The 57,671-nt window shown below is 43.1% G+C and carries 49 protein-coding genes (1 of these 49 only partly in view); 34 read left to right on the forward strand and 15 right to left on the reverse strand.

What is annotated here, in order from left to right:
- From N6H18_RS06820 to N6H18_RS06860, 10 genes are all read left to right on the forward strand, one after another.
- Positions 1-538: the 3' portion of a hypothetical protein gene (locus N6H18_RS06820; protein WP_262311093.1), read on the forward strand. Its footprint begins 1,325 nt before the window's first position; the window shows 538 of its 1,863 coding nt (coding positions 1,326-1,863); its start codon lies beyond the left edge, outside the window; the stop codon is at positions 536-538.
- A complete protein-coding gene (locus N6H18_RS06825; RefSeq protein ID WP_262311094.1) occupies positions 535-5,010 on the forward strand; it encodes a fibronectin type III domain-containing protein in 4,476 nt (1,491 codons plus the stop codon). Before N6H18_RS06820 ends, N6H18_RS06825 begins: the two co-directional genes overlap by 4 nt.
- 9 nt (positions 5,011-5,019) lie before the next feature.
- Positions 5,020-5,718: a hypothetical protein gene (locus N6H18_RS06830; RefSeq protein WP_262311095.1), complete on the forward strand. Its 699-nt coding sequence runs from the start codon at positions 5,020-5,022 to the stop codon at positions 5,716-5,718.
- A 190-nt stretch (positions 5,719-5,908) separates the two neighbouring features.
- The gene (locus tag N6H18_RS06835) at positions 5,909-6,211 is read left to right on the forward strand and encodes a transposase (RefSeq protein ID WP_262311096.1); all 303 of its coding nucleotides are present in this window, start codon (positions 5,909-5,911) and stop codon (positions 6,209-6,211) included.
- A 492-nt stretch (positions 6,212-6,703) separates the two neighbouring features.
- The gene (locus tag N6H18_RS06840; protein WP_262311097.1) at positions 6,704-6,916 is read left to right on the forward strand and encodes a hypothetical protein; all 213 of its coding nucleotides are present in this window, start codon (positions 6,704-6,706) and stop codon (positions 6,914-6,916) included.
- Positions 6,898-7,287 (forward strand): type II toxin-antitoxin system VapC family toxin, encoded by a 390-nt coding sequence (locus tag N6H18_RS06845; protein ID WP_262311098.1) that lies wholly within the window; start codon positions 6,898-6,900, stop codon positions 7,285-7,287. Before N6H18_RS06840 ends, N6H18_RS06845 begins: the two co-directional genes overlap by 19 nt.
- 613 nt (positions 7,288-7,900) lie before the next feature.
- Positions 7,901-8,110, forward strand: a complete 210-nt coding sequence (locus tag N6H18_RS06850) for a hypothetical protein (protein ID WP_262311099.1) — start codon at positions 7,901-7,903, stop codon at positions 8,108-8,110.
- A gap of 8 nt (positions 8,111-8,118) precedes the next feature.
- Positions 8,119-8,409 carry a type II toxin-antitoxin system RelE/ParE family toxin gene (locus N6H18_RS18795; protein ID WP_407692837.1) on the forward strand — a complete coding sequence of 97 codons (291 nt, stop codon included), beginning with the start codon at positions 8,119-8,121 and terminating at the stop codon, positions 8,407-8,409.
- Between the two features lie 762 nt (positions 8,410-9,171).
- On the forward strand, positions 9,172-9,486 hold the full coding sequence (locus N6H18_RS06855; protein WP_262308139.1) for a transposase: 315 nt from the start codon (positions 9,172-9,174) through the stop codon (positions 9,484-9,486).
- Entirely contained in the window at positions 9,483-10,343 is an 861-nt protein-coding gene (locus tag N6H18_RS06860) for an IS3 family transposase (RefSeq protein ID WP_262308138.1), read from the forward strand. The genes N6H18_RS06855 and N6H18_RS06860 overlap by 4 nt, the downstream gene beginning before the upstream one ends.
- 317 nt (positions 10,344-10,660) lie before the next feature.
- On the opposite strand, the gene N6H18_RS06865 is transcribed toward N6H18_RS06860, so the two are convergent.
- Both N6H18_RS06865 and N6H18_RS06870 read right to left on the reverse strand, forming a co-directional pair.
- Positions 10,661-11,821, reverse strand: a complete 1,161-nt coding sequence (locus N6H18_RS06865; RefSeq protein ID WP_262311100.1) for an iron-containing alcohol dehydrogenase — start codon at positions 11,819-11,821, stop codon at positions 10,661-10,663.
- A 132-nt stretch (positions 11,822-11,953) separates the two neighbouring features.
- Positions 11,954-12,562, reverse strand: a complete 609-nt coding sequence (locus N6H18_RS06870) for a hypothetical protein (protein ID WP_262311101.1) — start codon at positions 12,560-12,562, stop codon at positions 11,954-11,956.
- A gap of 228 nt (positions 12,563-12,790) precedes the next feature.
- Here N6H18_RS06870 and N6H18_RS06875 point away from each other — a divergent pair, with 228 nt between their 5' ends.
- The 6 genes from N6H18_RS06875 (at position 12,791) to N6H18_RS06900 (ending at position 19,136) form a co-directional block, all read left to right on the forward strand.
- On the forward strand, positions 12,791-15,151 hold the full coding sequence (locus N6H18_RS06875) for a TonB-dependent receptor plug domain-containing protein (protein ID WP_262311102.1): 2,361 nt from the start codon (positions 12,791-12,793) through the stop codon (positions 15,149-15,151).
- A gap of 30 nt (positions 15,152-15,181) precedes the next feature.
- Positions 15,182-16,648 carry an HmuY family protein gene (locus N6H18_RS06880; RefSeq protein ID WP_262311103.1) on the forward strand — a complete coding sequence of 489 codons (1,467 nt, stop codon included), beginning with the start codon at positions 15,182-15,184 and terminating at the stop codon, positions 16,646-16,648.
- 11 nt (positions 16,649-16,659) lie between these two features.
- Positions 16,660-17,091 carry a DoxX family membrane protein gene (locus N6H18_RS06885; RefSeq protein WP_262311104.1) on the forward strand — a complete coding sequence of 144 codons (432 nt, stop codon included), beginning with the start codon at positions 16,660-16,662 and terminating at the stop codon, positions 17,089-17,091.
- The gene (locus N6H18_RS06890; RefSeq protein WP_262311105.1) at positions 17,088-18,023 is read left to right on the forward strand and encodes a DUF6607 family protein; all 936 of its coding nucleotides are present in this window, start codon (positions 17,088-17,090) and stop codon (positions 18,021-18,023) included. The genes N6H18_RS06885 and N6H18_RS06890 overlap by 4 nt, the downstream gene beginning before the upstream one ends.
- A 277-nt stretch (positions 18,024-18,300) precedes the next feature.
- Positions 18,301-18,621, forward strand: a complete 321-nt coding sequence (locus tag N6H18_RS06895; protein ID WP_262311106.1) for a DUF6686 family protein — start codon at positions 18,301-18,303, stop codon at positions 18,619-18,621.
- Between the two features lie 98 nt (positions 18,622-18,719).
- Positions 18,720-19,136, forward strand: a complete 417-nt coding sequence (locus N6H18_RS06900) for an OsmC family protein (protein WP_262311107.1) — start codon at positions 18,720-18,722, stop codon at positions 19,134-19,136.
- Between the two features lie 311 nt (positions 19,137-19,447).
- Here N6H18_RS06900 and N6H18_RS06905 read toward each other — a convergent pair whose 3' ends face one another.
- From N6H18_RS06905 to N6H18_RS06920, 4 genes are all read right to left on the reverse strand, one after another.
- Entirely contained in the window at positions 19,448-20,557 is a 1,110-nt protein-coding gene (locus N6H18_RS06905) for a porin (RefSeq protein WP_262311108.1), read from the reverse strand.
- Between the two features lie 131 nt (positions 20,558-20,688).
- The gene (locus tag N6H18_RS06910; protein WP_262311109.1) at positions 20,689-21,087 is read right to left on the reverse strand and encodes a RipA family octameric membrane protein; all 399 of its coding nucleotides are present in this window, start codon (positions 21,085-21,087) and stop codon (positions 20,689-20,691) included.
- A gap of 229 nt (positions 21,088-21,316) precedes the next feature.
- The gene (locus N6H18_RS06915; protein WP_262311110.1) at positions 21,317-24,046 is read right to left on the reverse strand and encodes an outer membrane beta-barrel protein; all 2,730 of its coding nucleotides are present in this window, start codon (positions 24,044-24,046) and stop codon (positions 21,317-21,319) included.
- Entirely contained in the window at positions 24,046-24,456 is a 411-nt protein-coding gene (locus N6H18_RS06920; RefSeq protein ID WP_262311111.1) for a hypothetical protein, read from the reverse strand. The genes N6H18_RS06915 and N6H18_RS06920 overlap by 1 nt, the downstream gene beginning before the upstream one ends.
- A gap of 236 nt (positions 24,457-24,692) precedes the next feature.
- Between N6H18_RS06920 and N6H18_RS06925 the strand changes: the two genes are divergently transcribed.
- From N6H18_RS06925 to N6H18_RS06940, 4 genes are all read left to right on the forward strand, one after another.
- Entirely contained in the window at positions 24,693-26,456 is a 1,764-nt protein-coding gene (locus N6H18_RS06925; protein ID WP_262311112.1) for a hypothetical protein, read from the forward strand.
- 40 nt (positions 26,457-26,496) lie between these two features.
- Complete coding sequence (locus N6H18_RS06930; RefSeq protein WP_262311113.1) at positions 26,497-27,681, forward strand: tetratricopeptide repeat protein; 1,185 nt, start codon at positions 26,497-26,499, stop codon at positions 27,679-27,681.
- 6 nt (positions 27,682-27,687) lie between these two features.
- Positions 27,688-30,777 (forward strand): caspase family protein, encoded by a 3,090-nt coding sequence (locus tag N6H18_RS06935; protein ID WP_262311114.1) that lies wholly within the window; start codon positions 27,688-27,690, stop codon positions 30,775-30,777.
- A 185-nt stretch (positions 30,778-30,962) separates the two neighbouring features.
- Positions 30,963-32,081, forward strand: coding sequence for a lactonase family protein (locus N6H18_RS06940; protein ID WP_262311115.1), 1,119 nt, complete (start codon positions 30,963-30,965; stop codon positions 32,079-32,081).
- Between the two features lie 246 nt (positions 32,082-32,327).
- Here N6H18_RS06940 and hemB read toward each other — a convergent pair whose 3' ends face one another.
- Positions 32,328-33,305 carry a porphobilinogen synthase gene (hemB, locus tag N6H18_RS06945; RefSeq protein ID WP_262311116.1) on the reverse strand — a complete coding sequence of 326 codons (978 nt, stop codon included), beginning with the start codon at positions 33,303-33,305 and terminating at the stop codon, positions 32,328-32,330.
- Between the two features lie 243 nt (positions 33,306-33,548).
- Here hemB and N6H18_RS06950 point away from each other — a divergent pair, with 243 nt between their 5' ends.
- Together N6H18_RS06950 and N6H18_RS06955 are read left to right on the forward strand one after the other, a co-directional pair.
- Positions 33,549-34,787, forward strand: a complete 1,239-nt coding sequence (locus N6H18_RS06950) for an aspartyl protease family protein (protein ID WP_262311117.1) — start codon at positions 33,549-33,551, stop codon at positions 34,785-34,787.
- Positions 34,788-34,993: 206 nt separating this feature from the next.
- Entirely contained in the window at positions 34,994-38,353 is a 3,360-nt protein-coding gene (locus tag N6H18_RS06955; protein WP_262311118.1) for a methylmalonyl-CoA mutase family protein, read from the forward strand.
- Between the two features lie 48 nt (positions 38,354-38,401).
- On the opposite strand, the gene N6H18_RS06960 is transcribed toward N6H18_RS06955, so the two are convergent.
- The 7 genes from N6H18_RS06960 to N6H18_RS06990 all read right to left on the reverse strand — a co-directional run bounded on the left by N6H18_RS06960 (position 38,402) and on the right by N6H18_RS06990 (position 45,824).
- Complete coding sequence (locus N6H18_RS06960; protein WP_316044839.1) at positions 38,402-38,986, reverse strand: nitroreductase family protein; 585 nt, start codon at positions 38,984-38,986, stop codon at positions 38,402-38,404.
- A gap of 9 nt (positions 38,987-38,995) precedes the next feature.
- Positions 38,996-40,255: a peptidoglycan DD-metalloendopeptidase family protein gene (locus tag N6H18_RS06965; RefSeq protein ID WP_262311119.1), complete on the reverse strand. Its 1,260-nt coding sequence runs from the start codon at positions 40,253-40,255 to the stop codon at positions 38,996-38,998.
- 59 nt (positions 40,256-40,314) lie between these two features.
- Positions 40,315-42,273: a protein-disulfide reductase DsbD family protein gene (locus N6H18_RS06970; RefSeq protein ID WP_262311120.1), complete on the reverse strand. Its 1,959-nt coding sequence runs from the start codon at positions 42,271-42,273 to the stop codon at positions 40,315-40,317.
- A 63-nt stretch (positions 42,274-42,336) separates the two neighbouring features.
- Positions 42,337-43,587 (reverse strand): methionine adenosyltransferase, encoded by a 1,251-nt coding sequence (metK, locus tag N6H18_RS06975; protein WP_262311121.1) that lies wholly within the window; start codon positions 43,585-43,587, stop codon positions 42,337-42,339.
- A 61-nt stretch (positions 43,588-43,648) separates the two neighbouring features.
- Positions 43,649-44,353: an SAM-dependent methyltransferase gene (locus N6H18_RS06980; protein WP_262311122.1), complete on the reverse strand. Its 705-nt coding sequence runs from the start codon at positions 44,351-44,353 to the stop codon at positions 43,649-43,651.
- The gene (locus N6H18_RS06985; protein ID WP_262311123.1) at positions 44,350-45,111 is read right to left on the reverse strand and encodes an alpha/beta fold hydrolase; all 762 of its coding nucleotides are present in this window, start codon (positions 45,109-45,111) and stop codon (positions 44,350-44,352) included. Before N6H18_RS06985 ends, N6H18_RS06980 begins: the two co-directional genes overlap by 4 nt.
- Positions 45,111-45,824: a pyridoxine 5'-phosphate synthase gene (locus N6H18_RS06990; RefSeq protein ID WP_262311124.1), complete on the reverse strand. Its 714-nt coding sequence runs from the start codon at positions 45,822-45,824 to the stop codon at positions 45,111-45,113. Before N6H18_RS06990 ends, N6H18_RS06985 begins: the two co-directional genes overlap by 1 nt.
- Positions 45,825-45,932: 108 nt before the next feature.
- Between N6H18_RS06990 and N6H18_RS06995 the strand changes: the two genes are divergently transcribed.
- The 12 genes from N6H18_RS06995 to N6H18_RS07045 all read left to right on the forward strand — a co-directional run bounded on the left by N6H18_RS06995 (position 45,933) and on the right by N6H18_RS07045 (position 55,950).
- Positions 45,933-46,382, forward strand: a complete 450-nt coding sequence (locus tag N6H18_RS06995) for a GatB/YqeY domain-containing protein (protein WP_262311125.1) — start codon at positions 45,933-45,935, stop codon at positions 46,380-46,382.
- Entirely contained in the window at positions 46,339-46,926 is a 588-nt protein-coding gene (locus N6H18_RS07000; protein WP_262311126.1) for a CvpA family protein, read from the forward strand. Before N6H18_RS06995 ends, N6H18_RS07000 begins: the two co-directional genes overlap by 44 nt.
- 55 nt (positions 46,927-46,981) lie before the next feature.
- Complete coding sequence (locus N6H18_RS07005) at positions 46,982-47,752, forward strand: alpha/beta fold hydrolase (RefSeq protein ID WP_262311127.1); 771 nt, start codon at positions 46,982-46,984, stop codon at positions 47,750-47,752.
- On the forward strand, positions 47,749-48,411 hold the full coding sequence (locus tag N6H18_RS07010) for a CBS domain-containing protein (RefSeq protein ID WP_262311128.1): 663 nt from the start codon (positions 47,749-47,751) through the stop codon (positions 48,409-48,411). The genes N6H18_RS07005 and N6H18_RS07010 overlap by 4 nt, the downstream gene beginning before the upstream one ends.
- An 18-nt stretch (positions 48,412-48,429) precedes the next feature.
- Positions 48,430-49,302 carry an NAD kinase gene (locus N6H18_RS07015; protein ID WP_262311129.1) on the forward strand — a complete coding sequence of 291 codons (873 nt, stop codon included), beginning with the start codon at positions 48,430-48,432 and terminating at the stop codon, positions 49,300-49,302.
- Positions 49,303-49,407: 105 nt separating this feature from the next.
- Positions 49,408-50,526 (forward strand): DUF6089 family protein, encoded by a 1,119-nt coding sequence (locus N6H18_RS07020; protein WP_262311130.1) that lies wholly within the window; start codon positions 49,408-49,410, stop codon positions 50,524-50,526.
- 25 nt (positions 50,527-50,551) lie between these two features.
- A complete protein-coding gene (porG, locus tag N6H18_RS07025) occupies positions 50,552-51,250 on the forward strand; it encodes a type IX secretion system protein PorG (protein WP_262311131.1) in 699 nt (232 codons plus the stop codon).
- 82 nt (positions 51,251-51,332) lie between these two features.
- Positions 51,333-52,070: an isoprenyl transferase gene (locus N6H18_RS07030; protein WP_262311132.1), complete on the forward strand. Its 738-nt coding sequence runs from the start codon at positions 51,333-51,335 to the stop codon at positions 52,068-52,070.
- A 29-nt stretch (positions 52,071-52,099) separates the two neighbouring features.
- Positions 52,100-54,211 carry a BamA/OMP85 family outer membrane protein gene (locus N6H18_RS07035; RefSeq protein ID WP_316044840.1) on the forward strand — a complete coding sequence of 704 codons (2,112 nt, stop codon included), beginning with the start codon at positions 52,100-52,102 and terminating at the stop codon, positions 54,209-54,211.
- On the forward strand, positions 54,189-54,782 hold the full coding sequence (locus N6H18_RS18640) for a BamA/TamA family outer membrane protein (RefSeq protein WP_316044841.1): 594 nt from the start codon (positions 54,189-54,191) through the stop codon (positions 54,780-54,782). The genes N6H18_RS07035 and N6H18_RS18640 overlap by 23 nt, the downstream gene beginning before the upstream one ends.
- 66 nt (positions 54,783-54,848) lie before the next feature.
- Positions 54,849-55,400 (forward strand): OmpH family outer membrane protein, encoded by a 552-nt coding sequence (locus N6H18_RS07040; RefSeq protein ID WP_262311133.1) that lies wholly within the window; start codon positions 54,849-54,851, stop codon positions 55,398-55,400.
- Between the two features lie 13 nt (positions 55,401-55,413).
- Positions 55,414-55,950 carry an OmpH family outer membrane protein gene (locus tag N6H18_RS07045; RefSeq protein WP_262311134.1) on the forward strand — a complete coding sequence of 179 codons (537 nt, stop codon included), beginning with the start codon at positions 55,414-55,416 and terminating at the stop codon, positions 55,948-55,950.
- Positions 55,951-56,039: 89 nt separating this feature from the next.
- Here the strand turns inward: N6H18_RS07045 and asnS are convergent, their stop codons facing one another.
- Entirely contained in the window at positions 56,040-57,491 is a 1,452-nt protein-coding gene (gene asnS / locus N6H18_RS07050; RefSeq protein WP_262311135.1) for an asparagine--tRNA ligase, read from the reverse strand.
- Positions 57,492-57,671 lie beyond the last annotated feature (180 nt).

Raw genomic sequence — 57,671 nt, forward strand, 5'->3', positions numbered from 1 at the left:
GCTCAATTACCAACAGATTTCGCAAAATGCATCCTTGGGGGTCAATTTCATGCTGGGACAGAACAAAGAGCGCCGACAAAATCTCAATATGAACATGGCCTATCAGCAATCTGCTGAGGAGCAAGGCGGAGAGTCCAAAAACATGGGTAGCAAGTATTATAATCTCAACTCGTCGTACAGCATGAGCTTGCAGCCTTCTTCACTGATCCTCAGTCTCTCGGGCAATGTCAACGTATCTGAGGCCGCCACCAACCGCAGCTTGATCTATGGCCCCTCCTTGTCGACCCGCAAAACGCTGGGAGAAAAGAAAGCCTCAGTGATGGGCTCCATCTCCTACAACGTCTCGGAGACCAATGACAAACTCAACAGCAGTGTGCTGAATCTGCGCCTCGGGGGCAACTATGCCCTCAGAGAAAAGCACCAATTCAATCTAAACATCACAGCGGTCAACCGCTATACACCCAACAATGACACCCAAAGGCAGTTTCGTGAATTTGTGGCGGAGCTGGGGTACAATTTTAACTTTAGCAGCCAATGAGGGAGCGCCATTCATTAAGCCATCACCTATCGTCCGCATTGGGTGCTTTGATACTGTTTTCGCTACTGCTGGTGTCGTCGTGGACGATGGCGCAGAACTATCCCGTACAGGTCACCACGACGGTGATACCTCCCTACTCGCCAGAGTTGAGCCACTATTCCAGTGCGGAGGGCAACAACCTGCAGGTGTTCATCCATGTACTGGAGCTGGACAGGGTGGATTTGCGCACCAAGCTACGCATCACCATCGAGGGAGCAGGCGTGCGCCTGACAACCAGTCCTGCCTATGTGCCACCTGCGCTGATCTTGCAAGGAGGTGTGCCACAGATCTTGACAGGCTTTGATCTGAGGAATTATCTCAATCCTGACAACCTGGTGTTCGAGGGGATCACCAAAGCAGCCTTTATGCGTGGAGGGCAGTTGCCAGAGGGTTTCTATACCTTCACCATCGACGTGTTGGATTACAACCGTGGGGTGCGCATCTCCAACCAAGGCATGTCCACAGCCTGGATCGTGCTCAACGACCCACCCTTGATCAATTTTCCATTCAATGGAGACAAGCTCAGAACCAACGAACCACAGACCCTCAACTTCTCCTGGCTGGGCAGGCATTTGGCTTCCCCCAACGCTGCCTTTAGTACGGAGTATGAGTTTGTCCTCTACGAGATGTACCCTGGCCTGTCCGCCGGGGCGGAACAAAGCAATCCCGCCGCGGCGGGCGGGCCCGATGCTGCCGTGCGCTCGTCCAACAGCATCTACCGTACCACCACCACGCAGAGTTCGCTCTTTTATGGTCCAGCAGAGCCACAGTTGACTCCTGGAAAAAAATACGCCTTTCGGATTCGGGCATACGACGTAGGCGGGCGTGACCTGTTCAAAAACCAAGGCTACAGTGAGACCTTTTGGTTTCAATATGGCGATGCTTGCCTGCCCTTGCGCAGTACGAGTGCCGAGGTATTGGATGCCAACAGGATTCGGGTCGAGTGGGAGGCAGAGTCCACCCACACTCAGTTCAAAGTCTCCTATCGCCAAAAAGGGAAAACCAATTGGCTGTCTACCAAGACCTATAGCGGCTCGCAGATCATACCCGACCTGCAGCCAGACACAGAGTATGAGTACAAGGTAGCAGGGATGTGCCAGCAGTATGAGGGCACGGAGAGCAGCATCCAAACTGTCCGCACAGAGTTGGAGTCCGAGCAAGGAGCAGACGAAGACTTCTCCTGTGGCACGAATTCCCAATTGCCAGAGCTGAGTCCTGTGCCACTGGGTAGGGACTTGAGACCTTTTGATCAGTTCTACATCGGAGGGATCGAAGTGATCATCCTCAATGTCACCAAAAATGCAGACGACACCTACACAGGTAAGGGCTATGCCCCAGCACCGATGTTTAAGGGAGCAGGGATCAAAGTCAACATCAAGAATGTTCTCGTCAACGAAGACCACTACGCCATCGCAGGTACAGTCGTGACCAGCTATGACAAGACAGGAAGATTTATTGGAGAGATCAAAGGCAAAGAGGATGAAGAAGGAGGCGGCTTCTCGGAGGAGGAGGGCGCTCTACCAACAGTCGTCGTGACTGTCCCTGCTGAGATCGCAACGGTGGTAGTCATAGATGGAGTCATCGTGATCACCGACGAAGCAGGTCAAGTCGTGGTGGCAGAAGGCGCCTCGGCACTGCCTGAGAAAGGCAAAACCCTGACCGTCACAGACCAAAGTGGTGACACCTGGGTCGTGGACAGTGAGGGAAATGTATCCAAAGGAGCCCCTGCAGGAGCGGCAGCCTCTTCTCCTGATGCACTCCCAGCAGGGGAACAGGTGGACTTGATCGTGGCCTTTGCTGCCTCGGACAACCAAAGCTTTGGGTTCGATGATCCGCTGGTGGATAACAAAACTACCACGAGCCTAGCCAAAGAGTATAAAAAGACCGACATCCAAGGTAAAGATTACTGGGTGGCGTGGAAGTCCCTCGCTACTGGACAGACCGATTGGGTCAATGCCATCGCCAGTGATGGCAAGAAGTTTCCCGACTATGTGGGATTCAAAACCACCACGGGAGAAATCCCCACACAGCCCGGTGACAAGGACAACAGCAAGCGTCTCAGCATCACAGGACAACAGGCAGGGAAATCCACGGAACTGCTCGCCTACTACAAGCAAGAGGTAGATACCGCAGGCAACGTCACAGAGCACACCATCGGGCAGCTCAATGTCATGACCTATGACAAAGTCAGCCAAAAGGTAATCATCGTACCTGTCAACACTGCCTCAGCACCGAGTGCTGCCACCCTGACTACAGCGCTCAACCGCATCTACGGCCAGGCCGTGGCGCAGTGGACAGTGGAGGTCGCCAGCAAATATACAGTCGATGCGACTGTCCTCCAGACGCTCAACGACGGAGAAAGCGGTGTACTAGCCAGCTTCCCGAGCAACATGCAGCGTTTCAACCGAGACTTCAAGCGCAGTCTGGACAACTATGACAAAGATGCCTACTACCTCTTCCTGATCCCGGGATCGGACAGTGACAGAGCGGGCCTGTCCGCCGATAGGGCGGGATTCATGCCCTTCAAGCGGCAGTTTGGTTACATCTGGACCGACAAGACCAGCAACCAATCCACGACCATCGCCCACGAGCTAGGACATGGTGCCTTCCGTCTCAGACACACCTTCAGCACAGATAACTTCGTCGCAGCACAGGGCAGCACCGACAACCTGATGGACTATTCATCCGCCGGGGCGGGTAACGGCGGCACCCAACTCTTCAAACACCAGTGGGACTTCGTCCACGACCCAGAGAGCATGAATGGCTGGGCACAGGATGATGCGGAGAGTGAGATGGGTGTAATAGCGTTTAACTCGGGGAGTTCTTGGAAACAGTTGTTTCCAAAAAGTGATGATGCGACTTTAACCAAGTTTCAGCAACTTTATGATGAAGTTGCTACTAATTTTGGAGTACACTACAATAGTTGTCAAACTAATAATGTGACATTCACTGGTGAACTTGGACCATGGTCAATCAGAAAAAGTTCACATTACCCTGGTCGAATACCACAATTAGCCGGTCAATTTGAATCAAGTGATGATATTAATTATTCTTCTGTTGACCCTAATGAAATTTATCTCAAGCATTACAATTTTAAAGATCAAACATATCCCAACTTTGTTGAGGCTTGGGATTTTCAGGATATAGAAAGTGTAGATATTGCCCTCTATTCATATGTAAACAATATAAGCCTTGATAAGCCAACAATAGTTGATCTATCTGAGTTATCTGCGATAACCTCTATAAAAGTTGGATCGTTCAAAATTGATGATGCAAATATTACAAGTCCTTCTCTTCAAGAGCTCTTGTATCCAATGGATGACTATGTATTGATTGCCTTCTACTCAGAAACCAACTCAGACCCGGATATTGTATTTCAATTAATTCCAACGGACATGGAAACCAAAGACTATTTAACAGCGGCTTGGCTAAAACGGCTTGATATCTATCAAGGGGATCCTGAGGAATCTAACATGGTTACAATCACTACTGATCAGTTATCAACTGTGTTTTCTGATACAGATGAAGAAATTTTAGAAGAAGTAGTCACTGTGTTGAATAACAACGCAGCAGATTTTGGAATAAATACGGTTCAGAGAATGAGTCATTTTTTAGGGCAATTAGGTCATGAGTCAAACGGATTTTCGCAAAAAAAGGAAGGGTATAATTACTCTCCCAGAAGAATTGTGAAAACATTTGCTTATACAAAATACGGGCATCTTTTTGAAGAGGCTGAGCTAGATGCTGCCAATTGTGAATACATATATACACCTATTAATTTCGATGTGAACAGTTGTACAAGCGATGAGGAAACTAGTAGAGGATCAAGCACATTTTCCTACACCAATGGTCAAATTAGGAATGCCTATGCTTCTAGAAGAAACACAAGTATCACCATCATGCATGAAGGGGTAGAAAAGATATGTGAAAATTCGCTTGAAAACCGTACAGGAATAACAAAAGACAACATAGAAGCTCAAGTATCCGAAAACTATAACGATGGAAAACTTAGGGTTAAAGAGGCATACATTCGAAATGTAGCGTTGTTTGATGTTACCTACGCGTGTAGATTGGGTAATGGAAATATTGCTTCCGGTGATGGATCATTGTATAGAGGACGGGGGTTTATTCAGATAACCGGAAAGGATAAATATCAGGCTATTATTGATGAATGGAATGAACGATACCCTGATGACCCTAAAGATTTTGTCAATGCAGATCGGAATGAGTTGGAAACAAATATCGAAGTGGCCATGAAGGCCTCCATGATAGAATGGGACTTGAGGGGTTTAAATGCATATGCTGATGTTGGTCTGGACAGCGAGTCAATCAAGAGAGTAGGGAGCATTGTTAATGGCTCCAAAGACAACCCTCCAAATGGTGCCGATGATCGTTTAAACAAGACAATAGCTATTAATCAAGCGATTAAATAAAATCCAATTATGAAAAGAATAATTTTGTTATCAATTGTGTCTTTGACATCATTTTTTGTAAATGCACAAGAAACCCCTTTGGAGTGCATGCACGGAGTCTGGACGGTCTATTACGACGATTCAAATCAGAAGGGGTTTTCACTTCGGAAAGGACATAATGTTGTTTCAATTAGCTACATTGAAGGGTCTTCTAGCTACAAACCAAGCGTTACGGAATTGATTATTGGATTTTTAGACTATGACCCGAATGTTGCTGGAAAGGTAAACTACACTGATTTAAAACCAGAAGGTTCTTATTATGTTGAATTTTATACAGACGAATTAAGTCAAGACAGTGTATTCACTTCTTCATATTTTACAACGCCTAGCTATGAAGGTTGTGATAGTGAAGGGCTATACATCCAAGCTCGCCATATGATAGAGTATGGCCGTCTGGAGAGGCTGCCCAGTAAGGCCATTCGCTACCTCTATGAAGCAGGTAAAGAACGGGAGCATAATTATATCTCAGAATACCTGGATACTAAAGCTGCCCAAGTGAAAGTTGATAAATGTGTTATTTACTCTGCTCCTGAAGTCCCTACCAAAATGTTTATGATTTCAGGTGATGTACCTACCATATTAGAAGAAAAAGGAGACTGGCTCAGGTTTGAATTTTTAGGAACCAGACTCGTCACAGGGTGGATAAAAAAGGCAGATGTTGCGTTTTAGATGGTATCCCCTTCTGGTCTTAGGTGTGCCTGTTCTTTCAAGTGTTCCGCAGGATCACTTGAAAGTAAAATATGAACCCTAGTGTCTATGACACGGTGAAACTGGCAGTAAGTCAATATATTAGTGCTATGTCTGCTTATAAGTTTACCGATCCAGAGGGAGTGTATTTTGTGACCTTCACAGTTGTAGAATGCCAGCCTGTCGGCAGACAGGGGTCGATGTGTTTACCAGAGATGCTTATCGACAAATAGTCATTGATAGTTTGTCTTACTGTCAAAAGGAAAAGGAGCTGGTGATTCATGCATGGGTGTTGATGTCAAATCACATGCACATGATTATATCCAGAAGTGATACTGGAGCTAGTTTTTCTCATATTGTGAGAGATTTTAAGAAGTACTGTTCTTCGCAGATTATTCGATCCATTGAAGGCAACACCGAGAAAGTAGGAGAAATTGCCTGCCTGTCGGCAGACAGGGATGTTATGGATTTTTAGTTCTGCCGGAGCAAAGAATAGCAACAACAAAAAGTATCAGTTTTGGAAACAAGACAGCCATGCCGAGCAGTTGATTTCTGATAAATTTACAAAGCAGAAACTAGCTTACCTGCTCGCCGGCAGGCGGGCATCCACAACAATCCAGTTGCGGCACGGATTGTAAGCGAACCTGAGCATTATTTGTATTCTAGTGCAAGGAACTGTGCTGGATTGGGAGGTCTGTTGGACATAGAAATGATCTGCTAGACTGACCGTGTCGGAGACACTGCTTTTCATGCTCTATTTTAAGTGATCCTACGGAACACTTAAAATAACGGGGGCAGAAGGTAGAATTTCCCTCCTCCGGCGGACACGTGTAAATGCGTTTTTCATCGAAGGGACTTGCATGATGAGTTATACTTAGAGCACCGTTCACTACGATTATTGCGGGGCGACATTGCGTACATACCAGATGAATGTGGAATAGCTAATAACATTAATTATCTTTACAAGATGGAAAAATTAACACTTATAGTTAAAGACGAAAGTAAGCTGATGCTTTTGGTTAACTTCTTAAAAGAGTTAGATTTTGTAGATGTAGAAAGGGTGAAGAAAAAGGCTGAAAAAAGGGCTACACATGATATATTTTCTTCAGCAGGGATGTGGTCAGGTCGAGATATTGATGCAAAAGAACTTCGAGAGAAAGCATGGAAAAGAAGGGGTTAGTATTGTGCGACACTAATATTCTTATTGAGTTGTACAAGAATAACGAGGAAATCATCAAATCATTGAGATCAATTGGGCAAGCAAATATGGCCATCAGTATCGTCACTACTGGTGAATTGCTGTATGGTGCGTTGAATAAAAAAGAGCTCAATAGGATCAAGAAAGATCTTGCACAATTAATTCCTTTTGGTATTAGTAGTCCTGTTAGCGAAGTATTTACTGAACTGATGATCAAATACACATTGAGTCACAAATTATCTTTAGGAGATGGGTTGATAGCGGCAACTGCCATCGCGGAAGATTTGCCACTATATACCTTAAATTTAAAAGACTTTAAATTCATAGAAGGGTTGAGGTTATGGGGGATATAGCCTCTTTCGACAGCCCCTCGACTGAGCGTAGAATAGAAAATCACTAGGCGTAGTATTCACTACGCCTTCTTATCATTGGGGCAGAAGGTAGGGTTCTCTCCTTGTCACGCTGAGGCTCTCACCTTGTCACTCTGAGGTTCTCGAAGAGTGGACAAGCCGTACCGAAGCATCAGTACTGCCTGCCTATGGTTCGAGTTTAACCGCCGAGGCGGTTGCCTCACCATGACAGGGAGAGGGTACAGAACAGCCTCCTCTACTGGTCGTAGTATTTACTTCTTATCATTGGGAAGCAGAAAGCAGCATTTTCCTCCTCCGGCGGACAAGTGCAAATGCGTTTTTCATCACAGGTACTATCTTATGTTGCAGCATTGAAAGCTTAGCGACATGGGATCAGCCTATCCAATCAGAGATCAGGAAGCCGCATACTATTTTACCTCCGCATGACAGGACGAGTATAAGTGCTCAGCTGGCCAAAATCGTTCCCTACTGGTCTCACTAAAACTAGAAAAGAATCAATATCAAGGGCTGGGATGAAATCAAACTAAAGAAAAATCGTTATTTTTATGAAATATACAGAGACAAATACCTAATGGAAATAGCTCTAAAATACAAAATGATCGCAAAGATCATCCGTAGCGAAGATGATCGAGTATTAGCTGCTATCCAATCCATTCTCGAAATCGATGATGAGACTGATTTTTGGGATGATCTAAACACGGAAGACCAAGCAGCCATCCAAGAAGGGCTAGCCCAACTAGATGCTGGACAGCATGTATCTAGTGCATCTGTTCGCTTAGAAATAAAGGATCGTTTCAATTTCTAACTTTAGGATTGGACATTCGATATTCCCTACGCGCAAGGCAAGAAGAAATTGATCTATTGGAATATATCCTCGAGAATTTTGGCAAAGCAAAAGCCAAAGAAGTTTATGAGAAAATAGAGTCAATCCTCCATCTCATCTCTGAGATGCCAAACATGTACAGGCCGTCCAATAAACAGAAGGGCTTGCGAAAATGCGTCCTTAGCAAGCAAACGAGTATGTACTATCGGATTCAAGGCAATTGCATTGAGATAGTCAGTTTTAGACCCAATAGGATAAATCCAAAAGCCTTCAAAATTTAATCTCAATCGTCCTCGTCTGTGACCATAGCCGTCAGGTTAAGCTTTTTGATTAGAGCGCGACTAAGATTCAACCTTCGAAAATGAACAAACGACACTACGTTTTGGAGTAAACCTGCGCGGGTTTTTGGAGACAAGTAAAATGGGCTTTGAAATGGGTATAGGGGTAGTTACTATTCATCACAAGAATTTTTGTTCATTTAGACCTAGCGCATGTCACGCTGAGGTTCTCACCTTGTCACTCTGAGGTTCTCGAAGAGTGGACAAGCCGTACCGAAGCATCAGTACTGCCTGCCTATGGTTCGAGTTTACCCGCCGAGGCGTGTACCTCACCATGACAGGGAGAGGGTACAGAACTGCATCTCCACTCACTATGTCTTCTTATCATTGGGAGGCAGAAAGCAGCATTTTCCTCCTCTGGCGGACACGTGCAAATGCGTTTTTATCACAGGTACTATCTTGGGATGCGGCTGTAATAGTGATTAAAAGTTGTAGTTACAAACTACACCTAGAGAGGGCTAGCGACATGCTCCTCAAAGTCTGCGCAGACTTGGCCTCAAATCCGTGCAGACTTTACTTCAAATCTGCGCAGACTTTACCTCATATCCGCGCAGACTTTCTCCCAAACCCGCGCAGATTTTTTCTAGAACCGCGCAGACTTTGTCCCAAACCCGCGCAGACTTTCTCTCAAACCTAGGCAGACTTTGAACTTGCTACATTTGAAGAGACAGTAAGTTAAGCTCGTAGGAGTTAAATTTATTGCATATGAAAAGAGAAAGGAGGAACTTCGATAAGGAGTTTAAAATGATGGTAGTTAACCTGGTTTCATCAGGAAAGCCTACCAAAGAAGTAGCCGAGGAGCTGGGGATCAAACCAGACCTAGTCAGACGGTGGAGACGAGAACATGAACAATATCAGGAAGGGAGTTTTTCTGGACAGGGAAACACAAATATGACTGATGAACAAAAAGAGATAGCCAGACTACGCAAAGCGCTCCTAGATGCCCAGGAAGAAAGGGATATCCTAAAAAAGGCGGTGAGCATCTTCTCCAAGAACGACGGGAAGTTTTCTTCTTCATGAAGGCAAACCACGATAAACATTCCGTTGAGAAGATGTGTCGAGTATTCAAGGTAAGTCGGAGCGGCTACTATCGTTGGTTACATCACAAGCCTTCCAAAAGGTATAAACAAAGGAAACAGCTCATGGAGGACATCAAAAAGGTTCATCTTAGCAGTAAACAAAGGTATGGAAGCCCTAAAGTCACAGATGACCTGCAGGATATGGGATGGAAAGTTTCCAGGCAGAGAGTGGCAAGAATCATGCGTGCAGAAGGCATTAGAAGTATTGTGGTCAAGAAATTCAGAGGTGTTACTACTGATTCTAAACATTCATTCCCATTAGCTGAAAACCACTTGAATAGGGATTTTCATGCGGAAGGCCCAGGGCAAAAATGGGTGTCTGACATCACCTACATTCCCACAAAGCAAGGATGGTTGTACCTCACTATTGTCATGGATTTGTACGACCGAAAGATCGTGGGTTGGTCACTAAGCACGACGATGACCACACAGGCTACTGTATTAGCTGCATGGAAAATGGCAATCAAAAACAGACCTATTACTAAAGCCTTGTTATTTCATTCAGATCGAGGCGTGCAATATGCTGCGTATGCTTTTTCTGATCATCTCAAGCGAGAGGGAGTCAAGCAGAGCATGAGCAGAAAAGGGAATTGTTGGGACAATGCTGTTGCTGAAAGCTTTTTCAAAATACTCAAGTCTGAAATGGTCAGCCATGTCAATTACTACAGTATCCTTCAAGCTAAAACTCAAATATTTGAATTCATTGAAGTTTGGTACAATAGAAAAAGGAAACATGCCTATCTAGGCTATAAAACACCCGATGAATTTGGGGAAGATAATTATTCAAAATGCGCTTAACTATTTGTCCACTTTTTTGTTGCAAGTCCACTTTCGAACAAACAACAGCAGACTTTCACACAAACGACACTACGTTTTGGAGTAAATCTGCGCAGGTTTTTGGAGACAAGTAAAATGGCCTTTGAAATGGGTATAGGGGTAGTTTGGGATAGTTAATATTCACCACAAGAATTTTTGTTCAGCTAGACCTAGCGCCTGTCACGCTGAGGTTCTCTCCTTGTCACTCTGAGGCTCTCGAAGAGTAGACAAGCCGTACCGAAGCATCAGCACTTCCTGTCTACTCTGGTTAGAAAGCACTTTTGGGAATTGAACTCAGCTCAATAGGACATTTCCAGGATCTTTTCAGCTACTTGTGGTGTGATGTCACCATGTTCTCCGAGTTTGGATAGACCATGATCCTGGAGGCTTTGCGCAGCTTTGGCAGCAAATCCTTGATAGTCGTCGGTATAGTCTCTTAGCCTGGTTTTGATGCCCAAGGATTGGTAAAAGGTCTCTGTTTTTTTGATTGCAGCTTTGGCTTTTTCTTCTACTGTACCTGTGCTGATGCCCCAGATACGTTCGGCATATTGTGCCAATTTTTCTTTCTTCTTGTCAAACTGATGATGGTAGGCATTGGGCAATACGATAGCCAATGTCCGGGCATGGTCTACGCCATAGTGGGCGGTGATTTCGTGAGCGATCATGTGTACACTCCAATCGGTTGGTACCCCTTTTTGAATCAGGCCATTGAGTGCCAGGGTACAGCACCACATGAAGTTGGCGGCTACTTCGTAGTTGCTGGGGTCTTTCATGATGCGTGGAGCTACTTCTATCAAAGTCTGCATGATGGATTCAGAAAAGCGATCTTGTAGATGTGCCTCAGTAGGGTAGGTCATATACTGCTCCAAGACATGTGTGTAGGCATCTGCCACGCCATTGGCGAGTTGTCTCTCAGGGATGGATGCCACGACTGATGGATCACAGATGGAAAACTGTGGAAACAAGCCAGGTCCTCCCATGGCTAATTTTTCGTTGGTTTCTGCTCGGCTGACAACTGCTCCGCTGTTCATTTCACTCCCTGTGGCGGGTAGTGTGAGGATGGTTCCAAATGGCATGCCTTTGACTGTACGAATCCTGTTGGCCAAAATATCCCATGGAGAGTCTCCCTCATACATGGCAGCGGAGGACAAGAATTTGGTGCCATCTATGACGGATCCACCACCTACTGCGAGTAGGAAATCAATTTTCTCAGATTGAATCACTTCCAGTGCTTTCAACAACGTGCTGTATTGAGGGTTGGCTTCTATACCTGCAAACTCGATGACTTCAAAACCTTTTAGCGCAGCAATGGTCTGATCATATACGCCATTGCTTTTGATACTGCCACCACCATAGATCACGAGGACTTTGCTGCCTGCGGGAATGAGCGTGCTGATTTTGGTGATTTGGCCTTTGCCAAAGATGAGATTGGTGGGATTGTATAATTCAAAATTCTTCATTTTGCTTTTTTATTGTTAGTCAGTTCAACTGAACTCGTTTCCTAAAGGTTTTGGTGTTTGCAGGGTCTGGAAAAAGAAAAGCCCTAATCTGTAGAGATTGGGGCTTTTCTTTTCTTTATATGAAGACAAACATTAGAATGCCTCTTTTGCTACTGTCTTGCCAAGAGTTTTCCCTGTTTTGGCAAATGCCTCTGCGATTCTATATGATGAGTCAAAGTCATAACCCATCGCGTCTTGTCCAGGAGCCATACTCATATCAACAACAGCAACTTCTTTACCATCTACTGTAAAAGTAGCCGTGGTACTCAAATAAGCTGGTTTTCTTTGTACGCCTACATTATAGCCAGGATCTAAATAATAGACATTAAGAGTAATGGTACAAGTAGCATCTGCATTATCTCTACTTGCAGTTACTCCATTGCCAGACAATACGTCATTGAAGAGTTCTTCGAACTTATCGAAGAATTTGCCGCCTTCTTTGTTTTCTTGCCATTTTGCTGCCCATGCGTCACCTGTACCCGCCTCTTTCTTATTCTTTTTTTCTATGTTTTCTGCAACATAATCTGCTTCAGATTTTTTCCCAAGTTTCAAATTATCATCATAGGTATATACCATGTTGAAAGATTTGTTTCCGGCTACATCTTTTAATTTTCCGGAAGTGACTTTGAGTTTTTGTGCCTGCGTACCCAACGCAAACAAGACAAGTACTGCAACGAGTACTGGCTTAAGGTTAAAATTCATAATATCGGTTCTTTAGTTTTATTGATTATTCAAATTACAAATGTTTTCGAATAATCAATAAAGAATGCTCCCTTTTTATCCATATGAAATAAGAGCAATAGGTTGATGGATATGAAGGTCAATGAGGAGAACATTTCACTACAAGTAGCTATCGCTTTCACTACAGGTAGCGATTGATACAGTCCAAATATGCTCGCACTTTTGCATTGTTTAGAATTAATCTAAATAATGGAAGAGACAGTATTGAACAAACTCACGATTATAACCCTGATGTTTTTGCTTTGTAGAGGAGCAGCACTTGGACAGGATCTGGAATTCCAGTTTCTGGATCACGAAAGCCATGAGCCCATCGTTGGGATGGTAGTGCTGCTCCGATCTACTGCCACTGAGCAACTGAGTCAGGGGGTCACAGACCTAGAGGGTATCTACAGGACACAAATGCCCTGGCCTGTGGAGATAGAGACAAAGCACCTCAGTTATGAGCCTCATCACCAGACGATTGCATCAGGTCATCGGCATGTATTTCATGTCCGAGCCAATGCTACTGTGATGGAAGATGTCACAGTGACCTCAGACCCTTATCAAAACTATTCTACCAACAAGGATTTGTTTGTAGTGGAAGAGATGAGCAGACAGATGATCGATCAACTGGGTGGCAATGATCTCGGTGACTTGCTCAACTTCAACGCTAACATCTCTGTCACTCCAGATGCGGGTACGGGGCGATCTACCGTCAGTATGTTTGGTCTGAGTGGGGAATATGTCAAAATACTCTTAGACAATGTGCCCATCGTGAGTGACAATGGGGTGGGCAATGATATCGACATCACACAAATCAATCTGGACAATGTAGAAAGAATAGAAGTGGTAGAAGGGTCGATGGGCGTCATGTATGGATCGAATGCCGTAGCGGGCATCATCAACATCATTACCAAAAAGGACTTGAACGAAAGGCTCATCGTCAAAGCGTCTGTCCAAGAAGAAACAGTGGGCGGTGAGTACAACTGGTCTGATGAGGGGCGACACATCCAGCGCGTGAGTATTGCTGGCAGGGTCAATGATAAATTGAGCCTTTTGGCCTATGCCAATCACAACGATTTCAAAGGATTCAAAAATGATCAGAGGGGAAAAAATTACTACGGAGACGAGGGTGTCAGAGGGTACGAGTGGAATCCCAAAGAGCAGTTCAACCTCAATGGAACTCTTCGTTTTGCCATTTCTCCAGCTACGGCATTGAGTTACAAATTTGCCTTCTATGACGAGGAGTTGGTTATTTATGACACGACTCTCATAGGCGGAGTGGGTGTAGATGGATTGCCCGAATACAAAGCCAAGGATCAAAGTTTCATGACCAAGCGTCAAGTGCATGGTTTGACTTTTGATCAACGCTTTGGTGAGGTTCCTCTCACGGTTTTTGTTTCCTATCAAAACCAAACTCGATACAACGAGCAATACACCTATGACCTGGAAAATCAAATCAAGGTCAGTACAACAGGGCTGACCAAGAATCAATCCAGCGAACTTATTTACTCAAAAGGGGTGGTTAGCAACCTTTTTCCAACGAGAGGCTGGCTCAGCCTGACGACTGGATATGAGCTCGACTATCAAAGTGGCTATGATGCGATTGCCAGTGGTGCCTACTCTAGCAAGGTCTCCGAGCAAAGTCTCAGAAATACGGATTTCTTTTTGCAAAGTGATTTCAACATGGGTACAAATTGGAAGGTATCACCTGGTGTCAGAATCAACAACAATTCAGTTTATGACAATCACCTGATTTGGTCGCTATCAAGCGTGCTTAAGCTCCCCGCCAATGTGGAAACTCAATTGGTAATAGGGTCAGCTTACAAAACACCGAACTACACACAACTTTTCATGTATTTCGTAGATGCCAATCATGACGTGACGGGCAACGCTGACCTAGACCCAGAGGATGGCATCTCCATTTTGCTCAACCTGAGTAAAAAGGGTAAAATGGGTTTGGTGACTTTCAAAAGCGAACTGAAAGGCTACCATTTCAACATCAAAGACAAGATTGATCTGGCCCTCGTCACAGATTCTGATCCCAACACAAGCGCAGACATCCAGCGATCCACCTATCTGAATATCAACCAATATCAGACGCTGGGTATATCGACTAACAATCATATACAGATCAAGAACTTGTCTGTTCAACTAGGAGCGGCTTATACGGGCGTCAGACAATCGATCCAATCAGAAGAAACAGATGAGGACTACCTCTTTACGCTCACTGGTACAGGACAAGTCGCATATCAATTGCCCAAGCAGGGCATAAGCATGGCGTTGAATTTCAAATACAATGGGCCAAATGAGCGATATGATCAGAATGATGATGGAATCAACAAAGTAATTTTGGACTCCTTTTCTTTTCTGGATGCCAGTGTTCAAAAGCATTTTTTTGACTGCTCTCTGGAAGTCAAACTCGGTGCAAGAAACTTGCTGGACGTAGTCTCTGTCAATGCCTCAGGATCATCCTCTGGAGGATTTCATGATAGCTCTGCACCGACCAGCCAGCTCTTTGCCTATGGCAGATCGTATTTCATCAACCTCGCCTACACCTTCAAAAAGTAAGAATTTAATCACTCACAAATCAATAAAATAATGTTAACTAAAATCACATATAAAACACTTTCCATCCTAGCCGTACTCTCGATCCTCTTCAGTGCATGTAGCACCGACGAGGGCGTGGAGAGAATATTCGAGGCTGCTTTTCAGACCAACAGCCTGGGACTCGGTGCTGCCGATGAGAGTAAAGACATAGTCGTCAATTTTTCGATCCCTACGATTCAAGAAACAACCGTGACGATCGAGGTGACCGAAAATGGAGTTAGCTACGGTTCGGATTACGAAACTGAGCCTGTAGCGAGCGAGGGAACGATCACTGTCACAGTACCTGCAGGAGCAACGAGTGCTCAAATCACAGTGACACGATTGGTGGATTTCTTGCCAGCGGGCAACTCTATCGACCTTACATTGGCTTCTATTGCTGGAGAAGAATCTCCTGAGATCGTGGGCAATGCCAAAGTTTCGATTCTCTTCGAGGAGGTAGTGTCTACAGGAGGAACGATCGATTTGCTCACCGGTGGGTCCAACATGCCCAACCAGTGCTACATCGACTTGAGCAACTATACCCAGACGGCGGTCAGAAGAGACACTTGGGAGTTGGCCTTTTATTCAGGAGCTGAGAACAAGGTGTTCTTGAATGCTGCCTTGCTGGTATCAGCGGCTGAGTTGGTAGAATCTACAGACATAGATGCGGTCAATTCTGAAACTGTATTTGCGACAGCTCTGGAATTGTCTTCGTATGGTCAACCTGTCACAGTCAACAATGTGTCAGAGTTGAAACCAGGGATTCCGGTCGGATACTACATGTATGGCAACTACACAGACAACAAGGCTGGTACTGAGACAGCGATCAAAGCAATCTCCGCGACAGATGCTGAAAACAAAGTCTACATCGTATCCCTCGGTTACAGCATACCGGAGGAATCTGAAGGTTCATTGAAAACTACTGAGGATGAAAGAGGACTTTACAAAATAAGAGTACTCCTAGATGGTGAAAACTACAAGCTGCAATATGCCGAACTAGATGCTACTACTCATCAAGAAGTGACCATCAGCAAAGATGCCAGCAACAACCATGTTTTCTTCAGCTTGGTCGATGAAAAAACAGTCGTAGTAGAGCCAGCCAAATCATCTTGGGATATCAACTTCTCAGGCGTGTTTTCATACTTCGAAGGGGGCTTTGGTTTGACTTACTCTGATTATGCCTTGCATAACACACTAGGAGGCACGGGTCTGTATCAGGTACTCAATGCAAGCGATGTGCCGTCTTATGATGATTTTACCTTGGCAGATGTAGAGGAGATGGCTTTCGTTTATGACAACAGAGCTGTCATAGGCAGCGACTGGAGAAACTCAGGGTACAACTCGCCAGCTACGCTCAAAGACGATAGATACTATGTAGTCAAAGACGTAGAAGGGAACTACTTCAAATTGAAATTTACGAGGTTGTCTAGTGAAACAGGTGTTCGTGGACATTCACAGTTTGTGTACGAACTCCTTTAAATCCAGTAGCCTTGAAAGAGATCATCATTGTAATAATCAGAATAGCACTAGGCGCGTTGCTTGTGTATGGAGGAGTCAACAAGTTCATCCCCAAAGCACCGAGACCTAGCAGCACAGAGGTCAGCACGGAGGTGCCGGATCATGTGATTCATATCAAAGCTTTTATAGGTGGATTGAAGCAAAGCGGATATTTCTGGCCCTTCTTGGGCATCGCAGAGATTGTCTGTGGATTGCTACTCATCAGCCAAGTATTGTCCCTAATGGGTGCCGTGATGACGGTACCCATTACACTCAATATTTTCCTGTTTCACCTTTTCCTTGAACCACACGATTTGCCAGAGTTATTGCTCACAGGGCTGTGTCTGGCTGCCAACATAAGTCTATTGGCTTATGATTACCACAGATTGAAATGGATTTTTATACCAAATACAATAAAACTATGAAGCAAATAATAGGACTCCTGCTGGCACTGATCACGGTCTCTGCCACGGCTCAAAACAAGAAAAAACAAGACATAGAGGCGATCAATGCCATGTGTGGTTGCTACGAAGTAGTATTCAACTTTGCGGAGACTTTCTCTCCCAACAAGGAATACAAGTTCTATGACAACTACAAAACTGGCGCATTGGAGTATGTCATCCCTGTAGAGAATGGCAAAGACAAAATCGTCTTGCAGCATCTCTTGGTGATAGGCGATACCATGATCATCAAGCACTGGAGACAGGATTGGCTCTACGAAAACACAGATCTGTATGAGTATGACAAAAATAGCACTTGGAAGTACACCAGCCTCGCTCCTAAATCTGTGACAGGCCAGTGGACTCAAAAAGTCTACCAGGTAGATGACAGCCCGAGATATGAAGGTTCTGCGACTTGGGTACACTACGATGGCAAGCACTATTGGGAAAACACCGCCGATGCACCGCTGCCTCGTCGTGACCATACCAAAAGGAGTGATTACAATGTCATGGTGCGTACCAACAGACAGGAGATCACTAGCTATGGCTGGCTACATGAGCAGGACAATGACAAAGTCCAGCGCGAGGACGATGGCGAAACACTCATCGCACAAGAAAAGGGCTGGAACACCTACACCAAAGTAGAGGATAGCAAATGTCAGGTAGCCCAGCAGTGGTGGAACAGCAACCAGGTCTATTGGGCAGATGTGCGTACTGTATGGGACGAGCTATTTGCTACCAAGAAGGACATCGCACTCAACATGAAAGTGGGCGATCAGGTATTGTTTTCTCGGTTGTTTGGATTGGAAAAAGAAATGATGGCTGCTGATGTCTATGATTCGGAATTGGCCAAGACCAAAATCCGTGAGGCCATACAATTGCACCTCAAAAGCGATCAGCTACTGAGCGCGAGATAAATAATCGAAGCAAAAATAGGTTCTACCATAAATCAAAAAAACCACTTCTTCCCAAGGAGATTATTTCCCCCTTTGGAGGGGGTGGGGGGAGGAATTATCGAGGTTTGTAAACCCTTGCTGAATCAAATGGCTCTTATTGAATAAGCGTAGAACATATAATATTACTGTCATTTCGATCGGTAGGAAGAAACTTAGTTGCTTTCTGAGACATCGTATTAAGGTTTCTCCTACCATCGAATTGATGAATTACTTTTTCACTTTCAACTCCTATCCAACTATGAGTAAATGCAAAGCCGTAGCACTAGTAGAAGGAGCCAACTATTGCATCAGTCGCTGTACGGGCTGTGGTAGATTTGGCATCTATTACAAAAACGTCCTCATTGGATTCAGTCAGCGAGATTTCATGAATTTTAGCAAGCGCTATTGTGAGATAGAGTTCCATGATCACGTGATGCTCTTTCCAGACATGGTGGAGCGGGTTCTGATCAAAACGCCTCACCCTGAGATCCAGCTCAATCTCGATTATCATGAGTTTGAGGAGCTCGGGGATATCCTACAGCAGTGTGGATTGATCCTGGAGGCGAGGGCATTGGTATAGTGGTGGTGGAGGTTGATAGATTTGTAACTTAGGTTGTGTACAGAGACCAACCAACTTCCTATCTTTGCCGTATCATTTTTGACAAATAGATCACAGACATGGCAATATCCTCAACGCTCGTTTACAAGACAGACAAAGAATTTGAAGCAACCAACCAGGCAGGCAATACCGTCAAGATGGACATGTATCCTCAGGACGAAAAGCAGAATCAGTCTCCGATGGATTTGGTGTTGTCAGCATTGGCGGGATGTGCTGCCGTGGATATTGTGTCGATGATCAAAAAGCGCAGAAAGACCTTCGTCGATCTCAAAGTAGAGTCAGTGGGCGAGCGTGCCGAAGGCCACCCAGCCAAGTTCACCAAGATCCACAAAAAATTCATCATCACCTCACCAGACCTCACCGACAAAGAAGCCGAGCGCATCATCGACCTAGCCGTCGAGAGTTACTGTAGTGTTGCATCGTCTCTCTCTCCTGAGATAGACATGACCCATAGTTTCGAGATTTTGAAGGGGTAAGTAACGACTTCTTATGTAGATGTCAATTCTTTGTACACTTCCCTGATCTTCTGACACAGTTTACTGAACTGACTTTACTGTATTCATCACGAAATAATATTCTGTCCTGCATACTTTCTAATTTCCCTACAAAATATTATTCTTTCCTGCAAGAATTTTATGTGTCCTGCATGCCTGATGAGTCGTCCTGCGTGACTTATGACCCTTCCTGCATGACTTGTGACCTGTCCTGCATGACTTTGCACTCTTCCTGCGCGACTTTGACCCAGTCCTACAGAATATTATTTCGTCCTGCGGGGATTTTGTGTGTCCTACAGCTGTTTACCTATTTTAACTGCCAGCGAGGCGGTGATGAAAAAATTGCTGTTGGAGAATTCTTCGCCGTTGTTGAAGATATCGTCGGGGCTGCTGAAGTAGCGGCCTTCTACTCTGCACATGACTTTTGGGTCTGGCTGGTAGTCGAGATTCCAAGAGACACTGGTTGTTTTGAATCCTAAACCTGTGCCCGTCGGCACTGCCACCTCATGACTGTCGTTGAAGTATTCTCCTCGTAGTGCCGTACCCCATTGGTCATCGATCTGGTAGTGGGCAATCACCACAGGAGCAACCCAACTGTCATAGCTATCGCTGCCTATGGCGGTTTGTTGCCAACCCACATCGACTCCAGCGATTAGGTTGAGTTTGTCGGAGAGTTTGAAAGTACCGAAGAAGTCGTTGAAGTAGCGCATGCGACGAGTAGTATCAGGGTCATCTGTACCGATGAAGGTGCTCCAGTTGAGCAGGATGTTGTCGTTGGGCATAAATTGAATTTGCGATCCCATCGACACCAGACTGTTGCCCGGGATGCGCTGGATGTGTTGCCAACCGTTGGAAGCCAATACTAGAAATGACCATTTGTCGGATGGCGTGTAGGTCAACTTGGCACCTGAAAGGTAGTAGGGAGACTCCTCCGATATCAGACAGCGTGTCAAGGTATAGTTGTCAATTGACATGGCACTTTCGAATCCCAGATTGGAGGCAAACACCCCGGCATCCAGCCATAGATTGCCAGATTGAGTGAGTGCCACGCCCGCATAGGCTTCATGCAGATGCTGGAGCAAATCTTGCTCTGCACTGTAGTTGTCTTGCGGATAGGTACCTGCTTGGAGTGTCACCACGGCATGGTAGCGATCTGTCTCCATGGCCATGCGGATCAGTGCCAGGTTGATGTTGAACTCATTGTGTCTGTTGTGGTTGTAGAAGAACGACTGGCGATAACCCTGCGTCGGTCTATCAAAATCATAGCTATAATAGGTATCTACAAAGGCACTGATGCTCAATGGAGAAGTTTGTTCTTCACTGTCTTGTGCTATAAGATGGGTCGGAATATAGCAGACAGTACACATCATGATTGTACTGAATATTCTTTGGAGCTTGTTCATTGGGTCGTTTGGTTTTGATGTTTCAAGTCTGGTTTGAAATTAACCAAAAGACATCTGAGTGACAACCGAAACCAAAAAGTATGTCATATTATTTTATGTCATAGAGCATGAAATAATGTAAGCATATGATTTTAAGTCCAAATCAAGTACACGATCAACAGCATCCAAACCAAGGTCAGCATGGGAGGGATGACTTTGCTGAGTAGTTGATTGACCGAAATCTTGGATAGATAGTTGGTATAGAGTTTTCTGCGTTCGCAATAGCTCTCGTCATTGTCTCTCAGGTAGTTTTTGACTGTGTCTAGCATGTGGTGTTCTTTGGATTGAATCAACCACCAAATGAGGGTAATGAGTCCTCCAAAGATGCAGAAGGCTAGCAAGATGATGTGGTCATTGCCCTGACCGATCCCGTTGACTGTAGCTGCCAAAAGTATCGATTGGAACAACAGGAAAAAATTGAGGCGATTGTTGAAGTTGAGTTCGAGAATTTGACGGTGCGTCCATGCCCGATTGAGGTCTTCTGGTTTCATGATGTCGAGTAGAAAAATTAGGCGTCAAAAACTGACTGAAGATAAAGATACCTATTGGACGGTAGATAGAAAGAATCCATAGATCGAAATTTGGAGATGAAAGAAGATTGAGGGGACACAATATGTCCCCTCTTTCCAAATCAAAGGCGAATTACTTCACCTTCTAACCAATCTAACTAACTTATTTTTCAATACATTTTTCCCTTGCATTCAAGCATCTCTCCTATTCTCAATTGGAAGTTTTGAATCGACGAAGTTGATAGGACAGCGTCAGCATAAAATACTGCTGGAGTACCTGAGTTCTTACTTCCTCGATGTATCCTGGGTTGATAGACTGAGAAAAGCTCTGGTTTTGTCCCAGCAGGTCAAAGACGGAGAGTTCTACCTCGGCTTGGTCATTCTTCAAGAATTTTTTCGCCACACTCATATTCCAGAGGACGTAGTCTGTGTCAAATGAATCATTGACACCTTGGTATTTTTGGTAATAGATGTCATTCCTAAACACGAATCCATCTCCAAATATCCAGTTGATTTTGGCACCTGTCGTTTGGGTGATGTAGTTGCTGTTGGAGTTGGATTGGATCGTATTGATCACCTGATTGGCACTTACATCATAATAGATGTTGAAATCTATCTTCTCACTAAAATTGCTCGCCAAAGCCAGATTCAAATTGCCACTGTAGGTATTGGCGATGTTGAGGATGTCATTGGTCATACCTGGTTTTCTACTGTAGTTCAGCCCTACGCTGGTGTTCAGGTTGGACTTGATTTTAGAAACCAGCACGCTGTATGTTGTGTTGTTGTTGACATTCCAATAGCCGTTTAGGTTGATAGGTGCTGAAACCTGCGCACCTTTTTGTACCACGATTCCTCCTGCATAGACCGAATCCTTTTCTGTAAAGGAAATACCATTGGTCATGTAGTTGAGGGTCGTTTCTACGCGTGTAAAATTAGATAGTGAACGATTCTTGTCTGTATTGGCTTTTCTCAATCTCATGATCAGCGAGTGAGTATAGCTTTGTTTCAGCTCAGGGTTACCTGTGGAGATAAACAGCGGGTTGCTGTTGTCAATTACGTTTTGTAGTTGGTTGACAGATGGGGTGGAGGTATTGGTGCTGTATCGGATGAATAAATCTGCTCCACCTTTGAATTCTAATCTACCCATAGCAAAAGGTAGGATGCTGTTGAATCCATTTGAATATTGTCCTTCTTGTGGCAGTTCCTGTTGGTTGTTGAGTGTGGCATATTGATAGGCTAACCCAAACCTATAGAAAGTACCCATACCTCGGTTGGCAAATGCTATCTCAGTTTGGTGCGTTGTGTATGCACTGTTGAAATGATTGGATAGGGTACTGTTAAAGATTTTTCCTCCCGTATCAGGATTCAAAATGTAAGTATCCTTGTCAGATGATCTGTCATTGTAACTGAGCTCGTAGGTAGCTGACAATTGACCATTGTTCCCGATAGGTTCAGTATAGCCAAGTGTACTCCCGATAGTGTAATCAATCTCATGGGTGAGGTATTGAGTCACTGAGTCGAGGGTAAAATCTTCGTAGTAGTTTTCTCGATCTGTATCTTTGTATTGAGTTCGCAATTCGACTGACGCGGTTCTGCCTATCTTTTCAAACTTGTGCATGTAGCTCATATAGTTGTCGATGTTGTAGGCATTGTTTTCACTCTTGTAGTTGTTCTCCGTTTGGTTGACAGTAGCACCAGCCTCATCGGTAGTCAGACCATTGGTGTACTTGAGACTTTTGTTGTTTTGAAAACTCACTTTGGGGATGATGACTACCTTGTTGTTGTCATTGATGTCATAATTGATCCGACTGTTGAATCGGTGATTCAGGTTGTCGGTATTAGAGTCTTGTGTCTGGTCATAGTACTGGGTGCTGTCTCCTAGGAAAGTCTCTCGTCCAGTCACTTCATCCTGACTATTGGCGGTTTGGTTGTAGAAATAACTGCCTTCAAATTTCACTTTCTTTCCCCAATCATCCGTGAAATTGAGCCCAACAGAATTGGTTTGAGTGATACCATTTTGCGTCCCTGTCATGAGGTTGTTGTTGTTTCCACGTCGGAAACCTCCACCACTTCCTTCTATGCCTGCCAAGTCTTCAGAACTGAAATTCTGTTGGTTGATGTCGTTGGACATGCCTATGACGGTCAATCTTTGGTCACCTTTGAAGGAGTTGACATTGACACCTGCTTTGTAGTGATCATCGGTACCATAGCCTGCGTATGCTTTGCCAAACTGTCCGTTTTTCTTTCCTTCCTTGGTCACGACGTTCATGGTCTTGACTGTATTGCCATCATCGAACCCAGTAAACTGAGACTTTTCACTTTTCTGATCAAAAACTTCCACCTTTTTTACTATTTCGGCAGGGATTGTATTGAGAGAAAGCAGAGGGTCCTGTCCAAAGAATCTTTTTCCATCCAAAAGGACTTGCTCGACGGTTTCTCCGTTGGAGGTCACACCTGTCGCATCTATCACGATACCAGGCATTTTTTTGACCAAATCCGCCGTACTGGCATCAGGATTTACTTTGTAGGCATCGGCATTGTACTGGACAGTATCACCTTTTTGCTCCATGGCGACTACTGCACCCTGGATTTCTATCCCGTCTAGCACCTGTTGGTCTTGTTCGAGCAGGATGTTCCCAAAATTCATTTCCGCTTCGTTGATTCTGACTGTTCTTGAGTAGGGCTTGTATCCCAGACTCTTGATATTGAGTTTGTAGAAGGCATGTTCTGCCTTGGGGATCAAAAATATGCCTTCCACATCGGTGACGGCATACCTAGATCTGGTAGAATCCTTGATATTGTAGAGCTGCACGGTAGCACCGATGATCATGGAACCATCTGTTTTGTCTACCAATCGACCAAATACTTGGCTGGTTTCTACTTGCGCAAAGGAGTGAATACTGCAAAACAGAATCGCGATTAGAAATGAGATTTTCTTCATTATTGAGGAGCTTGATCTGAGGGTCTGTTTTCTTGTCTCTCTTGCATTCGTTTGCGCTGTGCCTCGGTGATTTCGACATAGACTGCATATTGGTCTTCTCTGAGGATGTCTTTCATCAGTTCGTCTTTTTCCAATCTGAGCGCTTCCATTTTCTGACGCATTTCATCCCTGTTTCTATTTTGTCTTCCCTCTTCAAAAGTTTCGATAATGGATTGAGCAAATTCATCATATACACCATCTATGATGAGTTTTTGGTCATCTGATAGGCCTTCTGCCTTGCTGTACAAATTTTGTTTCTCTCTCATGACCATATCTTTGGGGTCCATTCTACCTCCTGGCTGAGCTTGGCTATGAAAACTGATCATGGTCACTAGGACTATGAGGGTGCTGAGTACTTTTAACTTCATCATGTGTTGTATAATTTTTTAGCTTAGATGCCTTCGCTACGCAATACTTGCGCTTGATTTTGTATTTTTTTTGAAGCACCCCATAAAAGCTATTTACCCTTTGTGTTTTATGAGAGGGCTAGGATCAAAATTGCAGATATAGGCAATGATATTGAGCCATATATACCCACTACCACGGATGTTTTTTGTGAGGGTATTCCTAGAGATTTGTAAATGGATTGAATGAAAACCTAATCAATATGAAAAAAGCAGTACTATTCTTGACCCTAATCATGGCAGTCACCAGCACCTTTGGTCAATTCAAAAAAAATGAAGACACGGGTGAAGCACCAAAAAAGAAGAAATTCAACCTGATGGAGAAAATCGGGGACATGACGGGTAACCTTATGACGGGTAAAACCGAAACTTTAGATGGGGTAGTCGTCAAGGCCAATTACATCAATGGTCTCTATTCGACCGACATTGAAACGACGGAGGCCAAATATTTCCCAGATGGTGCACGTGAGGGAGACCACATGCTATTCATCACCTTCTTCAAAAATGAAGGCATGGGACTGCTAGAAATCCAAGGTAGCGTCACCATCGATGACGAGCCGCTAAAATACTATGGAATGGGATCATACGGCAAGCATTATCTCTATCCTCCTAGCAAACCCATCGTGTTGAAGATCAAAACGAATCTAGGTGATGAGGCCAGTTATACTTTTCAGCCGATTCCTGAGGTGGACATCCTCAGTGTCAATGGCGAAACAGCGCTTCCGATTTTGGATTTGGCAGATGACATCCAGCTAGAATACTACAATCCTCCTGGATCTGAAGGAACCACGATTAAGGTATCTATGCTCACCAAAATCATGGGAGTGAGAGCTTTCAACCACTTTGCGGACTACAAAGTCACCAAGCCTGGCAATGTCAAAATCACCATTCCTAAGGAAGCATTGGCTAACCCTGAGTATGCAGGACAATTGAATGTGGGCAACTTTGACAAGGGAGACAATTACATCATTCTTGAGCGGGAAGTCAAAAAAGTGAAAGAAGATTTTGGGGATGATCAGAACCCTGGGAAAATAGTAGCCACAGAGCTCTATACACGCAACTATGCCTCTTTTCCTATCATCGTGAAGGGCAAGCAAGAAGATGGAGTGATGTCCGTACTCCGTGTCAGAGCAATCACTCCGGACAAGTCCCTGGGCTATGCCTTCTACAAGCCCAATGCAACCTATGGTATTCCGCTATCCAAAGCATCTAAGTTTGGTCTGGTGTCATTTACCATGGAGGCCAGTACATACAAACGAGAAGTAGAAGAAAGTTCGAAATCTTGGACGGTAGGGAACACCAAATATACCCAAACCACCACTACCACGACTACTTATGAGTTTCCTCAGCTGTCGAATGAGACATGGGAGTATGCACTCGATCAAATCTACAAGGAAGTGGTTGCCTTTTTCAAATCAGAGTACAACGTAGAGTTTGTGCCAGTTGTGGATGTGACGAGTACACCTCAGTACAATGATTTATTTGCCGCTGCAGAAAGAAACAGTGAAAAGAAAGTCATGAAGTCTTATATGGGAACCAAGCGATCTACACCAGGTACCATGGGCGAAATACTTGGATCAGTTAGTTCGAACGTGACGACTGACAACCCTAGGGTCAATATGATGAAAGCTGCAGGGGATATCGATGGGTTGTTATCCATGCACATCAACCTGATGGTCGGAGCAGACAAAGACGACAAAGTGGTACTATACCCGAGTTTTACCATTTCAATCAGTGGTCGTGACGAAACTCGTGGTGACCGAGAAGGCAAATATTTTGATGGACAAGTCACTCGCAAAAAGGGAGAGCCATTTAATGAAGCGAAGCTCAAATCAGATAAGAACGAACTAGCTAGGGTCTGTAGCGTACCGGCCATCTTGGAAGGACTCAAAGCAGGCATCACCACTCTGCGAGCCAAAGAAGTAGAGATGGGTTATGATAAGATTTGGAACATCTCAGAAGAGTAATTAACAGACCTATTTGTTATACCATAATTTATTTTCTATCATGAAACTTAATATAACTCTTTGGGTTGTCATATTGATGACCTATTCCACCTACGCACAAGACTGTACAGATGCCCAAGATTGTTTTCTCAAAGCCGTCAATTTGGGTAATACAACTGAAGCAATTGCGCATTTCTATAGAGCAGAGGCGTTGATGTCCGATGATTCGGACAAAAAACTCTTGTATGATATCTTGTCAGGTAGAGGCAATGTCTACTATGCGTTGAAAGACTATACCAAGGCACTCCAAAACTTCAATAAGCTGATTCAACTGAGACCAGAAGATAAGCAAGTACTGTCAGTTGGCTACTCCAACCGTGGCAATGTGATGAGCGCCAATGACAACATCGAGGGTGCGATTGCTTCTTACACCAAAGCGATAGAAGTTTTTCCTCCTAACATTGGCAATTTGCATAACAGAGCAAATGCTTACATGAAACTAGGGAAACGAGATGAGTGTCTGGTCGATTTGAAACGCATGGCAGATTTGGGCTCAGGAGCAGCCATTTACTATTTACAGACGGAGTTTAACCTGGATTACAGCGAGCAGCAGAAGGCAGCACTAGCCAAGGACAGCCAATGGCAAGAGATTCAGGCCAAGCAGCAAGAAGCTGAAAAATTTCTCAAAGAAGAAAAATACCAAGAAGCCAATGATTTGTACATCGTCGTTGGGGATTTATACAGAGCGCGTAATGACAATGAACATAAGTTTGAAGCTTGGACCAATGTAGCACATGTCAAAAACCTAAAAAAGGATCACATTGGAGCGATTACTTTTGCCTCGATGGTAATCAATAGTTCTCCTTCTGGATGGGCATATACCGAACTGGCTCTGGCCAACTACTACCAATATGGAATGTCTGCAGGTCTCAACGTATGTGAGCAAGGGCTCAAACAATTTCCTAAAAGCAGTCAGCTGATCAATTTCTATACTTACCTCTGTAGGACTGCAGCGGGGCAGGCCTATACTGCCAAAAGGTATGAAGAGTCTTATGGATTTTATTACACAGCCTATGAGTACAATACCCAAGACGCAACCTCCGTAAAATTCGCAGGGCATTCGGCGTACAGTGCGGGCTATTATAGCAATGCACTGGATTGCTATCGCAAAGCTGTAGCGGTAGATCCTTCCTTAAGCACAGAATTGAAGCAATACATTGACTATTGTAGATCTATGTCCAATTAATCTTCGATGATGACTTTGTTTCGTATTTCTTATTTTGTCTTATTCCTTTTTCACGGTCTGACCCTCTCAGCGCAAGAAGACGGGGGAAGCAACCTCAGTTTTGTGCTAAAACCCAAGGGACACAAAGGACTGATCCACGACCTCAGCATCACGCCTGATGGCAAGCAGGTTGTGACCGCTGGAAGGGACAAAACCGTCCGTCTTTGGGATGTCAATAGTTATGAACAAAGGGGAGAAATACTGGGACACATCGGTCAGGAAAATTATGGAAGCGTTTCTGCTGCTAGGGTATCTCCAGATGGTCGCTACATCGCTACGGCAGGGCTCTTTGGAGATAGCAGAGCGACCAAATATCTAGCCGATATACGTGTCTATGATTTTCATTCCCAAAAGATGGTACACGTATTTGCAGGTCATCAAAAATCAATCAACTGTCTACGCTGGAGTCGTGACAGTAGATACATCATCTCTGCATCTAACGATGGGTATGTGGGTGTCTGGGATCTAAAGTCAAAGGAACTCAAACAAGTCCTAAAGGAGCATGGAGATGCTGTCTGGTGTGCAGATGTCTTTGGAGATAAAATTGTGAGTGGGTCCCAAGACAATCTTGTTCATCTCACAGATCTCAACACAGGTCAGTTGCTCAATACCTCTTACGATCATGTGGGTACGGTCATTCGTGTGGTCTTTGATCCTACAGGGCGGTTCATTCTATCAGGAGGTGATGACAACCAGATCAATGTCTATGATGCCGACCTCAACTATCTGAGCACCTTATATTTGAAACAAACACCATCAACTATATCCTTTGATTCTGCAGGTCAGTTGGCACTTATCGGATTCAACAACGGCAGTATTCAAGTATATAAATTTGATCAAGGTCAATTGACAGAATTGGCAAACTACCGACCACACAAGGGGGCTTTTGTGGCGGGAATAGAGATGACTACCGATCGGCGCATATTCAGTGCAGGAGGCATGGACAGCAACATCGCAGTATATCAGTTGCGTGAGGGGGGTGTGGATAGCCTTACCAACATTGTTGGCAGTACCCAAAAAGTATGGGGTGCTGGATTGAATGAAGAAATATTGGCTTTCTCGACAGGCGCTCAACCCAATGGTTATATCCCTGGGCTCAAGGATGTAGATTTTTCACATGGATTCAACTTTGTCAGTCGAGAGTATGCTACGATGGATCCAGCCAATAATATCTTCAAAGCTACAATAGGGGGGACTTTCAAGGAACGAAGCGCCTCTTTTAAGGGACGAACCTATCAATACAAAGTACCTATCCTTGAGCTAGGAGGGTTGCGCGCTTCTAAAAACGGAAATTCGGTTTTTGTCAAGTACCTTCCCGATCCTTCTCTGCCATACCAGATGGAAGTCAAGGGTAAGTTTGTTGATTTTCAGTATGGTGATATTCCAGTTTCTATTTCTGATAATTACGAAAAATACTCTCTGACATTCACACCAGATTCATTGTTGCTTGTAGGAGGCTCAGGAGGATATTTACAAGCCTACAACCTCAACGGGGAGATGGTCACCAAGTTTGAAGGGCATGAAGACGTCGTATTCACTATCAACCTCTCTACAGACGATAGATGGATCATATCAGGTTCTCATGACCAGAGCATTAGACTTTGGGATGCCCAAAAAGTAGGCAAGCAGAAATTTTTACAGCCTGCAGCTACTTGCTTTTTTAGCAAGGAGGGCGAATGGATAGTGGTGACAGAGCAGGGCTATTATATGTCCTCAACCAGAGGAGGTCAATATGTGGGTTTTCATCAAAATCAAGGTTTTCGCGAAGCAGCCAAATATTACCCATTTGAAAATTTTGATCTCAAGTACAATCGTCCCGATTTGGTGCTGGAGGTACTGGGGATGGGGTCTGATCAGTTGAGAGAATTGATCTACAAGGCATACCAAAAGCGTGTAAAGAAAATGGGTCTGCGTGAAGAGGATATTTCAGGAGAACTAAACCTGCCTACAGTGCGCATTGACGGAGCTGGTCAGACGGTCAAGGACAAATTCTATACGCTGAAATTCACTGCCGCAGATGACAAACTCATGCTTGACCGTATTCATGTCTATGTCAATGACATTCCCATATTTGGAATCAAGGGTATTTCTGTCAAGGAAGAAGTGAATCGACAAAAAATATACAAATCCATACCTGTCGAATTGACAGCTGGTAAAAACAAGATTCAAGTTTCCACGATGAATATTTCAGGGATAGAATCACTAAAAGAAACGGTGATCATCTACTATGAAGGTGCCGATCCCAAACCAGATTTGCATGTTGTCACCATTGGTGTGTCCAACTACAAGGATAGTCAGTATGATTTGACCTATGCCAGCAAGGACGCTACTGATATAGCCAACTTGTTTTTTGGACACCATCAGCGGTACAACCAGATTCATATCCACCGCTTCACGGATGCACTGGCTCAGCGAGAACAAATACTCGCCGTAAAGGAAAAATTACTAAAAACCAAAGTAGAAGATGAAGTGATTCTATTTATGGCAGGACATGGATTGCTGGATGACAAATTGGATTATTACTTCGCAACACAGGACATAGACTTCAGCAACCCATCTGGTCGTGGACTCAAGTATGAAGAACTCGAAGGGTTACTGGACGGTATCCCAGCCCGTCAAAAGCTCATGCTCATAGATGCTTGTCACTCTGGAGAAGTGGACAAAGAGGATACCCAATTGATTGCTTCATCAGTCAGTACCACAGGAGTATCTACACGTGGGTTTGCCAAAAAGCCGCAACCTATTGGGATCAATAATACATTCGAGCTGATGCAGGAATTGTTTGCGGATCTTAGACGCGGCACAGGCGCCATGGTCATCTCGTCTGCTTCAGGTGTAGAGTTTGCATTTGAGAGTCCTGAGTGGCAAAATGGGGTGTTTACCTACGCTTTACTCGAAGGGTTAAAATCAGGAAACTGTGACAAAAACCTAGATGGAGAAGTGCAGATTTCGGAACTTAAAAATTATGTCTTTGACCGAGTAGAGCAATTGACCAATGGCAAACAACATCCTACTTCTCGAAGAGAAAATCTTGAGTTTGATTTTGTGGTTTGGTAAGTATCATTAACCTAAAGCAGTTGTGAAATGGGACTTAGGTATTTCACTTTCTCAGGTACGATTGCACAGCGGTACTGTCTTAATTGTAGTTTTGAGTGGTTTAGCTACAAAGTGTCGCCACTTAGCGAGTGAGTAGTATTAATCTCTGGGCTTTGTTTAGTTTAGCATGAGAATATGATCTTAACATGAAACTAAATTTATCTTTCCTTTTACTAGCATTGGGTACGCTCGCTTGCAACACTAAATCAGAAACACAAAATCATCCTGTCAAATCCAATTTGGAGATTTTAGTAGGCACTTACACTGGAGAAGGGAGCGATGGAATATACAGTGTTCAGTTTGACCCTACTACTGGGGTGCTGTCTGATAAAAAACTGTTGGTCGAAACAGCCAATCCATCTTTCATTGCACGCAGCAAAAACCATGAAATTGTCTTTTCGGTCAACGAAACACAAGAGGGAGGGGTAAGTTCATTTGCTTGGGATGAAACGAAAGAGCTATTGAAGTTGGTGAGCAGACGAGATAGTCAGGGAGATTATCCTTGCTATCTTTCCCTCAATCCAGAGGAAAGTTTCGTCAGTATTGCCAACTATGGCACAGGCAATGTTATCACCTATCCCATAGATCAGGCTGGCGTGATCTCCACGAAAGGAATGATCAAACAACATGAGGACACAGGACCCAACCCGGAGAGACAAGAAGGTCCTCATGCTCATTTTTCCATGTTTTCCAATGATGGAAAAAATATATACACAGTGGATTTGGGTATAGATCAAGTAATCAAGTATCCAGTCCATGGATCTGAGATTGGAGCAGGTGTGATTGCTTTGAGTTTGGAGTCAGGAGATGGACCTAGACATTTAGCTTTTCATCCAACCTTACCAATAGTGTACGTGATCACGGAACTGACCAACATGATCGTGACCGCCAGCATAGATTCTGCAGGCATCTTTCAAGCAAACCACAGAATTAGTACTCTGCCTAAGGATTTCGAAGGGGAGAGCTACTGTGCTGACATCCATGTATCAGAGGACGGTCGCTACCTGTATGCATCCAACCGTGGACACAATAGCATAGCAATATTTAGCATAGCGGAGGATGGTAGTTTGGACATGATAGCTACAGAACCTGCTTATGGAGATTGGCCGAGAAACTTCGCTCTGACACCAGACAACAATTATCTACTGGTAGCCAACCAAAGGTCAAACAACATCACAGTGTTTCAACGTGATTCAGCAACAGGCATGCTTTACTACACCAGTCAGCAGATTGAAATATCGCAACCCGTATGCTTGATATTTTGAGATTCATTGGGGTGGATTTCAAAATTCTAGTCACACGAAATACCCAACTCTTTACTCATGACCTGAGTTCGAATCTTATAGAGGGCAAAATTGAAATGACCTTTGATAAATGTGCAGAAAAACCCTTGCAGGGGTTTCTTTCCAGATCATAGACAAAACGAATGGTCAACTAAACCCTTCAAAAAAGCCTTTGAAGGGATATGTAAAATCGAACACAGGTTTATGGTAGTGAGTCATTTACCTCCATTAACTATTTTTCATCAGCAGAGCAGCTTCCTTAGCGAAATACGTCAAAATGACCTTGGCTCCTGCACGTTTCATACTCAATAGCATTTCCATCATGGCACGGTCACCATCGATCCAGCCTTTCTGTGCCGCAGCTTTGAGCATCGCATATTCTCCCGATACGTTATAGGCAGCGATAGGCAAGTCAAAATTGTCACGCAGCAACTTGATGACGTCCAGATAAGCCAAGGCAGGTTTCACCATCAGAAAATCTGCTCCTTCTTCTTCGTCCATTTCAGCCTCAATCATTGCCTCACGTAGATTGGCAGGATCCATTTGGTAGGTTTTTTTATCCCCAGACTTGGGAGCGGAATCTAGCGCATCTCTGAACGGCCCATAAAATGCACTGGCGTACTTGGCAGTATAGGCCATGATTGATGTATTCTCATAGCCACTTTCGTCCAATATATCCCTGATGTATTCTACTCTCCCATCCATCATGTCTGATGGCCCTATGATGTCAATACCAGTCTCAGCTTGAGCCAGAGCCATTGATCCCAATATTTCCAAAGTTTCATCATTCAGAATGTTGCCGTACTCATCTACCAGACCGTCATGACCATCTGTACTATACGGATCCATTGCTACATCGGTCATGATACATGCTTGAGGAAATTCTTGCTTGATCCTCTCCAGTGCTTTCAGGTAGAAAAATTTTGGATCATAACTCTTAGTGGCTTCTTTGTCTTTGTGTTTGTCTTCGACTACTGGGAAGATATCAAAGGCATTGATCCCTAGTTTGAGACACTCCTCCATTTCACGTAGCATATGATCCAGTGACAATCGGTGGATGCCAGGCATCGAGTTGACTTCTACTTTTTTGTTCTTTCCTTCCAAGAGGAACATAGGATACATAAAATCTTTGGTGGACAGTCTTGTCTCTTCTACCATCTGTCTGATTACTTCAGATTTTCTGTTTCTTCTGGGTCTTCTTAGCATCTTTTCTGTGTTTGGAGCAAAAGTAGAATATCTCAGGGAAAATCATCCCAAAGAGATTCAAGAACCAAGGTTTTAGATGTTTGGTTCCAAACATATTGGACTCAATTGGGATGTTTTATGGAGCGGAAAACATGTCATCTCTCTGAATGTCAGTCTATAATGTTGATTTAGTCTTCTTTTTTTGTTAGATTAATAGAGGAAATTCAAGGCTGCACATGACAGAGGCTTGATACAGGGTGAAAGATGAAAGCAAAATATTACATATTGGTGATGTCACTGGTGGGACTTCTATCCTATAGACATGGCATGGCACAGCATGTGGGTTTCGATCTTCCCGACAAATTGCAAAGAGTACGCATTGACTTTGAATTACACAACAATCTGATTGTCATACCTGTCGTTCTCAACAAGACGCTCAAGGCCAATTTTATACTAGACACAGGGGTGCAATACCCCATTATCACCGAAAAGGCGTTGGCCGATATGCTGGGGCTGACGTATAGTCGCCGAATCATAATCCAAGGCCCTGGAGAAAAAGACTCCATTACTGCACTCATCAATACGGATATCCATCTACAGCTACCTGGAGGTGTAGAATCTGGAATGAATCAATCACTTCTCGTTTTGGAAAACGACTACCTCAATTTGCGTGAAACCATGGGAGTCGACGTATATGGCATCATAGGATATGACATTTTTAGTCGTTTCATTGTAGAAATCAATTATGATGAAAAATACCTGGTAGTCCACGAACACAAAAGGTACAAGCCTAAAAGAAGGTATAAGAAACTTGACATGCGCGTTTACAACACCAAACCCTATGTCAGCCTCATGGTAGAAAATAAACGTGGAGACAAAAACAAGCTTAGCCTCATGATAGATACAGGAGCAAGTCATTCCCTACTCATTGACAGTCCAGACGACAGATCTGTACTCCCTACCACCAATATCATGTCAGTCATAGGTAGGGGCTTAGGTGGTGATATCGAGGGACATTTGGGTAGAGTGAAAAATGTAAAAATCGGAAAATATGAGTTTGAAAATCCAATCGTTTCCTTTCCGCAAGAAGGGGATTATGGTTCTGCTGTGATGAGAGGCAGCAGAAATGGAACCATGGGTAGCGAATTTCTATCCAGATTCAACGTGGTATTTGACTACTTTTCTGGTACGCTGTACATCAAGAAAAACAAAAACTACGCCCGAGAATTTGAATATGACATGAGCGGGATGACACTCGTAGCACATGGCACAGACTTTAACGAATTCCGAGTCGGTTCAGTGCGATATAACTCTCCCGCCTATTTGGCGGGTGTAAAAAGAGGTGACATCATTCATTCTATCAATGGTTTCAATTTTGAAATTCTCAATCTGTCTGGTGCGAGTACCTTGTTGAGACAGAAGGAGGGAAAAAAAATAACACTCAAAATCACCCGAGGAGAAGAGGAATTCAAAACCTCTTTCAAACTCCTTCGCTACATATAAACCAGCGAAATTTCTCATAAGATTTCTGTCCCAAAAAATGAATATGTTGGAATAACCTAGTGGCTTACTTTCAATAGGGATGATCAAACATTGAAAGAGACTAAAATTCAAGGTGACTTACTGCGCACATTTTTAACTTCTTACTTTTAACTCCTGAATTGAATAATTCAGGTTTATCTACTTTTGAGAAAATTACTATTATCCATATGTCCGAATTGGTCCCTCAAGTTTACGCGCCTCAAAATCACATCCGAATCGTCACCGCTGCATCGCTATTCGATGGACATGATGCCGCCATCAACATCATGCGCCGCATCATCCAAGCTACAGGCGTAGAGGTGATTCACCTCGGACACAACCGATCCGTCGATGAGATTGTGAACTGTGCGATTCAAGAGGATGTCCAGGCCATCGCGATTACTTCTTACCAAGGAGGCCATGTGGAATATTTGAAATACATGTTTGATTTGCTCAAAGAGAAAGGCAGACCTGAGATCAAAATATTCGGAGGAGGAGGTGGTACGATACTGCCAGCAGAAATCGACGACCTCCATGCCTATGGTATCAATCGAATCTACAGTCCGGACGATGGTCGTGCGATGGGACTACAAGGTATGATCAATGACATGATTGCGGCATGTGATTTTCCTATCGGAGAAAATGAAAACATGCCACTCGAAAGGCTCTCTCCACAAAATACACTGGATATGAGTCGATTGATTACAGTGGTAGAGAATTTCCCAAAACAAGCTCAAGAGCTGATGGCCGACATCAAGCGCAAAGCAGATTTATCCAAAGCACCCATACTTGGTATCACAGGCACAGGAGGTGCTGGCAAGTCATCCTTGGTAGATGAATTGGTCAGGAGGTATTTGATGGATTTTGAAGACAAAACCATAGCTATCATTTCGGTCGATCCCTCCAAACGCAAAACGGGTGGCGCACTACTGGGCGACCGTATACGTATGAATGCCATCAACAACCCTCGGGTCTACATGCGTTCATTGGCCACACGCCAGTCTAATCTTGCCTTGTCTAGGTACGTCAATGAAGCTGTTCAGATTGTCAAAGCAGCGGGTTATGATTTGATCATATTGGAGACCAGCGGAATAGGTCAGTCAGATACCGAAATCACGGATCATTCTGATCTGGCACTCTATGTGATGACGCCTGAGTATGGTGCCGCTACCCAGTTGGAAAAAATTGATATGCTGGATTTTGCTGATGTCATAGCACTCAACAAGTTTGATAAACGTGGTGCATTGGATGCCATCCGAGACGTCAAGAAGCAGTTTCAACGCAATCATCAGTTGTGGGATCGCCCCATCGAGGAGTTGCCTGTATTTGGCACCATTGCTTCACAGTTCAATGACCCAGGGATGAATCAACTCTATGTGCATATCATGAGGTTGTTGACTGCACAGTTTGATCCGAGTTTTTCCCCCAAACTAGAAGTAACCCAGGATAGCTCAGAAAAAGTCTACATTATTCCTCCCAAAAGAGTTCGGTATCTCTCAGAGATCGCTGAAAGTATCAGAGAGTACGACCAATGGGTGTCTCAACAAAAGAATATTGCTCAAAACCTCTACAGCATACAAAACACAATCAATCTCTGTGACTCTAGTATCATCAATCAACTGACCGGACTCTACGAAAAGACGGCTTTGGATTTTGATCCGAGAAACAAAAAAATCATTGATGACTGGCCTCACAAGAAGGCTAACTATGATGCGAATCAATACGTCTATCATGTCCGTGGCAAAGAAATCCGTGTAGAGACTAAAACCGAGTCACTCTCCAAGACCAAGATTCCCAAAATATCCTTACCCCGATACGAGGCTTGGGGCGACATCCTCCAATGGTCACTTCAAGAGAATGTGCCAGGTGAATTCCCCTTTACGGCGGGTGTATTTCCATTCAAGCGTGAAGGAGAAGATCCGACACGGATGTTTGCAGGAGAAGGTGGACCAGAACGAACCAATCGCAGATTTCACTACGTCTCGATGGGTTTGCCTGCTGCTAGGTTATCCACGGCCTTTGACTCGGTGACACTTTATGGTGCTGACCCAGCCATCCGTCCAGATATCTATGGTAAGATAGGCAACTCTGGTGTGAATGTCTGCTGTCTCGATGATGCCAAAAAGCTCTATTCTGGTTTTGACTTGACCGCTCCGACCACCTCCGTATCCATGACCATCAATGGGCCTGCTGCGACCATATGTGCCTTTTTTATGAATGCTGCCATCGATCAGCAGTGTGAAAAATACATCCAAGCACATGGCTTGGAAAAGGAAGTAGCTGCCAAAATAGCCAAGATTTATGAGGGAAGAACCAAACCTCATTACCAAGGAGAGCTTCCTGAGGGAAATGATGGTTTAGGATTGATGCTGCTAGGAGTCACTGGTGATCAGGTTTTACCCACCGATGTGTATCAACAAATCAAAGCTGATACCCTATCCAAAATCCGTGGAACAGTGCAGGCTGACATACTCAAAGAAGATCAGGCACAAAACACCTGCATCTTCTCAACGGAATTTTCTCTCCGTGTCATGGGTGATATGCAGCAGTATTTTATCAATCAGCAGATCCGCAATTTTTATTCCGTGTCAATTTCGGGCTACCACATCGCTGAGGCAGGTGCCAACCCTATTACCCAGCTGGCACTGACACTATCCAATGGTTTCACCTTCGTGGAATACTATGTCTCTCGTGGGATGAATATCAATGATTTTGCACCAAATCTATCCTTCTTTTTTTCCAACGGGATTGATCCAGAGTATGCAGTGATAGGTCGAGTGGCAAGGCGTATTTGGGCCAAAGCCATGAAACTAAAATACAATGCAGATGAGCGCTCACAAAAACTCAAGTACCATATTCAAACCAGTGGCCGATCACTCCACGCACAAGAGATAGATTTCAATGATATACGGACGACATTACAAGCCCTCTACGCTATCTATGACAATTGCAACTCACTGCATACCAATGCATATGATGAGGCCATTACCACGCCTACCGAAGCATCGGTACGCCGTGCCATGGCGATACAGCTCATCATCAACAAAGAGTTGGGATTGACCCAAAACGAAAATCCCTTGCAAGGAGCCTTCATCATCGAGGAACTTACCGATCTGGTGGAAGAAGCTGTATTGTTGGAGTTTGATAAAATCACAGATCGGGGCGGTGTATTGGGAGCAATGGAGACCATGTATCAGCGCAGCAAGATTCAAGAAGAAAGTCTCCACTATGAACATCTCAAACACTCAGGTCAGTATCCCATCATTGGTGTCAATACATTCTTGTCTGCTCAAGGCTCCCCTACTGTGACACCTGGAGAAGTGATCCGTGCTACCAAAACCGAAAAGGAACACCAGATAGGCATGTTGTCTGCGCTACATCGCCACCATGCAGACCAATCGTCCACAGTCCTGCAAAAACTCCAAGAAGTGGCCATCCAAAATGGCAATATCTACGAGGTACTCATGGAAACAACCAAATATTGCTCACTCGGTCAAATCACCAATGCACTCTACGAAGTAGGAGGACAGTATAGAAGAAATATGTAAAGGTTGAGGTAAATAGTACGACTATGGTTGATTTGCTCGATGAGGGTCTTACTCTCTCACCCAAGTGACTTTGCTTTCGATGGATTTTCTTTTGCTCTCAGGCCATTTTTTGAGATCAGGCATGCCTACATATAGAAATCCGAGTAGCAAATCCTTTTTGCCGAGATCAAAATAAGGTTTGGCTTCTTCCAGATAGGTGATGCCTCCTGTCGACCAGTAGCAGCCAACACCCAAAGCCGTGGCGGTCAGATGCATGTTTTGAACTGCAGCGGCTACAGCACAGATTTCTTCTATTTTGGTGATTGACTTGTCACGTTTCATGCCGATGGCAATCACATGAGAGCATTCTTGAGGCTTGTTGATGAGTTTTTTGAGTGTGCTGTCGTCTGCCTTTTTTCCATTTGCTTTCTTGTAGATTTCAGCCTGCATCTCACCCAGTTTTTTCAATCCCTCGTCACAAAAAACCTTGAACCTCCAAGGTTCAGTCTTTTTGTAGGTGGGAGCCCAATTGGCATTTTCTAGCATCTCTTGAATGAACGCATCCTTCACCCTTTCGCCAGAAAACTGTTTGGTAAAAATGGATCTTCGGTTTCGAAGCAATTTTGTGACTTGTGCTGGATCAAAGTTCATCATGACTGGTTGTTATTGAGTTGCTACTGCTGTGAGAACTTCTTGTTGTTTCAAAGGCAAATTGATTTGATTCAATCTCGAAATATACAATGATGACAAGGAATCAAAGGCTGATCTATATTCTGCCATAATAGGCTCTGATGGTGGCAATTCCACCTTCAAGGCATCTACTTGTACGCCATTTTTCCAAAATCTGTAACACAGGTGAGGACCTGTCGCTAACCCTGTCGAGCCTACATAGCCGATGGTTTGTCCTCTCTTCACTTTTACCCCTGGCTTCATACCAGTTGCGATTTTAGACATGTGTAGGTATTGAGTGGCGATGTTTCCGTTGTGGTTGATTTTGACATAGTTACCATTGTTGGATTTGTACCTTGCTTCTGTTATTACCCCATCGGATGCTGCAAAAATCGGCGTTCCTCTAGGCGCAGCATAGTCCGTGCCGAGGTGCGCTTTGAATCTTTTCTGTACGGGATGGTATCTGCGTCCTGTATAGCGTGAGCTAATTCTCGTAAACGTCAGCGGTGCTTTGAGAAACTCACGTCTGAGGCTATTTCCATCCTTGGAAAAATAATCTTGTCCATCACCCTGATCAAAGTGTACACCATAGTAGGGTTGATTGATGTGGTTGAAGTAGGCTGCTTTGATCTTGCCAGAGCCAATGTATTCATCATCTACATATTGTTCGTCATAGATGATCTTGTAGTTATCACCTTTTTGGATTCCAAAAAAATCCACCTGCCAGCCAAAAACATCTACCAGGTTGTTGACCAAATCGACATCTCCACCTTGGTTGAGCATATCGACATAGAGTGAAGTTTGTATCTCGCCAGCCAACTCTCGCTCAACCAGACGAATCTCGCGTACACCTTTGTACACGGACACAGAGTCTCTGAAATCAAAAACCACATAGTCTATGGCATTGGGTCTATAGATAAAGTGTGTCGCAGACTTGTTGAGACTATCTCCTTGATACAGGATGGAATAGGGTTTTCTGACTACAAATTTCCTCACGTCAAAAATGGCCTTGGAGTTTTTAGCAGCCAGATTGATCTTTTCGTACGGGACATTGAATGGTGCCAAAATATCGGCCAATGTACCGTTTCGCTGAATTTCTCCTTCAAATACCTGTAGTGAATCCACCACGATCCCATAGTAGAAATTGGGCACATATACGGGTGCCTGCAATGTGTCTTCTACGAAGGTCTCCTCTATTTGTATTTGATCTTGCGTAGGTAGCATCCAATAGCTACCTACAAATAATACTGACAATAACCCTACTGATAACAGTCGTTTTGTCCCTTTTCTTTTTGTCATGTAATCTCCCCGTGCTACTTGGCTAGCTTCTTAAAATTTCGCTTGCCTTGTTCTAAAAATTCTACAAAACTAGCAATATTTAGATCATAGGCTTTAGGAGGGAGTAATAATTCACCATTTGTATCCAAGATTACATAATAGGGTTGTGCATTGTTGTCAAGCCTGGCTATCTGAAAGTCAGCATTCTTTTTGCCAATCGATTTTTTTATTTTACCATCGTAGCTGGATGTGACCCATTCTGACTCAGGTAGATCCGTTTTGTCATCTACATACAATGCCAACATCACAAAATCCTCATTCAATCGCTGTAGTACCATCGGATCAGACCAAACCTTGGCTTCCATCTCCCGACAGTTGACACAGCCATGCCCTGTGAAATCTATGAAGACAGGTTTGTTTTGTTCTTTGGCACAAGCCAAAGCTTGCTCGTAATCAAAGTAACCTTGTATCCCATGTGGGAAATGTAGGAAATCAGCGTATTTGGGTACTTCACAAATGGTACTTTCTGCATGTGTTTCGGTCGAGGCAGTCAGGTTAAAATCCTGTGAACTCTGAGGTGGTAGGTAGCCTGCCAATGCCTTGAGCGGCGCACCAAACATCCCTGGAATCAAATAGACCACAAACGACAAAGTAGCAATGGCCAAGATCAATCCGCCAACTGAAGTGTGATCCGAAGGAGAGTCATGTGGGAATCGGATTTTACCCAAAAGGTAAAGCCCAAGAATAGTAAATATGACAATCCAGATCGCCAAATATACTTCTCTGTCCAAAATACCCCAGTGGTAGGCCTGATCTGCGATGCTTAAGAATTTGAATGCAAAGGCCAACTCTAGCAGTCCTAAAACAACTTTGACGCTGTTGAGCCAACCACCTGATTTTGGGAGGTTTTTGAGTAAACTAGGGAACAACGCAAAGACCGTAAATGGCAGAGCAAAAGCCAATGAAAATGCGAACATGCCCAAGATAGGTTTCAAGATTTGACCTCCCGCAGATTCCACCAATATGGTACCTACCAGAGGTCCAGTGCAGGAGAATGAAACCACTACCAACGTAAAGGCCATGAAAAATATACCGATTAGGCCACCTTTGTCCGATTGCTTGTCAATGTTGTTGACGAATTTGCTGGGAAGTGTAATCTCGAATAGACCCAAAAAGGACAGGGCAAAAACCACAAACACGGCAAAGAAGATCACATTGGGAATCCAATTGGTAGCCAATTCATTGGCTGTCTCAGCTCCCATGAAGGGCGCAAGCACCGATCCTATCAAAGTGTAGATCAAGATGATAGAGAAGCCATAAAAAATGCCTTTCCATTTTCCACCGCCATTGCCAGTAAAAAACGATACCGTCATCGGTATCATAGGGAACACGCAAGGTGTGAAAATGGCGGCCAAACCAGCTAAAAACGCCGCAATCATAAAACTTAGAAGACTGTAAGGGTCATTGTTGCTGCGCTGGGTTAGCATTCCCTTGTCTTTTTGATCATCTACCGATGTAGCATGCAGTTGACTGCCTAACAAAGGACTGAAATCAAATTCATCGTCAAAGGGAATACACTTGCCATCTATGTCGGTACAGACTTGATAGAAATACGAACCTTTGATTGTCGGATTGGTGGAGAGAATTTTTACTCTCTGGGTGAATTGGGCATTTTTCTTGAAATAGGTGTACTCGCCTTCCCACAGGGAGTCATATTTTTTTTGAGGGTTCACGGGTGTGATACCTCCCAGTAGCTCAAAACTTGCATGGGGTTCGAACTCGATCGTCGTGACCAGTGGTCCCAAGTCAGGATCAAAATCTGATGAGTACAAGTACCAATCTTGGTCGATTTTGACATTGAAAGTTAAATCCATTTCCTGACCTATCTCTGGCTCAGAAACAGAAATGTCCAAGGACCATTTGGCAGGTTGCAACACCTGTGCTGATCCTTGGACACTGAAAAATATTAGTATAATCGCGATTGCTTTATTCATATCAACTAGTAATAACTCTGCCTACTAATCGCAAATTATACAAAAAAGTTTCCTCGTCGGAAATTATAATCCAAATGCAGATTTTACTTGGTCTACATAATCCAGTTTTTCCCAAGTAAATGTCTCCACCTCTTGTTTGACCGAACCCGCTGGACTAAAGAACTCTACAGTTTTGATTTCAGGGGTTCTACCCATGTGACCATAGGCCGCAGTTTCCGAATAGATAGGATTCATCAATTTCAACCTTTTGATCAGTGCAGCAGGTCTCATGTTGAAAATCTCAGAGATTTTTTTAGCAATCTCTCCATCCTTCATGTTCACTTTGGCTGTGCCATAAGTGTTCACAAAGATACCCATTGGTTCCGCTACTCCGATCGCATAAGACACTTGTACCAATATTTCGTCAGCTACACCTGCCGCCACCATGTTTTTGGCAATGTGTCTGGTTGCATAGGCAGCTGATCTATCTACTTTTGAAGGATCTTTACCTGAGAATGCACCTCCACCGTGAGCGCCTTTGCCTCCGTAGGTATCTACGATGATTTTACGTCCAGTCAAACCAGTATCACCGTGAGGTCCACCGATTACGAATTTACCCGTTGGGTTGATGTGGTACTTGATGTCGCTGTTGAATAGCGCTGCAATTTCTGGAGCCAGTTGTGCTACGACTCTTGGGATCAATATTTCCTTGATATCCTTTTTGATTTTGTCGAGCATGGCTGCTTCTTCTGCAAAATCATCATGCTGTGTAGAGATCACAATTGCATCAATTCTTACAGGTTTATTGTCATCACTGTATTCGATAGTTACCTGAGACTTGGCATCAGGTCTCAAATAAGGAATCTCTTTTCCTTCTCTTCTGAGTTTGGCCAATTCGATCAACAGCATGTGAGACAGATCTAGTGCCAATGGCATATAATTTTCTGTTTCGTTGGTTGCATAACCAAACATCATTCCTTGGTCACCAGCACCTTGTTCTTCTTCAGAAGCTCTTTCTACACCTTGGTTGATATCTGGAGACTGCTCATGAATGGCAGAGATCACACCACAGCTATTACCATCAAACTGGTATTCACCTTTGGTGTATCCGATTTTGTTGATCACGTTACGAGCTACTTGCTGTACGTCCACATACGATTTGGTCTTCACTTCGCCACTCAGTACAGTCAAGCCTGTAGTTACTAAAGTTTCGCATGCAACTTTTGACTGATTGTCAAAAGCTAAAAAATGATCCAATAGCGCGTCAGAGATTTGATCGGCTACCTTGTCTGGGTGTCCTTCAGACACAGACTCTGATGTAAATAAATATGGCATAGTTATAAATTACTTTCTTTTTAAAGTCGGCAAATTTAGACGAATTGAATTATAAATAAGATTAAGAGCAAATTGAAAATATTGTAGGTACTTTATGCAGATCTATTTTTTTCTTTTTCCACTCTTTAATTTTTAAAGTCTTGATGTATTCCTCCTGTCCACTGATTCCCTTGGCTACTGAGAGCTGGGTTTCTCCATTACAAGTAGAAAGGAGCTCTTCAAATAATTTTTGATTGCGATAGGGCGTATCCATGAATAGTTGGGTTTGTCCCAGCTGAAGGGCATTTTTTTCCATGTCCTTGATTTTGGCGATCAAATCAGGTTTTTTGATGGGTATATACCCATGAAAGGCAAAAGATTGTCCGTTGAATCCTGAACCCATCAATGCCATCAGTATAGAAGAAGGGCCTACCAAAGGCACTACTTGTATTCCTTTTTGATGTGCCAAGGCGACTGCTTCTGCTCCTGGGTCGGCCACACCTGGACATCCAGATTCAGAGATGACTCCCACATCTTTGCCATGCATCACCTTTTCCAAGTATTGATCTATAACCTCTCTTTTGGTTTTTTTATCCAAAAGTTCAAAAGCCAAATTTTCGATCACTAAGCCCAGCTTCAATTTGCTAATGTAGCGCCTGGCTGTCCTCACATTTTCTACCAAAAAATAATCAAGCCCTGCGACCACTTCTTTGATTTGCGGTGAGAGTACCGATTCTTCTGTGTCATCAGCGATGACAGTGGGTATCAAATAGAGTTTTCCTTTCATTGGATAAAGTTCATTACTTTGGTATAAAATTCTTCAGGCTGCTCTGCATGTAACCAATGCCCTGCATCAGCGATGGTTTCAAGCTTTGCGTGGGGAAATATCTCTTCGATTTCATGCCATTCTTCGTCTTGAATATAATTGGAATTTCCTCCTCGAATGAAAAGTGTCTCTGTTTCAATTGGAATTTGATAACTCAGTGCTTCACCTACATTTTCTATGTTTTTGATTAATACAGGCAAGTTCATTTTCCATGAAAAACCGTCACTTGAGCGATTCAGGTTTTTCATCAAAAAAGTTCTAGTTCCTAAATCAGGCACATAGTTGATCAAGACATCTTCGGCTTCTTGTCTGCTGTCAATTGTATCAATCGGTACGGCACTTAACCCATCCAAAATTTGCTGATGGTGAGGAGGGTAAAGTTTAGGTCCAATGTCGGCAACTATGAGTTTATCCACCTTGGACGCATGAAATGCAGTAAATTGCATCACGGTTTTCCCTCCCATAGAGTGTCCCAATAAGATGGGGTTTTCAATCCCTAGTTCATCGATAAAATATTCTAAATCCTCCACCATAGCATCATAATCCCACTTATCAGAATGAAATGACTTACCATGGTTGCGTTGATCAATTAGAAAAACCTGAAAGTCCTCGCTAAATTTTTTCCCCAAAGTCAGCCAGTTGTCTAGCGACCCCAAAAAACCATGAATGATGATTAAAGGTTGGCCTTCGCCAAAAGTCTTATAATTTAATAACTGCATTATTTCAATTGCTTTAAATACATCTGGATAGTGTTTTCTAATCCCAAATACAAGGCATCGCAGACGAGTGCATGACCTATGGAGACCTCATCCAAAAACGGCAGGTTGTCTTTCAAATATTTAAGATTATAAAGATCCAGATCGTGCCCAGCGTTGATTCCTAGTCCCAACTCATGTGCCAATTTACCAGCAGCCACATAGGGTATGACTGCTTCTTCTTTGTTGACAGGGTAGCCAGTGGCATAAGGTTCGGTGTAGAGTTCTATCCGATCGGTTCCGATTTTGGCCGCCCCTTCTATGATTCTCAAATCGGGATCTGCGAAAATGGACACTCTTACGCCAAAGGATTGGATTTGCTGTACGATGTCTTTAAGATAAGCTTCATGTTGGATCGTGTCCCAGCCAGCATTGGAAGTGATTGCCTCTGGTGGATCAGGGACCAATGTGGCCTGAGCAGGCCTCACCTCCTCAATGAACTTCAAATACCTAGCGTCTGGATAGCCTTCTATATTAAATTCTGTCTGACAGACTTGTTGGATTTGATAGACATCTTGTGCTGTGATGTGTCTTTCGTCTGGTCTGGGATGAACAGTGATTCCCTGTGCGCCGAAGCGTTCGCAATCTTTGACAACTTGAATCAAATCCGGGTTGTTGCCTCCACGTGCATTACGAATTGTCGCAATTTTATTAACGTTTACGCTAAGTTTTGTCATGAGAATCTAATGAGCTAAAGTATATTGAGCCGCGAATTGGCTTAGAACTGTTTCTAACTAAATTTGCATCAAAATTACACATTTTAAGAGATTAAAAAACCAGAAATAATGAGCCTCAAAGATCAAATCAACGCTGACATCAAAGCTGCCATGCTGGCCAAAGAAAAAGAAAAGCTAACAGCTCTTAGATCTATCAAATCGATGATCCTACTTGCAGAAACTGAAAAGGGCGCAACGGAAGAAATCTCTGAAGATGCAGAAATGAAGTTGCTGATGAAGGCTGCCAAGCAGAGAAAAGATTCTGCAGACCTATTCAGAGAGCAGGGTCGTGACGATCTAGCAGACAAGGAAGAAGGGGAGCTGGAGGTAATCAATCACTACCTGCCTAAGCAGCTATCAGAGGAAGATCTCAAGGCGGAACTCCAAAAAGTAATTGCTCAGGTGGGAGCTACTGGCCCACAGGATATGGGCAAAGTCATGGGAGCAGCTTCCAAAGCCCTAGCAGGCAAGGCAGATGGCAAGTCTATTTCAATTATGGTCAAAACTTTATTGGGGTAAGCAGTTGAATGTAATTGATATAGTAATACTGGTCTTTTTGGTGGTCGGAGCGATCATGGGGTTTAGAAAAGGGCTCTTGATGGAGATTATTTCTATCTCTGCGTTTTTTATTGCCATCATCTTGGGGATCCGATTGATAGACTGGGGAGTGATGGTGTTATCAGATTTCATAGACGGCTATGAGGGGCTATTGCCTGTCATTTCGTTTGCTGTTATTTTCATCATCATCATCATTGCACTGCACCTGCTGGGCAAGGTGCTCAAAAAATTACTTGACCTGACTTTATTGGGCAGTCTGGATGATATTGCAGGTAGTCTGTTGGGTATAGTCAAATGGGCATTGTTTATCAGTATTTTCTTTTGGATTTATCATTCTTTCGGAGGAGAAATAGATCATGATATCACGAGTAGGAGCCTGTTGTACGAGCCTATCACTTCGTTTGCACCAAAACTTTTTGACATGCTTTCAAGCATATTTCCATTTATCATGGATTTCTTTGAACACTCTGAGGAAGTGATAAATCAACAAGAAGTTAACGTCTGATTTATCAGAAATTAATATATTATAGATATAATTAAAGAAATTTTTAAAAATCAACATGCTTGAGGTAGCTAATTTAAAGGAAGAAGGTGAGTTTCAGTTTATTGAAGAAGGTGAGGGCAAAGTCATGCTCCTGCTTCATGGCTTGTTTGGCGCACTGAGCAACTGGCAATCTGTGGTCGAGAAGTTTTCTCCCCATTATAAAATTATTATCCCGATGTTGCCAATCTATGAACTCCCAGTTCGTGAAGCTGGTTTGGGGAAATTAATCGAGTTTCTGGAGTCTTTCATTGCGTTCAAAGGGCTAGAAAAATTCGACCTTATGGGCAACTCGCTAGGTGGACACATGGCGCTCATGTATGTGTTGAAATATCCCGAAAAAGTGGATCGGTTGATTTTGACGGGAAGTTCTGGTCTATTTGAAAACTCCATGGGAGGTTCTTTTCCAAAGCGAGGAAGCTATGATTTTATCAAAGAAAAAGTAGAATACACATTCTATGACCCCAAAACAGCTACCAAAGAATACATTGATGAGATTTTTAATACGACGCAGAGTATTCCCAAATGTATGCGCATCGTAGGGATAGCAAAATCAGCTCAAAGAAATAATTTGGCTCATGAATTGCACCAAATTGAAAATGAAACGTTATTAATCTGGGGATTGAATGATACAATCACTCCTCCTCGTGTAGGACATGAGTTCAACAGACTGTTGAAAAACTCTACATTGAGGTTCATTGACAAATGTTGCCACGCCCCTATGATGGAGCGCCCCGACATGTTCAATGAAGTGCTTGAAGAATTTTTGAATAAAAGAAATACAGCATGATAGCTAGAGATCTGATTAACTACACCATTCCGCCGCTCAAACCATCTGACAAAGTCTCAAAGGCGAAAAGATGGATGAATGAATTTCATATTCATGAATTGCCAGTGGTACAAAATGGTGAGTTTGTCGGTATCTTCAACGAAAACTTATTGTTCGATCAGGTGCAAGGAGCTCATCGCATCGAAGAATTCCATTTGCTCAGTGCACATCTCCATGTAGATCAAAACGAACATTATTACGAAGTGCTTAAAAGAGCCTATGAAGCCAGTTCTAATATTGTAGCTGTCCTCAATGAAGAAAAAAAATACATAGGCTGTGTCACCATTCAAGACGTCGTAGAGGCATTTTCAAAAATGTCGGCAATCAATAGTCCTGGTACCATCATAGTTGCATCTATGAGTATGTCAGATTATTCTATGGCAGAGATAAGCAGAATTGTAGAATCAGAAGGAGGTAAAATACTCAGCAGCTTTATAGAAAATGCCAACCAAGCCGGAATGATCAGATTGACATTGAAGTTGAATCTAGAAAATGGCTCCAATATTATTTCTTCACTACAGAGATTTGGGTACAAGATCACCTCTATATATGGAAAAGGTGAAGAGAGTACCTTTGAAAAGGAACGCTTAGACACCTTGATGCGCTACCTAAAAGTCTGATCCAAAAAAACTCAACCCATGCGAATAGCCTTACATGGTAGAATAAATAGGGAAGATTCCTTGTTCTACCTAGATCAAATTATAGAACAAATACAGTCCAACAACTCTGAAATCGTATTCAGTCCCGAGTTGTTTCAATCAGCCAAAGCTCACTTCAAAACGAAGCAGTTTGAAGTGATCGATTCCAAATTTGATTCGTCGACCATAGACTATTATTTCAGCTTGGGAGGAGATGGAACCTTGCTAGAGACCGTGTCCAAAGTAGGAAGTCTGCAAACCCCTATTCTTGGTATCAATCTAGGTAAGCTGGGGTTCTTGGCTACCATCAATAAAAAGGACATTGAACCTGCCCTCAACAGCTTTTTTGCAAAGGAGTTTTCTTTTGATGACAGGATGTTGATTCATTTGGATAGCAACAACTCTGTTTTTGAAGGTCAAAATTTTGCCCTCAACGAGGTAGCGGTACTCAAACGAGACACGTCTTCCATGATCATCGTACATTGCTATATAGACGGTGAATTTGTCAATACCTATTGGGCAGATGGATTGATGGTTTCTACACCTACGGGCTCTACAGGTTATTCGTTGAGTGCAGGAGGACCGTTGGTACTACCTCAATCCGACAGTTTTATTATTACACCTGTAAGTCCTCACAATCTCAATGTTAGACCCCTGATCGTTTCTGGTTCTAGTATTATTTCATTTGAAATCGAAGGGAAAGGTAGGTCCTTCTTAACATCCTTAGACTCAAGGTCATACAAAGTAGATAATTCAGTGAGCCTATCGGTAAGGAAGGAGTCTTTTAGCGCTAGATTAATAAAATTGAACGGGTACAATTTCTTTGATACGCTCAGAACTAAACTCAATTGGGGCTTAGATATTAGGAATTAGTATAAATATCAAATATATATGTGTTTAATTTGCAGCACATTTATATAGATTTGTGTTAACGGGTCGTTTGAATTTGTAATGAGAAACAGTATACTAATAACTCTTTTGTTTGCCTTAATTGTCATATCTGTCACAGATGCAGATGCGCAAAGAAAAAACCGCTACAGTTACAAGAATAAAAATACTAGCAAGCAATTCTCCAAATACAAGGGGGGGAAAGTTGGTTATTCTGGCGTGGGCAATCCTAAATATACCACTATTGGGGTAAGTATGAACATGAACAATTACTTTGGAGACATTAGTAACTCCAGTAGTAAGTTCAGTACTGACTATAAATTCATCCCAGACGGATTTGGAATTACAGCTTCCAAAGTTTTATACCCTGGTATTTTCCTTAGAGGAGGGTTCAACTATGGACAAATTAAAGTCTCAGATTATTCGACAGGTAGTAGTACTGTCCCAGGGCCAGATGCGAGCAAGCAGGAAACAAGTGACTATGGTCGATGGGCAAGAAACTACCAATTCAAAAATTCAATCAAGGAACTTTCTTTAGGGTTTGAAGTAGATATGATTCCTAGCAATGGTGGAGCAAGAAGACGTTTTCCTATCAACCCTTATATGTTTGTAGGAGTTGCAGTATTTCATCATGCACCTAAAGCGCAAGCACCTGCGTTTGACCAGGCAGGAAACCCAACTGGAAAAAAAGAAGGTGAGTGGGTAGATTTGCACTCTATTGGTACTGAGGGTCAATACTCTGATTCATTGAATCTAAAACCATATAGCAAAGTTCAATTCTCATTGCCATTGGGGCTAGGTGTTAAAGTTAAACTTGCACGTAGTTTTGACTTAAATTTTGAAGTTGGATTCAGGTATTTGTTTACTGACTATTTGGATGATATAGGAGGTAATTATGCCAACTTGGATTATTTTGGGAATGATCATTTGGCACGAGCATTGTCAGAAAGAGGAGCGGAAAGCAAATCGTTGTTGGATGGGAAAGATCGTGGTGACTTAAGTGGAATCACAAGTACTCATGCAGTCCAATTGGATAGATCAAATGCAGACCTCAATTGGAGTGGTGGCTCAACTTATACGCATGGGTACAACTACGTAGCTGGACAAGACAGAGCGAGTTCCAAATACAAGGATTTCTTAGTGACTACTCAGATCAGATTGGTTTACATTCTTGACAAAAAAGGAATGGCTAAAGGTAAGTTCAGGTGATAGCTATTTATTAACTAGAGACTCTATGAGACTAAAAATATTGCCGATTCTGTCGGCATTTCTTTTTTTTACCCAAGTGGGACTGGCGCAACGAACGGAAGTTGGAATTGGTATTGGGGCGATGAGTTATTCTGGTGATATGTTCAGAGGATACAATATCCTCCAACAAAACTTAGGCGTACAAGGCCACTACCGAATCAATTACGACAAGGATGTCAGTTTCAAATTTTCTCTGCTGTATGGGCAAGTATCAGGGAATGACGATAGGCCTTTTGATGCTCTTGGTGAGCAAAGGAATGCTAGTTTTAGTCGAAATATATTGGAAGGTAGTGCAGTGATGGAATTTCATTTTCTAGATTACAAAAACCCAAAATCGGCAATCAAGTGGTCCCCTTACTTGTTTGGGGGAGTTGGTGTTATGAAAATTTTCAATGTCGGTGGAGAAGAAATCAAAGGAATCCAACCGGTAATCCCTTTTGGACTTGGATTCAAATATTTGGCAGGGCGGAAATTTAATGTCGGGGTTGAGTTTGGAGCGAGGAAGACCTTCACAGATTATTTTGACGAGGTATCGGATAGCGAGCTCTACGATAAAGCATCGTTTCAATTTGGAAATCCTGAAGACAAGGACTGGTATTATTTCGTAGGTTTTTCGATTTCTTACGTGATCTTCAAAGTGCCTTGTACCTACCAGTACATACCTAACAGAACACTCTATAAATAGGAAAACTAATTATAGAGTTCATTTTCAGCAAAAAAAGAAACAACTTTGCGGGTTATTTATATCATAAGCCAGAGATATTGGCATGAAAGAGAAGATTGATTCAACAAATATTCCCAAGCATATCGCCATCATCATGGACGGTAATGGACGGTGGGCAAAACAGCGAGGAGCTGCACGTCTATTTGGACATAGGAATGCCATTCAGGCTGTTAGGGACTCGGCAGAAGCTTGTGCAGAAATAGGAGTTGATAGATTGACCCTTTATGCGTTCTCGACAGAAAACTGGAGTAGACCAAAAGCCGAAGTAGATGGATTGATGAATTTGCTGGTTTCGACCATCAAGAAGGAAATTCCTACATTGATGAAAAATAACATTCGGTTGCAACCTCTTGGAGATATTTTGCATTTACCGAAAGAGGCGCAAAAGAATTTGCAATATGGTATTGACCAGACTGCAAGCAATGATGGCATGATTCTCTCACTAGCTTTAAACTACAGTGGCCGTTGGGAAATCGGAGAAAGCGTCAAATGCCTAGTGGAAGATTTGAAGAATAAGAAAATTGAATTTGATGAGATCAATAATCAATTCATCAACCAATACATTAGCGAACATACAATACCAGATGTAGAATTAATGATAAGAACGAGTGGAGAACATAGAATCAGCAATTTTTTACTTTGGCAAGTGGCCTATGCTGAACTGTTTTTCACCGAAACACTTTGGCCTGACTTCAGAAAAAATGATCTCTTTGAGGCTGTAATTGATTTTCAAAAAAGGGAGAGGAGATATGGTAAAATCAGTGAACAACTTACCCAATAATTAACGGCAGAGAAGTCGGCATACTAACAATGAAATTAAAGTTATTACTTTTAGTTCTTATCGCATCTACAAGTGCTTTTGGTCAAATAAGGTACGGAAGCCAAGGTAGGATTAATCCTAGCAATACTGTACGCATTAACTATTCTAATCCGCAAGAATATACCATTGCGGAGATCAAAATTGAAGGCGCAGAGTATCTCGATCAAGTGGCGTTGACCTCAATATCAGGATTGAAAGTAGGGGACAAAATCAAAATACCAGGAGATGACATCACCATGGCCATCAAAAAACTATGGAAGCAAGGTCTGATTGGTAATGTGGAAATCTATGCGACCAAAATAGAAGGAAGCAATGTTTACCTCACCATTGAACTTACAGAAAGACCTAGGTTGAGTAGGTTCAACTTCCACGGCGTAAATAAAAGCCAAGAATCTGATTTGAAAGAAAAAATCGATTTGGTCAGAGGTCGTGTTATGACAGACGCCATCATCAAGAATACTGAAATGACTGTCAAAAAATACTTCTATGAGAAAGGCTATCTCAATACAGAAGTAGATATCAGATATAAAAAGGACTCTATCATCAACAATAGCGTCTTGTTGGACATTCATATCGCGAAAAATAGGAAGGTAAAGATCAGAGATGTCAACTTCGTCGGCAATGGGGAGTACACTGAGATGAAGCTGAAAAGTAAAATGAAAAATACTGGCGAACGTCCAAGATTCAAAATAGCAGGTGCATTGGTGGCCACAGGGATCAATGCATTGAAGCCTAAAGATAAGCGAGTCAAAATTAAAGATGAGGATGACACTCTATGGTACAGTATTTCAAAACCTGCCATGAATTTGATTTATGAAAACGTAAAACTCAATGTCTTTAAGTCATCCAAATTTGTCAAAGAAAAATACGAAGAAGATAAAGAGGCACTCATTGCGTTTTATAACTCGAAGGGATTCAGAGATGCATACATAGCAGAGGATACCATTGTTAGCATTGACGAAAATTCTGTAGATATCAATATCAGAGTGGAGCCAGGTCAGAGATATTATTTCAGAGAAATTACTTGGACGGGTAACTTCATTCATGATGATCGAACACTCAATCAAATATTGGGTGTAGAGAGAGGAGATATTTACAACATGGAGTCTTTGGACAAGAAGTTGAATTATAACCCCAACGGCCCAGATGTGAGTTCGTTGTACATGGACAATGGGTATCTGTTTTTTAGTGTCAACCCCGTCGAAATTAAAATAGAAGGAGATTCCATTGATGTAGAGATGAGAATCTATGAAGGAGCACAAGCTACCATCAGAAAGGTATATGTGACGGGCAATGATAGAACCAATGATCACGTAATCATGCGTGAGTTGAGAACTTTGCCTGGACAGAAATTTAGTAGGTCTGAGTTGATCAGAACACAGAGAGAATTGTCTCAACTGGGTTACTTCAACCCAGAGACAGTGAGTCCTAACCCTATACCTAACCCAGCGGATGAAACTGTAGACATAGAATGGTCACTTGAAGAACGCCCAAGTGATCAAATAGAACTCTCAGGTGGATGGGGAGGCTCATTTGGATTCGTTGGTACATTGGGTCTGACATTCAACAATTTTTCACTTAGAAATCTGACTCATTTTGATAAATGGAGACCTCTACCTGTAGGGGATGGACAAAAATTGTCTCTGAGGTTGCAGGCCAATGGACGTCAATTTCAGAGTTATTCTGTCAGCTTTTCCGAACCATGGCTTGGAGGTAAAAAGCCTATGTCATTTGGTGTGAGTTACAATTACTCTGTGCAAAGGAGTCTTGATTACAACAGAAAGGACATCATAGGATCGATGCAGGTGACAGGGATTACCGTCAGCTTGGGACAGCGTCTCAAGTGGCCTGATGATTATTTTACTTTGAGCAACGCAGTGTCGTACACGACCTACAATCTTTACAGGTTCGGTGGTAGCTTAGGATTTGACAACAGTACAGGTGTGGCTAATAACTTTACCTTCAAGACTACTTTGGCTCGAAATAGTGTTGACAACCCCATGTTCCCGCGAAGTGGATCATCGATTAGTTTGAGTTTAGCATTGACACCACCTTACTCTTTGTTCAATGACTTGGATTATGAAAACAGCCTCCAACAATGAGCGATACAAATGGGTAGAGTACCACAAATGGATGTTTGATGCTGCCTACTATATGCAGATTGTTGGCAATTTAGTTTTACAGGCACGGGCTCATATGGGTTATTTGGGTGCTTATCAAAGCACCACAGGTGTAGGTCCATTTGAGCGATTCCAGCTTGGTGGAGATGGTCTTACGGGATCTAATTTCCTATTGGGTAATGATGTCATTGGATTGAGAGGATATGATAACAATTCGATTACTCCTACGGAGGTTGTCAATGGTAATCAAATCAATGGAGGTACCATATTTAATAAATTTGTATTCGAACTGAGGTATCCAGTTTCGTTGAATCCATCCGCAACGATCTATGTTTTGACTTTTGCAGAGGCAGGCAACAACTGGCTCAATTTCAGTGAGTATGACCCAAATAACCTCTATTCATCAGCGGGCGCAGGTGTGAGAATATTCATGCCAGCATTTGGTCTACTAGGTATTGATTGGGGTTATGGCTTTAGTCCTGATCCTAGTAATCCAAACGGAGGTGCCAGTGGAGGACAAATTCACTTCTCAATTGGTCAAACATTGAGATAATAAATGCAAGAAAGAATAGTCATTAACTAACAATGGATTAATTTTAGCATCTATTATCCGCGTGAAATGAAGAATATTTATAAATTCGGTTCGATTCTTGCGTTTACTCTGATTTTAATTGTAAATGTATCACAGGCCCAAAAATTTGGCTATGTGGATACAGACTACATATTGAGTCAAGTGCCAGAATACGCGGAAGCAAATGGAGAAATAGATAAACTATCCAAAGCATGGGAAGCCGAAATACAGGAAATGTACAAGGAAATCCAGATTCTGGAAGTTGCCCTTAAAGCTGAGGAAGTGCTATTGACCAAAGAAATGAAAGACGATCGATACAAAGAGATCAATCGTAAATGGGATGAAGTGAAGGCCTATCAAAATAAAATTTTTGGTTTTGAAGGGCTGTTCTTTTTGAAGAAGAAGGAATTAATCAAACCAGTCCAAGACAAAGTGTTTGAGGCAATAGAGAAAGTAGCAAAAAAACAGAGATTGCAAATTGTCTTTGACAAATCAGGTGATCTCGTAATGATATATACCGACCCAGTTCATGATTATACTGATTATGTACTCGAAGAGCTAGGTCTGGGTGATAAGAACGATGTAATAAGTAATAATTAATTAGGACAGAAATATGAAAATCAAATCATTAATCGCAGTATTGGCATTCGTGGCTGTATCTGTTAGCTCGCAAGCTCAAGGAGTATCATTCAAATTTGGATATACCAACGTAGAATATATCTTGAGCCAGATGCCAAAGGCGAAACAAGTAGATTCAGAGTACAAAACATATGAATCTCAGTTGCAAAACCAATTGCAATCAAAAGGACAAGAGTTCCAAACCAAATTGCAAGAATATCAGCAAGGTGCAGCAACCATGACTGATATCATGAGAGCTGACAAAGAATCAGAATTGCAAAATCTACAAACAAGACTAGAGACTTTCCAAAAAGATGCTCAAGTTTCATTGCAGAAAAAGCAAACTACGCTTTATGCTCCATTGTTTGAAGAAATCGGTAATGCAATCAAAGCAGTAAGAACAGAAAATGGCTATGACGCTATTTTCAGTACAGGCGTACCAGGAGTAGATATTCTTTTGGATGCAGATGAAAAATATGATGTATCAAACTTGATCTTCAAGAAATTGGGTATCACACCTCCTGCAAAGTAAGCAGAGATAAATTTCGATATAAAGAAAGTCCTTGTTCATCAGATGAGCAAGGACTTTTTTTATTACCTCTCTTAGCACGTGAAGTTGGTTTAAAACTCTGCATTGCCAGGAGTCCTTGGGAAAGGAATAACATCTCTTATATTGGTCATCCCTGTCACGAAGAGGATCATACGCTCAAATCCTAATCCGAATCCACTGTGTGGTGCTGAACCGAACTTTCGGGTATCGAGATACCACCATAGTTCTTCTGAGGGGATTCCCATCTCTGCCATTCTTTGTTCCAGCTTGTCTAAGCGCTCTTCACGCTGCGATCCGCCCACAATCTCACCGATACCTGGGAAGAGAATGTCCATAGCAGCAACGGTCTTGCCATCGTCGTTTTGTCGCATGTAGAATGCTTTGATATCCTTAGGGTAATTGGTCAAGATGACGGGCTTTTTGAAGTGCTTCTCTACCAAGAATCTTTCGTGCTCTGATTGCAAATCTGCCCCCCATGATTCGATCAAATACTGGAACTTCTTCTTCTTGTTAGGATTTGAATTTCTCAAAATATCAATTGCCTCGGTGTAGGTCACACGCTCGAAATCATTTTCTACAACGAATTTCAATCTGTCGAGCAGGTACATTTCTGGTCGCTCAGTTTCCTTCTTGTTTTTGTTTTCTTCTACCTCCCGTTCGTGCAAGAACTTCAAATCATCGGCACAGTGATCCAGTGCATATTGCACCAAGTACTGCAACATTTCCTCTGCCAGATCAGCATTGTCATCGATATCTGCGAAAGCCATCTCTGGCTCGATCATCCAAAATTCAGCCAAGTGTCTGGTAGTATTTGAGTTTTCAGCTCGGAATGTAGGGCCGAAAGTGTAAATCTGTCCCAATGCCATAGCTGCCAACTCTCCTTCCAACTGACCAGATACGGTCAGGTTGGTTTCCTTTTCAAAGAAATCTTGGCTGTAGTCTACCTTGCCATCTTCAGTTCTGGGGACCTGGTTGAGATCTAAAGTCGTAACTTTGAAAGTCTCACCAGCACCTTCTGCATCAGACGCAGTGATGATTGGGGTATGGATGTTGAAGAATCCCTTGTCATTGAAAAAATTGTGCACCGCGAAAATCATCGCGTGACGAATCCTGAACACCGCACTAAAAGTACTGGTGCGAGGACGCAAGTAAGCAATCTCACGGAGGAACTCCATCGAATGCTTTTTAGGCTGCAGAGGATATTTTTCTGGATCTGCCTCACCGAGTACTTCCAGTGATTTGACCATGAGTTCTACCTTTTGGCCAGAGCCCTGTGAGGCGACCAATTCGCCCTTTGCGGCGATACACGCACCTGTTGTGGTGCTTTTCAAAAGTACCTCAGAGATCAGATTAGGATCCACGACCAGCTGTATGTTGTTGATCGTAGAGCCATCATTCAAGGCAATGAATGCTACATTCTTGTTTTGCCTTTTGGTTCTAACCCATCCCTTTACAAGCGTACTGGTCCCAACCTCTCCCGATTGTAATATGTCCAGTATTTTGGTGCGTTTTTCGGTGCTCACTTTGTTTGTTTTTTAAACCTGATTTTTTCAATTCAGGAGTTGAAAGTTATAATCTACTGCTGTCTCTGCTAGTTTTGATGGCAGAAGTCAGTAGGCCATAATTTTTATGACCTAGCCAAATATTCCTCCCAAAAGAAGAAGGAACGCAAAAAAAGGGCTTTTTAAACTGCTTTCCAATTC

The sequence above is a fragment of the Reichenbachiella agarivorans genome (assembly GCF_025502585.1).
GTDB classification, from domain to species: domain Bacteria; phylum Bacteroidota; class Bacteroidia; order Cytophagales; family Cyclobacteriaceae; genus Reichenbachiella; species Reichenbachiella agarivorans.

What these genes read in the sequence shown, in the direction of transcription:
- N6H18_RS06940 (WP_262311115.1), top strand. Translation starts at nt 30,963, where the DNA reads ATGAAACTAAATTTATCTTTCCTTTTACTAGCATTGGGTACGCTCGCT.
- N6H18_RS07030 (WP_262311132.1), top strand. Translation starts at nt 51,333, where the DNA reads ATGAAAGAGAAGATTGATTCAACAAATATTCCCAAGCATATCGCCATC.
- N6H18_RS06840 (WP_262311097.1), top strand. Translation starts at nt 6,704, where the DNA reads ATGGAAAAATTAACACTTATAGTTAAAGACGAAAGTAAGCTGATGCTT.
- N6H18_RS07040 (WP_262311133.1), top strand. Translation starts at nt 54,849, where the DNA reads ATGAAGAATATTTATAAATTCGGTTCGATTCTTGCGTTTACTCTGATT.
- N6H18_RS06850 (WP_262311099.1), top strand. Translation starts at nt 7,901, where the DNA reads ATGATCGCAAAGATCATCCGTAGCGAAGATGATCGAGTATTAGCTGCT.
- N6H18_RS06855 (WP_262308139.1), top strand. Translation starts at nt 9,172, where the DNA reads ATGAAAAGAGAAAGGAGGAACTTCGATAAGGAGTTTAAAATGATGGTA.
- N6H18_RS06985 (WP_262311123.1), bottom strand. Translation starts at nt 45,111, where the DNA reads ATGCAGTTATTAAATTATAAGACTTTTGGCGAAGGCCAACCTTTAATC.
- N6H18_RS06860 (WP_262308138.1), top strand. Translation starts at nt 9,483, where the DNA reads ATGAAGGCAAACCACGATAAACATTCCGTTGAGAAGATGTGTCGAGTA.
- N6H18_RS06875 (WP_262311102.1), top strand. Translation starts at nt 12,791, where the DNA reads ATGGAAGAGACAGTATTGAACAAACTCACGATTATAACCCTGATGTTT.
- porG (WP_262311131.1), top strand. Translation starts at nt 50,552, where the DNA reads ATGAGACTAAAAATATTGCCGATTCTGTCGGCATTTCTTTTTTTTACC.
- N6H18_RS07010 (WP_262311128.1), top strand. Translation starts at nt 47,749, where the DNA reads ATGATAGCTAGAGATCTGATTAACTACACCATTCCGCCGCTCAAACCA.
- N6H18_RS06920 (WP_262311111.1), bottom strand. Translation starts at nt 24,456, where the DNA reads ATGATGAAGTTAAAAGTACTCAGCACCCTCATAGTCCTAGTGACCATG.
- N6H18_RS07000 (WP_262311126.1), top strand. Translation starts at nt 46,339, where the DNA reads ATGGCAAGTCTATTTCAATTATGGTCAAAACTTTATTGGGGTAAGCAG.
- N6H18_RS07015 (WP_262311129.1), top strand. Translation starts at nt 48,430, where the DNA reads ATGCGAATAGCCTTACATGGTAGAATAAATAGGGAAGATTCCTTGTTC.
- N6H18_RS06925 (WP_262311112.1), top strand. Translation starts at nt 24,693, where the DNA reads ATGAAAAAAGCAGTACTATTCTTGACCCTAATCATGGCAGTCACCAGC.
- N6H18_RS06895 (WP_262311106.1), top strand. Translation starts at nt 18,301, where the DNA reads ATGAGTAAATGCAAAGCCGTAGCACTAGTAGAAGGAGCCAACTATTGC.
- N6H18_RS06870 (WP_262311101.1), bottom strand. Translation starts at nt 12,562, where the DNA reads ATGAATTTTAACCTTAAGCCAGTACTCGTTGCAGTACTTGTCTTGTTT.
- N6H18_RS06910 (WP_262311109.1), bottom strand. Translation starts at nt 21,087, where the DNA reads ATGAAACCAGAAGACCTCAATCGGGCATGGACGCACCGTCAAATTCTC.
- N6H18_RS06880 (WP_262311103.1), top strand. Translation starts at nt 15,182, where the DNA reads ATGTTAACTAAAATCACATATAAAACACTTTCCATCCTAGCCGTACTC.
- N6H18_RS06915 (WP_262311110.1), bottom strand. Translation starts at nt 24,046, where the DNA reads ATGAAGAAAATCTCATTTCTAATCGCGATTCTGTTTTGCAGTATTCAC.
- N6H18_RS06950 (WP_262311117.1), top strand. Translation starts at nt 33,549, where the DNA reads ATGAAAGCAAAATATTACATATTGGTGATGTCACTGGTGGGACTTCTA.
- N6H18_RS18640 (WP_316044841.1), top strand. Translation starts at nt 54,189, where the DNA reads ATGAAAACAGCCTCCAACAATGAGCGATACAAATGGGTAGAGTACCAC.
- N6H18_RS06890 (WP_262311105.1), top strand. Translation starts at nt 17,088, where the DNA reads ATGAAGCAAATAATAGGACTCCTGCTGGCACTGATCACGGTCTCTGCC.
- N6H18_RS07005 (WP_262311127.1), top strand. Translation starts at nt 46,982, where the DNA reads ATGCTTGAGGTAGCTAATTTAAAGGAAGAAGGTGAGTTTCAGTTTATT.
- N6H18_RS06995 (WP_262311125.1), top strand. Translation starts at nt 45,933, where the DNA reads ATGAGCCTCAAAGATCAAATCAACGCTGACATCAAAGCTGCCATGCTG.
- N6H18_RS06835 (WP_262311096.1), top strand. Translation starts at nt 5,909, where the DNA reads ATGCCAGCCTGTCGGCAGACAGGGGTCGATGTGTTTACCAGAGATGCT.
- N6H18_RS06825 (WP_262311094.1), top strand. Translation starts at nt 535, where the DNA reads ATGAGGGAGCGCCATTCATTAAGCCATCACCTATCGTCCGCATTGGGT.
- N6H18_RS06845 (WP_262311098.1), top strand. Translation starts at nt 6,898, where the DNA reads ATGGAAAAGAAGGGGTTAGTATTGTGCGACACTAATATTCTTATTGAG.
- N6H18_RS06935 (WP_262311114.1), top strand. Translation starts at nt 27,688, where the DNA reads ATGATGACTTTGTTTCGTATTTCTTATTTTGTCTTATTCCTTTTTCAC.
- N6H18_RS06865 (WP_262311100.1), bottom strand. Translation starts at nt 11,821, where the DNA reads ATGAAGAATTTTGAATTATACAATCCCACCAATCTCATCTTTGGCAAA.
- N6H18_RS06960 (WP_316044839.1), bottom strand. Translation starts at nt 38,986, where the DNA reads ATGATGAACTTTGATCCAGCACAAGTCACAAAATTGCTTCGAAACCGA.
- N6H18_RS06900 (WP_262311107.1), top strand. Translation starts at nt 18,720, where the DNA reads ATGGCAATATCCTCAACGCTCGTTTACAAGACAGACAAAGAATTTGAA.
- N6H18_RS06970 (WP_262311120.1), bottom strand. Translation starts at nt 42,273, where the DNA reads ATGAATAAAGCAATCGCGATTATACTAATATTTTTCAGTGTCCAAGGA.
- N6H18_RS06905 (WP_262311108.1), bottom strand. Translation starts at nt 20,557, where the DNA reads ATGAACAAGCTCCAAAGAATATTCAGTACAATCATGATGTGTACTGTC.
- N6H18_RS07045 (WP_262311134.1), top strand. Translation starts at nt 55,414, where the DNA reads ATGAAAATCAAATCATTAATCGCAGTATTGGCATTCGTGGCTGTATCT.
- N6H18_RS07035 (WP_316044840.1), top strand. Translation starts at nt 52,100, where the DNA reads ATGAAATTAAAGTTATTACTTTTAGTTCTTATCGCATCTACAAGTGCT.
- N6H18_RS06980 (WP_262311122.1), bottom strand. Translation starts at nt 44,353, where the DNA reads ATGAAAGGAAAACTCTATTTGATACCCACTGTCATCGCTGATGACACA.
- N6H18_RS06830 (WP_262311095.1), top strand. Translation starts at nt 5,020, where the DNA reads ATGAAAAGAATAATTTTGTTATCAATTGTGTCTTTGACATCATTTTTT.
- N6H18_RS06955 (WP_262311118.1), top strand. Translation starts at nt 34,994, where the DNA reads ATGTCCGAATTGGTCCCTCAAGTTTACGCGCCTCAAAATCACATCCGA.
- metK (WP_262311121.1), bottom strand. Translation starts at nt 43,587, where the DNA reads ATGCCATATTTATTTACATCAGAGTCTGTGTCTGAAGGACACCCAGAC.
- N6H18_RS06930 (WP_262311113.1), top strand. Translation starts at nt 26,497, where the DNA reads ATGAAACTTAATATAACTCTTTGGGTTGTCATATTGATGACCTATTCC.
- N6H18_RS06990 (WP_262311124.1), bottom strand. Translation starts at nt 45,824, where the DNA reads ATGACAAAACTTAGCGTAAACGTTAATAAAATTGCGACAATTCGTAAT.
- hemB (WP_262311116.1), bottom strand. Translation starts at nt 33,305, where the DNA reads ATGCTAAGAAGACCCAGAAGAAACAGAAAATCTGAAGTAATCAGACAG.